The organism is Streptomyces sp. Rer75, from assembly GCF_013414305.1.
In the GTDB taxonomy this organism is placed as follows: Bacteria; Actinomycetota; Actinomycetes; order Streptomycetales; family Streptomycetaceae; genus Streptomyces; species Streptomyces himastatinicus.
On the sequence record NZ_CP058693.1, the window covers coordinates 8,361,852 to 8,419,522 of the forward strand.

A 57,671-nucleotide genomic window follows, 5' to 3' on the forward strand; every position below is an offset into this window, starting at 1 on the left:
ACCCAGCTGAAGAACGCACCGCCCGGGGCCGGAAAGGACGAGCCCGGGAGGCGGCCCGCGACCACCGCGCGGCGGTAGCGGATGTGGCTGATCAGGATCATCGACCAGGCCCAGATGCCCGCGGTCGTGGAGACCGAGGTGATGTAGGTGAACGCCTTCTCCGGGATGAAGTAGTTGAGGATCACTCCGATTCCCATGAGGGCGGCGGACAGGGCGATGCCCAAGGCCGGGGTCCTGCGGGTGTTGAGCTTGCCCAGGGCCTTCGGCGCCTCGCTGTTGGCGGCCAGGTCGCGCAGCATGCGGCCGGTGGAGTACATGCCGGAGTTGCAGGAGGACAGGGCCGCGGTGAGGACGACGAAGTTGACGATGCCCGCCGCGAGGGGGATGCCCATCGTGGAGAAGGCATGCACGAAGGGGCTCTCACCCGCCGAGAACTCGGTCCACTTCACCACCGAGAGGATGACCAGCAGGGCACCGACGTAGAAGATGATGATGCGCCACGGAAGGGTGTTGATCGCCTTGGGCAGGGTCTTCTCGGGGTTTTCGGACTCGCCCGCGGTGACGCCGACGAGCTCCACGGCGAGGTAGGCGAACATCACACCCTGGAGGGTCATGAGGCTGTCGCCGATACCGTTCGGGAAGAAGCCGTTGTGCTCCCACAGGTTGGTCGCGGACGCGGTGTCACCGGCGTCGGAGAAACCTAGGGTGAGCACGCCGAGACCGATGACGATCATGCCGATGATCGCGGTCACCTTGACCATCGAGAACCAGAACTCGACCTCGCCGAAGAGCTTGACCGAGATCAGGTTGACGCCGAAGAGCACCACCAGGAAGGCCAGGGCGCTGATCCACTGCGGGATCTCCGGATACCAGTAGTGGATGTAGATGGCGGCGGCGGTGAGCTCGGCCATGCCGGTGACCACCCACAGCAGCCAGTATGTCCAGCCGGTGACGTAGCCGAAGAACGGGCCGAGGAACTCGCGGGCGTACTCCGCGAAGGAGCCCGAGACCGGCCGGTACAGGAGCAGCTCTCCGAGCGCTCGCATGATGAAGAAGATGACGACGCCCGCGAGGGCGTACATCAGGACGATGCTGGGGCCCGCCTTGGCGATGTTCGCCCCGGCCCCCATGAAGAGGCCGACGCCGATGGCGCCGCCGATGGCGATCATCTGGACCTGACGACTGCCCAGTCCCCGCTCGTAGCCCTCTTCCGAAGCGTTTGCCACGGCCCCATTGCCGGGTTGTTGTTCGACCTGCGTTGAGGTCATGGTTGTGCGCCTTTCCTCGGGTGGCGGCTGATGGACGTGAACATCTATCACGACCGCAAGGCGATCCATTCGGCGGAGTGTGGGGCAGGCCATAGGAGAAAAGGGGCGAAAATTACCTGCAGTAACAAAATCCGAGAGGCGGTGACGCGATCGTTATCTGGCAGTGAGCGCCCCGAGCAGGGAATGAGCAACCAATGATCAGAGAGTGAACGTTTTTCTGAACATCCCCATGGGCCGCCCGGCAGGACAGTCCTCATGCGTGGATATTCATGGCTCGGAGCGCCTGTTGAAATCTGCTCGGTTCCCTATCCAATCGCTGCCCACTTCACTCCGACACGGGGGGTTGGTGGCGAGGCTGGTGCTAAACATTGCCGCAGATGAAAAACAGACACGACAAGGAGCCCAAAGTGACGCTCGGGGCATCTGAGAAAGCCGCGCCGCGCGGTGCCGCCGTCATCTACAACTCCGCGGTCGCCTCATGGGCGATCTGTGCGGCCTGGGAAGTTGGCGCGCTCGACGAGCTGCGTGTGGCCGGCACCTTGGACGCCGTAGAGTTCGCGGAGCGGCACGACCTGGATCCGGGATCCGTCCACGGTATGTTCCGTGCCCTGGCCTCCGTGGATATCGTGCGCCGGGATGGTGCCGTGGTGAACGTGTCCACCGAATTCGAGGACGTCTACGCGAACCGGGCCTTCTTCCACTGGCTGAGCCGGGGGAGTGCCGAGCTGTTCCGGCGGATGCCCGAGGCCCTCCACAACGAGAACCGGGTGGGAGCGTACTTCGAGCGGGACGCCGCCGCTATCGCGTTCCCGCTTCCCCGAGGTGCGGGGCATCGGGATCGACATCGCCTGGTCCGCGCTTGAGGTGGCGAGGAGGGACCTGTCGAGCGCCAGCATGGCCGAGCGGGCGTCCTTTCTCCATGGCGATGTGCTTGATCTGTCGCCCCGTCAGGATTTCGCGGACGTCGAGCTGCTGACCTGCTTCAGGATGGGACACGACTTCTGGCCGCGTGAGAACTGTGTGGCGACGCTGCGCAAGCTGCGCGAGGCGTTCCCTGCCGCGAAGCGGTTCCTGCTGGGCGACGCCACGCGGACGGCCTACCCCTCGGACACGGAACTTCCGGTGTTCACTCTCGGCTTCGAACTGGGGCACGACCTGATGGACACGTTCCTTCCCAGGATCGACGACTGGCAGTCCGTGTTCGAGGAGGGCGGCTGGACCCTGTTGCGTACGAACCGGATCGAGAAGGCCGTCGGTGAAGTGATCTTCGAGCTCGGCTGACCGTGCGCGCGACAGACTATGGCGGGAACCATCCATGACGACACTGGCTGCATCGGTCGGCCTGCTGCTGGCAACATCCGGAGTGCGACACGCCTTCGGGGTCGTGGGCAACGGCAACATCGTCCCCGTGGCGGGGCTGACGGCGGGCGGAGTCGACTACATCGCCGCACGCCACGAGGGCGGTGCCGTCGCCATGGCGGACGCTTACTACCGCACGTGCGGCGAGGTGGCCGTGTGCACGACCACCTACGGGCCCGGCTTCACCAATCTCGCCACCGGCCTCGCCGACGCGGTGAAGGGCGAGCCATCCCGGGGTGAAACAGGTCGCGGTGGTCGCCATGCCTGACGCATTCCTCGGCGAGCGCATCTGCGTCTACGTCGTGCCGACGGGGCGGCCCCCGACGCTCGCGGAGCTGCGCGAGCTGATGAAGTCCCGGGGCGTCGCGGGTTACAAGCTTCCCGACCGGTTGGAACTGGTGGACACGTTCCCGCTGACCGGCCTCGGGAAGATCGACAAAAAGGTCCTCGCTGCCCGCATCGCTGCCACAGCGTCCAACCCGCTCAAACCCGCTCAAAGGGAGAACAGGTGATATCTCGTGATCAGTGCCGTCAGATGATCGCCGCACGGCTGGGGATCGATGCGGAGGCCTTGACCGGCGAGGAGAACCTGATCGAAATCGGCATGGAGTCACTCATGATCATGCGGCTGGTCAACGAGTGGGGAAGGCAGGGGATCAGCGTGCGCTACTCCGAGCTGATCGAGGAGCCCACCCTCGACGGCTGGTGGCGGCAGCTGTCCACCGCCCCTTCGACCGGTACCGAGGAGACCGCGGGAAAGGCCGATTGACCCCCATGACATCGCAGTTCCCGGTTCGCTACGAATCGACCACCGAGGACAGCGCGCGATGGGCGGGCTTCACGTGCCGGGCGGGTGACATCGTCATCAGCACCCGGCCCAAGAGCGGTACCGCGTGGATGCAGATGATCTGCGCGCTGCTGGTCTTCCAGAGGACGGATCTCCCACTTCCGCTGCGCGAACTGTCACCCTGGCTGGACTGCACGATGGTGCCCATCGACGACGTGCTCGAGAAGCTGTCCGCCCAGCGACATCGGCGATTCGTCAAGACACACACACCACTGGACGGCATTCCCCTCGACCCACGCGCCCACTACATCGTCGTCGCACGACATCCACTCGACATGGCGGTGTCGATGTATCACCAAATGAGCAACATGGATCGGGCAAGGATGCGTGCGCTCACCGGTCGCCCGGAGCGCGCCGCGCCACCGCCGCTGCACGAGTGGCTGCTCCAGTGGATCGACACCGACGTCTCGCCGCGCGCGGACATGGACTCGTTGCCCTGTGCCATGTGGCATCTGACGGATGCATGGAACCGACGCGGTGCGTCCAACGTCACGCTGGTGCACTACGACGAACTGTCTACGCACCTCGGCAGTGAGATGCGGCGCGTGGCGAACCTGCTCGGTATCACCGTGCCCGAGCGGACCTGGCCCGAGTTGATCGAGGCGGCGACCTTCGCGAGTATGCGGGACGCGGCACATCGTCTCGCCCCTGATCCGGCCGACATCTTCAAGGACGCGACGGCCTTCTTCCGCCGCGGTGGCTCCGGGGCGGGCCGTGACGTGCTCTCCTCGGACGAACTGGCCCGTTACCATGCCCGTGTGGCGCACATGGCGCCTGCGGACCTGCTCGACTGGCTGCACGGACCACCTCACACTCCGGCGCCGCAATCGCCGTGAATGGTCTGTCATGAGCAGTAATCGGGCAACGATCGGCCTTCCTTATGAGCAGCCGAACCCCACACCCTGGGATTCCGGTGCCAAACGTGCCGGAAAACGGCCGAATCGCCCACCGCGGAAGGACCATCATGTCGATCAACTCCTTCATCGCCGCTCGCGCCCGCACCCTGCGCGTCGCGACCCATCGTCCCGTTGGGGGAGCCAACAGGAACGTCACCACGCGCCACCGCACACCTACCGTCCGGACCGTCGCCGCCTCGATGCTGGCGGTCGCCGCCCTGACCCTGACCACCGCGTGCAGTGGGGAGAGCGGCACCGGTACCAAGGCCGAAGGCAAGGCCGACTCCGCCTCGGGCGAGGAGCACGGCTCTCAGGCCGACGCCTTGGGCGGCGGCGCCACCAAGCAGCAGGCCGGCGCGGAAAACGCGGCCCGGACCGTGGGCAGCGAAGGCGCCAAGACCGAGCCGATCGGCAACTGCGACATCAACAAGACGGTCTTCAACCTCCAGGACGTCCAGCGGCCCGTCAACCACATGCTGCTCTCGGCGACCAACGGGGCCGGCGTCGACTGCAAGCTCGTCGGTTTCCCGCGCCTGAAGTTCGGCGCGGACGCGCAGGCCGCCACCCCTGTCATCGAGGAGAGCAAGCCGCAGTCCGTCATCGTCCTCGCCCCGGGCGAGAGTGCCTACGCGGGAATCACCACCTCCTCGGCCGACGGCTCGGGCGAGCACGGCCGCGAGGTCAACTCCCTGGAGGTGTTCATCGAGGGCAGCGAGGACGGCACGAACGTCGAACTGCCCGGCGGCTCCGTCTACGTCGACAGCGGCGCCCGGGTGACGTACTGGCAGGACAATGTGGACGACGCCCTCGCCTGGTGACCTGTCACGGCTCACCGGCCCACCGCCCGTCGGGCGGTCGGTGCCGGCTCGCCCCGTTCCCCACAGCCGCAGCGGGCGGTGAGGAACGGGGCGGACGGCGCCGGACCGAGTGGGGATCGCTGCCTACGAGAAGGCCGGTTTCCACCAGACGGGACAACTTCGCACGCCCGGGTACTGGCTCGGCCGGCCCGTATCCGCTTTCAGGGCCGGGTGTCGTCGTCCGGCAGTCGCGTCAGAGGATGCGGTGGTGACCTTTCCGTTCATGACGTTGCTCTTGCCGGAAATATCATCCGCCCAGGTCACGCTGCATGCCGGTACTCGTTGAGGGTGCCGCCCAGGCGCTCCCGTCTTCGTATGTCGAGGCGGGCGATCTGGTCGGGGTCGGTGATCGGCGTGGGTAACGGGCGCAGCGGACGGGCGTTCGCGATGCCCTGGTGGGCGCGATGAGAGTTGTAGAACCGCTCGAACTCCCGCAGCGCGTAGAGCAGGTGCCGCTCGTTCCAGATCAAGGTCCGGTCCAGCAGTTCACGCGGCTGACCACCGGCGACGGTCACGTCGGCTGCTGGCCTCACGGCGGCACCTACGGAGCCCGCAGGGTCACCCGCGCCGTGAGGCAGTCGGCGCGCCTGCCGATTGCCACTACCGACTCATTTCGTTCTCAGCTTGCGGCTTCCGGCTCGGTTCTTCGCGATGTTTCGTGTCTTCTTCCTGCTGTCTGACTCGGCGAGCAGGGCGAGTACCGCCAGCGACGTCGACTCCTCGGCGAGGACGCGCTGCATCCAGTCCGTGACCTTCGCCAACTCGACCGGTGTCGGCACGTGACCGTCCTCGATGGACAGGTAGAACAGCCAGTCGTGGATGCGGCGGCGGATGAACTCGCGGTACGCCTCCGTCTTGAGCTGGTCGATCTCTGGCAGTAGTTCGGCCGACCACTGGCGGAACTCGGCGGGACCGGTCACCTTCATCGCGAGCCTGTCCACGAGGGCGACCACCGCCGTCTTGGACACCATCTCCATGGGGTCGCGCAGGATCGTGGCCACAATCTCGCGGTCTCGGTCGCGGCTCCGCGAGGAAGCGGTTACCGAGACGACGCGTTGGTACGCGGACGATCGGACGTGCTCGTCCGCGACGGCATCATCGATGTCCACGTCGACGATGCCGGCACCCGCCAGCAACTCGGCCACATCGGAATGCAATGTCATCGCTTCATCCCTTGTCGCAGGGTTGGTTCTTGGCGGCCTCGCGCCGCTCCCGTTCAGCCTGCTCCTCCCCCTGATCCTGACCTCGCGCCCCCACCACCGGTGACATGGGATGCCGTGGTCGCGAATCTGGCTTCAGGGACGCTACGGAACCGGGCGCGACTCACGCTCCGTGACTGCCCGACGGCGGTTACCGCGACCGGATTGTTGGTTAGGATGACGATTGAGGCTGATCCTGATGCCCTTGACCAGGGTTATGGCCAGGCTGGCGAGTCCGGGGCTGCAGGCTGACGGCTCCTGCCGGGCCGTACGGACCAGGAGCGGGTGTCCGCGGGGCGGCTTGAGGGTGGGGCGGAGACAGGGGGCTCGCGTTGGATCGCCTGGCCGGAGCGGACCTGGAAGTCGCCCTAGCCCAATTCGTGCTCGACGGGTTTGTCATCTTGCTCGGTCCAGTCGCGCAGCCCATACAAGCTGACGATCCCGGCCAGGTCGGCGGACCGCAGCGGGCAGTTCTTGCGGGGTTCGACCGCCCCCACGTAGGGGGTTGCGGCGCGGTGGTGCCCGCGGGAGCCGAGGTACTGACGGGACACACAGGCCGTGGCGTGCCGGGCATTACGGCCACCGGAGTCGTCCGGAAACAACGCCCCGCCGTCGTGGGGCGCGGTCATCGGCTCCGCCAACACGGTCAGCGTTCTGTCGCGGTCCCGCCGCGCACGCAGGGCGGCGACGTAATCCCCCAACACCCGACGCTGAGCACGGCAGACGAGAAGGTCACCACCGCAGGTCGGCCGGACGCGGTGGGCGCGTGACCGGGCGGCCGGCGCCCGCGGTGCTGCCCCCATCGCTGCGCGCGTGGCTCGGGCTGATTGCGGCCCTTGCCGCGCTGGTGGTCGTCGTGCTCGGGGTCCTGTATGCCGACGGCAACGAGCCCGGCATGGTGGACGCGCGGATCGCGGTGGCCGTGGACGGTGTGGGACCGCCGTGGCGACACGTCGCTCTGGCGACGGACTTCTTGGGGGAGCCCGGGGGAGCGGCGACGCTGGTCGTGGCCACCGTGACCGGCTGCCTGCTGCTTCGGCGTCCTCGCGCGGCGGTGCTCGTCGTCATCGGCGCCGGCATGTCCGTGGGGACGGCGACGCTGCTCAAGCACCTGGTGGGACGCACCATCCACGGCGACGGCAACCTGTCCTACCCGAGCGGGCACACCGCCTTCGCCACCGCGCTCGCCCTCGTGGTGGCGCTGCTCGCGACCGGCCGGCTCGGCCTCGGCAGGACGGCCGGCACGTCACTCGTGTTCGCCGCGGCGCTGGTCGCCGGCGCCGCCATGGGCTGGGCGCAGGTCGCCCTGGGCGCGCACTACCCGACCGACGTCCTCGGCGGCTGGTGCACCGCGCTGGCGGTGATACCGGCGACCGCGTGGCTGGTCGACCGGACGGCTGACCAGCTAATCGATCGGATGGCCGACGCCGGTCGGGAGCAGCGTCGCTGACGTTACGTCACGTCGAGCGGCGGAACACGGGCTTCACCGGTCGTCCGCCCAGCCAGGGGGTGGGGTCGGCGCCGTCCAGTGCCTTCCGGTACACCGCACACGCCTGGGCCACCACGTCGACGGTGTGGTCGATGTCGGCGTCGTCGAGCGCGCTGCTCACCACGAACGACGGGGCCAGCACCCCGCCCGCGAGGAGTCGGCGCAGGAACAGGGTGCGGTACTGCTGCGACGGCCGCAGGTTCTCGTCGAGGGTGGCGAAGACCAGGTTGCTGGCCCGGCCCCGGACGAGGATGTGGTCGCCGACGCCCATGCCGGCCGCGGCGTCGCGGACACCGGCGGCCAACCGCTCGCCGAGGGCGTGCAGCCGCGCGGTGATGCCCTCTTCGACGTAGGTGGTGAGCACGGCCATCGCGGCTGCCAGGGAGTGCGTTTCCGCACCGTGCGTGGTGGACAGCAGGAACACCCGGTCGCCGGAGTGGCGCAGTCCGCCCCGCTCCATCAGATCGCGGCGCCCGGCCAGCGCGGAGACGGCGAATCCGTTGCCCAGCGCCTTGCCGAACGTGGAGAGGTCGGGGACGACGCCGTACAGGCCCTGGGCGCCCGCCTCGGACCAGCGGAAGCCGGTGATCATCTCATCGAAGATCAGTACGCAGCCGTGCCGGTCGGCCAGCTCGCGCAGGCCGGCGAGGTACCCGGGCGGGGGATCGGTGTGGGTGGCGGGTTCGAGGATCAGGCAGGCGACCTCGTCCTGGTACCGGGTGAGCAGCTCCTCGGTGGCAGCCAGGTCCCCGTAGGGGAACGCCACGGTGAGGTCGGTGGTGGCTGTGGGAATGCCGGCGGACATCGGTGTGGTGCCGATGAACCAGTCGTCGACGGAGAAGAACGGATGGTCGGCGCAGATGGCCACCCGCGGGCGCCCGGTGGCGGCCCGGGCGAGGCGCACCGCGGCGGTGGTGGCGTCGGAGCCGTTCTTCGCGAACTTCACCATCTCGGCGGTCGGCACCGTGGCCAGGAAGCGTTCCGCGGCCTCGACCTCCACGATGGACGGCCGGACGAAGTTGCTGCCGCGGTCGAGTTCCCGCCGCACCGCCTCGATCACGCGTGGGTGGGCGTGGCCGAGGCTGACCGACCGCAGGCCGGAGCCGTATTCGACGTAGCGGTTGCCGTCGATGTCCCATACGTGGGCACCCCGTCCGTGGCTGATGACCGGGGCCAGGTTCTCGGGGTACTGGTCGTCGCCCTTGGCGTAGGTGTGCGCGCCTCCGGGGATCATGGCGTGCAGCCGCTCGTTCGCCGTCCGCGACCGGGGCAGTTGGAACTCTTCGGTGTCCACGCTGACTTCAGCTCACTTTCTGCTTCAGGACTTCGGCGAGGCTCGGCGCCTCTCGGTCCCGCTGGGACATCGATGTGGCGGGAAGCGGCCAGGGAATGGCGAGCTCCGGGTCGTCGAAGGCGATCGTCACGTCCTCCGTCGGATCGTGCGGGCGGTCGATCCGGTACGAGGTGTCGGCGGTTTCGGTCAGCGCCTGGAAGCCGTGCGCGCACCCCGCCGGGATGTACAGGGCCGCCTGCGTCTCGCCGGACAGCTCGAAGAAGGCCCGGCCCAGGTAGGTCGGCGAGTCCGTCCGCAGGTCCACGACGACGTCGAAGATCTTCCCGTACGAGCACCGCACCAGCTTGGCCTCGCCGGCGCCGGAGCGCAGGTGCAGGCCGCGCAGCACGCCCCGTACCGAGCGGGACAGGCTGTCCTGGACGAAGGCGTCCGGGTCGAGGCCCACCGAGCGGACCACCTCGGCGTCGAAGGTGCGGCAGAAGAAGCCGCGTTCATCGGCGTACGGGGTCGGCTCGAACAGGTACGCGCCCGCGATCTCCGGGACTTCGGTCGCCTTCATGGGGCCTCCCGCATGGTGTGGGTGTGGGTGTGGTCGGTCGCGGGGAACAGGGCCTCGGTCAAGGCGGTGAACTGGTGCTGGAGTTGCCGGGCGGCGGCCAGGTTCCGCTCGGTGAGGGTTTGCCGCAGCTCCGCCGATCGCTTCTCCAGCGTCCGGAACTGTTCGAGCAGCCGGTCGGCGTCGACCTCGCGGGCCGGGTGGCAGTACGCGCCAAGGCCCATCCGATCCATGAGCGCGTCGCTCTTCGCCGCATAGCTGAGTGCGAGCGTCGGCGTGCCGACCTTCAGCGCGCAGACCAGGTTGTGGTAGCGGGTCGCCACCACGGTGTCGGCAACCGCTGTCTCCTTCATCAGGTCGGCAAGCGAGGCCGCTTCGGCAGCGGTGACCAGCGGCGAGTCCACCGCGTCGAGGATCGCGGCGACCACCGGCGCGTCGCATGCGTCGCCGGTGAGCAGCCGCACCGGCCTGCCGTCCTCGACCAGCGCGCGGACGAACCGGGTTGTCCCGTCGAGGTAGCGCCGGTGGATCTCCTCGGCCCGGGCGCGGTCGTCGTTGCCGCCGTGGAAGTCCATGACGCCGACGCAGACCGGGCCCGGCGGCCCCGAGGGCGCTTCCCCAAGCTCTCCGACAAGCTCCGAGCAGGGGATACCCCATTCCCCCGGCGTCGGCAGGGCGAAGGCGAGGTCCGGGTAGACCTCGTCGCGCGCGGTGTCCACGCCCATCGCCCGCATCGCGTCGCGGGACAGGTCGTCCCTGTACGACCGGTACGCGGCCAGCCGCGCCGACCAGCGCACCAGGGCCCGGGTCGGCCGGTTGCGGATCTCGGCGGCGCCGACACCGACGAGCGCGACCGGGGTGCCCAGCAGCCGGCCGCTCGCGCAGAGCAGGAACAGCGAGTACGGGAAGCCCCACGGCCGCAGCGGCAGCGTGGCCTCGAGGACACCCATGCCGGGGACGATCACCACGTCGTGCCGGCGCACCCAGGCGGCGGTGCGGAAGACGTCGACGATCTTGCCGAGGCCCTTCCCCGCCATCGCGCCCGCGCGTGACGCGGTGCGGTACTCCCCGCGGTACCAGTGCAGCCGCGTCGCGGGAATCCGGTACCGGGTCGTGACGGCCTCGGGTCCGCCGCACAGCGCGTCCACGGCCGCCTTCGGGTGCTCGGCCCGGAGGTATCCGAGGACGGCTTCGAGCGACCCGTCGTTGCCGAGGTTGCCGGAGCCGAGCAGGCCGAACACCCCGACGCGCACCGGGGTCTCGTTCGCACGGGTCATGCCTGCCTGCCTTCTCGCCCTGCGACGAGGTCGTCGACGGAGACGGTGAGCTTGGCCGGATCGATCGGGGCGCGGTCCTCGACCCGCTCGCCGGCGCCCGGCCGGGCCCGGCTGGTCATCCAGGCGGCCAGGTGGCGGTAGCACGCGCGCCGGTCGGCCGCGGACAACGGAGCCCGCCGGATCGCCGCGACGAAGCCCCAGACGTACTCGGCGAGCAGCCGCGGCGTCGGGTGCAGCAGGCCTGCCCGGCGCGGATCGAGGTTGACGCACCGGGAGCGCTTCGACGGGTTCGCCCGCTCGGCGCGGGTGGGGTGGTCGCGGCGGAAGTACAGCAGCTCCGGCACCTGGTGGAAGGGGCCGTGCAGGCCGATCTCGGTGACGAACGTGCGGTCCGCGTGGTGGTAGCTGTCGTGCGGCTTCACCCGGCGCAGCACGTCGGCCCGCATCACCCCGTAGAAGTCGTCGCCGCCGGGCTCGAACAGCATGCTGCGGAAGCGCTCGGGCGCGCGCGGCGAGTCGGTGGCGAGCCCGTACTCGTACGGGACCTTCACCTGGCCGTCGCCGTCGATGACCGCCTGGTCGGCGTGCGCGAGGATGACGTCCGGCCGTGCGTCCAGCGCCTCCACGCAAGCCCGCAGCAGGTCCCGGGCGTACAGGTCGTCGTGCGAGGCCCACTTGAACAGTTCGCCGTGGCACTGGGTGAACACATAGTTGTGGTTCGGTGCGGCGCCGATGTTCCGGGACAGCCGGATGTACCGGATACGCGAGTCCTGCGCGGCGTACTTGCGGCAGATGTCCTGGGTTCCGTCGGCCGAGGCGTTGTCGGAGATGACCAGCTCGAAGTCCTCGTAGGTCTGGCCGAGCAGGGCGTCGAGCGACTCGGCGAGGTACTCCTCGCCGTTGTACACGGGCAGGCCGATGCTCAGCCGGGGAGTGCGGCCAGAGACAGTCATGACGTCCTCACTTCGGGGATGGGGATCTGGTGGCGCTCGCGCAGGGCGGAGCGCAGCTGCAGCCACCACACGGCCGAACCGCAGACGGTCGCGGCGGCGACGCCCCAGGCCGAGCCGACTGTGCCGGCCACGGCAGCGCCGCCGAGCCCGCCGATGACGTAGCAGGCGGAGGCGATCAGTTGGCTGCGCAGGCTGCGCCGGGCCGCGCCGAGCGCGCGCAGCCCGGCCGCCGCGCCGGTGCCGAGACCGGCGCCCGCGACGCCGAGCGTCACCGGCACGATGAGCTCCGAGGCGGAGCTCCAGACGCCGCCGAGCACGAGCTCGCCGACCCGGTCCGGCACCAGCAGCAGCGCCCCGCCCCAGAACAGCGCGGCGGCGGCCTGCCCGCCGCCCAGCAGAAGGCAGAACGTGCCCAGACGGTGCGGGGCCCGCCGCAGCACCCGTGCCGCCTCCGCGACGGTGACCAGGGAAAGACCCATCAGCACAGCCATGAACGGGCCGAGCAGGAGTTCGGCGCCCCGGATCACGCCCACCGCGCCGACCCCGACGATCGCGCCGAGCCCGTACGCCCGCAGCTGGCTCGCGCCGCTGTTGGTGACGTTCTCGACCAGGTACCGGTAGCCGAGGTCACGGTGCTCGCGAAGCCACTCGCGCGCTCCGGTCGTCCGGGGCCGGATGCCGGACTGGAAGCAGCCGTACACCGCGGCGACCGTGGCGGACGCGCCCCAGGCGAGCACGAAGGCTTCCACGCTGCCCACGCGGGCCGCCACCACCATGGCCGGGACGAGCGCGACGCCCCACACGAGGTCGTTGACGAACGCCTTCCGCCCGGTGCCGGCGGCGAAGAACGCGAACCGCCACGCGTCCTGTAGCAGCAGCCCCGGCAGTACGACGCCGAGGCAGGAGAACGCGGTCCCCAATCGGCCGCCGAGAGCGAGCCCGACCACCACGGACACCGCGCCGAGGGCGGCACCGACGCCGAGCGCGGTACCCGACGACCGGGCCACCGCCGCGCGCCACGACGCGGCCGACACGCCGCTGAAGCGCACCACGAGCGGGTCGGTGGCAAGGCCGCGGGAGACGTTGAGCACCACGCCGTAGGTCACCCAGGCGAGGCTGAACACGCCGAACGCGGTCACCCCCAGCGAGCGGGCCACGTAGATGCCCACCGCGAAGTTGGACATGCTGGAGGCCGCCTGGTCGGCCAGTCCCCAGGACAGCCGACCGGCGAGGGCCCGCTTGGCGGATCCGGTCGGTGGCGCCGTGGTCCTCGGATTCTCCCTCTCGGTGGTCATCTGCGTCATGCCTTGATCAGCCCGGCGCCGTGCAGCGCGCCGGCCGCGACGGCGACGGTGTCGAACGGCAGCCCGGACCGCTCGGCGACGTCCAGCAGGCTGTGCTCGCCGTCGGAGAGGTTGAGCACCCAGAGCATGGCCATCTGGGCCTGCTTGGTGTCGCTGCGGCCGCCGAGGGCGTCGTACAACCCGCGTCGGCCCAGCTGCGGTTCGCCGTAGGGGCTGAGGTTGACGTACCGCCGGTTGCGTTCGAGCACGGCGAACGCCTCGCGGCAGACGGCGAGGGTGTCCGCCATCGCCTCCGGCGAGACGAAGTCCGGGTTGTCCGCCGAGGTGTGGTACTCGGGGTAGCCCGCGTACGGGGTCCGGGTGAGCGAGCCCACACCAAGATTGAACCCGGGCGAGCAGAACTGCCGCTCGTCGTAGCCGTACGGAGTGAACTCGTTGACCTGGTACGGGCGTTCGGAGGCGGCGAGGACGTGCCGCATCACGCGGTCGATCTCCGCGTCGCCCCGCCTGCTCTGTTTGTACGTGAGCGGGCCCGGGTCGCCCGCGCAGGCCAGCACGAGCCCGTGCTTGACTTGCTCGACCCGCTCGGCATTGCGGGCCAGCCAGGTGATCGCCCCGATGGTGCCGGGCGCGAACAAGAAGCGGTACGTGTAGTACGGCGTCTGCTCCGCCAGCGCCCGGGCCAGATACGTCGCCACCGCGATGCCCGCCAGGTTGTCGTTGGCCAGCGACGGGTGGCAGACGTGGCAGGAGACGATCACCTCGTCGGGGACCTGCCCGGGGACCACGTGCTCGGCGTAGGTGAGGTGGCCATCGGCGAGTGTGGAGTCGATGCGGACCTCGTACTCACCGTCCGGCATCGCGTCCAGGGTCTCCTGGGCCAGGCAGAACCCCCATTCCGGCTTGTAGTAGCTGGTGCGGTACGGCACCCAGCTCGGGCGGTCCGGCAGGGTGTGCAGGTGTGCGCGCAGCTCGGCCAGCGGCATGGTCGCGGAGACCGGAACGCTGTAGCCGAGCACGTGCAGGCTGGACGCGGCGAAGTCGACGACCCGGTGGCCTGCGGTGTCGGCGATGTACGCGTCCCGGATGTTCCACTCCTGCGGCACCGTCCAGTCGAGTACCTGCGTCCCGGTCGGCACCTCGTGCACCCGCAGCGGGACGTACTCGCCGACGATGTCCAGGGTGGCGCGCACACCGTCGCCGGTGATGCTCCGGCACAGCGGGTACAACCGCTCCACCAGCGTGTGCATCTCTTCGCCGACCGTGGTCACCGGCGCCACCGCAGGGTGTCGTCGACGGTGCCGGTGTCGGACGCCGCGCGCAGCACGGCAAGGCGGGTGAAGCGTCGCTCGAAGTCCTCCTTGGCCAGCCCGTGTTTCCGGTAGGCGTCGGCGAGTTCGAGCGCGCCCTGCTTCACGGTCCACTCGCAGTCGAAGTCGGGTATCGCGGCGCGGAACCGGGAGAAGTCCACCCGGTACGACCGCGGATCGGCACCGGTCTCCCCGGTGATCACCACCTTCGCGCCGGACACCGCCTCGGCGACCTGCTCGGCGATCTCGGCGACCGTGACGTTGTTGGTCTCGCTGCCGATGTTGAACGCACGGTCGTGCACCGCTTCGCGTGGCGCGGTCAGCGCGGCCGTGAAGGCCCGAGCGATGTCGGCGGCGTGCACCAGCGGGCGCCAGGGGGTGCCGTCGGAGAGCACCAGCACCTCGCCGGACAGGAGGGCGTGGCCCACCAGGTTGTTCAGCACGATGTCGGCGCGCAGCCGGGGTGAGTAGCCGAAGGCGGTGGCGTTGCGCATGTACACCGGGCTGAAGTCGCCGTCGGCCAGCGCGTGCAGGTCGTCCTCCACCCGCACCTTGGACTCCGCGTACGGCGTCACCGGGCGCAGCGGGGCGTCCTCGGTGACCAGGTCGCCGCCGCCGGAGGCGCCGTAGACCGAGCAGGTCGACGCGTACAGGAAGCGCCGCACTCCGGCGTCGCGGGCCAGCCGGGCGAGGCGTACCGACGCGTGGTGGTTGATGTCGTAGGTGAGCTCCGGCGCCAGCGATCCCAGCGGGTCGTTGGACAGGGCGGCCAGGTGGATCACGGCGTCCACCCCCGCCATGTGCTCGGCCGTGATGTCACGCAGGTCCACCCGGTGCCCGGACGGGTCCGTGGGCGTCGGGCCCAGCACGCAGTCGGCGAACAGGCCGGCGTCAAGGCCGACGACCTCGTGCCCGCCGGCGGCAAGGACCGGGGCCATGACGGTTCCCAGATAGCCCTGGTGTCCGGTCAGCAGTACGCGCAAGGTTCAACCCCCCAGGTTGAGCGTGAGTTTGGTGACGGCGAACGCTTCGGCGTATCGCTCGTGGCATTCGATGCCGCGGATCCGTGCGAGACCGAGGAAGGCTTCCCGGTCGTACCAGGGCCGGTGCCGCTGCGAGGGGTAGTGCTCCTGCAGCAGCCGCACCTTTTGTTCGGCGATCTTCGGTGACAGCGGCTGGTATGCCGCCGGACGGCCGAGATCACCGTCCCACTTGACGATCTCGTAGCCGAGCACGAGGTGGTCGCGGAACGCGGTGGGTATCAGCTTCGCCAGGCCGCGGTGATCCTGGTGGGCGTCCTCGGTGCGCGGGGCCAGGATCAGATCCGGCTCGGTCTGTCCGCGCAGTTCCTCGACCGCGGCCTTGGCCTCGTCCCAGTGCACGGGCATCCGGCCGTCCGGCAGCTTGTGCACGGTCAGCCGCAGGTCGGCGCCCGGGCAGAAGGCGGCGAGCGCGGCCCGCTCCTCCTGCTCGCGCTCGCTGCCGCCGCCGGAGAGCACCAGCGCGTCGACACGGAGCCCCGGTCGCGCGTGGCACAGCGTCAGCAGCGTGCCACCGGCGCCGATGGCGATGTCGTCGCAGTGCGCGCCCACCGCGACGATCCGGTCCAGGCTCCCGGCCCCGAGCCGGATCACGCGCTCACCGCCTCGTTGTCCCGTTCCCACACGGCCCACGGGCGGTCGCCCCGGGCGTAGGCGGCGTCGAGCGCGGCCCGCTCCTTCACGGTGTCGGTCGGCTTCCAGAAGCCACGGTGCTGGTGCGCCACCAGCCGCCCCCGCTTGGCCAGTTGGGCGCATCCGTCGGCGACCAGGTCCCCGCCCTTGGGGATGTGGTCGAAGACCTCCTGGCGGAGCACGAAGTAGCCGCCGTTCTCCCACAGCGGCAGTTCGCTCACCGCGGTGATGCCTCCCACCAGGCCGTCCTCGCCCAGCTCCACGCAGTGGAACGAGGACTGCGGCGGCACCACCATCATCGACGCACCGGCATCGCGCCGGGCGAACCGGTCGATCATCTCCGGCAGCGGGGCGTCGGTGAGCACGTCGGCGTAGTTGGCGAGGAACATCTCGTCGCCGTCCAGGTGATGCCGCACCCGGCGCAGCCGCTCCCCGATGGGCGACTCGATGCCGGTCTGCGCGAACGTGATCGTCCAGTCCGAGATGTCGGTGGACAGCAGCTCGGTCCGCCCGCCCCGCAGTACGAAGTCGTTGGACGTCGTCTCCTCGTAGTTGAGGAAGAAGTCCTTGATGTGGTGAGCCCCGTACCCGAGGCACAGGATGAACTCCGTGTGCCCGAAGTGCGCGTAATAGCGCATGACGTGCCAGATCAGCGGCCTGGGGCCGACCATCGCCATCGGCTTGGGCACGTCGTCGGCGGCGCCGCTGCGCATCCGCATCCCGTAACCGCCGCAGAACAGTACGACCTTCATGCTGTGACCTCTTTCAAGACGCGACCTCGACAATGCTCAGTTCCGGGATGGGAAAGACAAGGCGGCCGCCCCAGTCGTGCACGAAGGACAGCTGCTCGACCAGCTCGGCCCGCAGGTTCCACGGGAGGACGAGGACGTAGTCCGGTTTGTCGGCGGCTATCCGCTCGGGCGGCAGGATCGGGATGCGGGTACCCGGGGTGAACCTGCCGTGCTTGTACGGGTTGCGGTCGACCGTGTACGGGAGCAGGTCGGGCCGGATGCCGCAGTGGTTGAGCAGGGTGTTGCCCTTGCCCGGGGCGCCGTAGCCGACGACCGTCTCGCCGCGCTCGGCCGCCTCGATGAGGAACCGCAGCAGATCCCGGCGCACCTTGGCCACCCGGGCGGAGAACTCGGTATACCCGGACAGCTCCTGCAGCCCGGCGGCCTTCTCCCGGGCCAGTACGTCGGCCACGTGCTGGGACGGCTCGCCGGCCACCTCGGCCGGCCTGGCCCACAGCCGGATGGATCCGCCGTGCGTGGGCAGCAACTCGACGTCCACGAGCGTGAGTCCGCCGCTCGCAAGAGCCCGGATCGCGGACGCGACCGTGTAGTACTGGAAGTGCTCGTGGTAGATCGTGTCGTACTGGTTCTCCTCGATCAGGGTCAGCAGGTGCTGCACCTCGATGGAGACCCAGCCGTCGTCGGCGACCAGGGCGCGCAGCCCCTGGGTGAACCCGACCACGTCGGGGATGTGCGCGTACACGTTGTTGGCCACGACCAGGTCCGCCGGGCCGTGCTCGACGCGGACGGCCGCTCCGGTGTCCGGGGACAGGAACTCGGTGAGCGTGGGCACACCCGCGTCCCGCGCCGCGGCGCCGACGTTCACCGACGGCTCGATGCCGAGGCAGCGGATCCCCCGGTCCACCACGTGCTTCAGCAGGTACCCGTCGTTGCTCGCCACCTCGACCACGAAGGCGTCGGGGCCGAGACCCACCCGCTGTACGGCGTCGGCGACGAACGTGCGCGCGTGCTCCACCCAGGAGGTCGAGTACGAGGAGAAGTACGCGTACTCCTTGAACGTCTCCTCCGGCGTGATCAGCGGAGGTATCTGCGCCAGCCAGCAGTCGGTGCAGACACGCAGGTGCAGCGGGTACGCGGGCTCAGGCCGGTCCAGTTGGTCCGCGGCGAGAAAGCTCTCGCACGGTGGCGTCGCCCCGAGATCGACGACGCTCGCCAGCGTCGCCGAGCCGCAGAGTCGGCATCGTGTCATCTACTGCCCCCCATTGATTCCGTCCGATCCGCGATCGCGGTGCGGTACTCATCCACCAGGCGCTCCAGCCCGACGGCCGGGCTGAAGCGCTGCTCGTAACGGCGCCGGGCCGCCTCGCCCATCTCCTGGTTGCGGGCCGGCTCGGCCGTGATCCGGCGCAGGCAGGACGCGAGCGAGGCGGGCTCGCCCGGCCGGTGCAGCAGCCCGGTCACCCCGTCCTCGACGAGTTCGACGAAGGCACCGTGGCCGGCGGCGACGGCCGGGACCCCCGCCGCCATCGCCTCCGCGACGACCAGGCCGAACGTCTCCATGGCCATCGAGGGAGCCACCACGGCGACCGACCGCGCGACGGCCTGCCCGCACTGAGCCAGGTCGAGCAGCCCGACGTAGCGCACGTCGTCCCGGCCCGCCGCCCAGGCGGTCACCTCTCGCTCCAGTGGCCCCGCGCCGGCGAGCACGAGTGGCACGCCCACACCGCCGCTCGCTGCGATGTCGTCCCACGCGGCCATGAGCAGCCGCACGCCTTTGGCCTCCGCGAGCCGACCGAGAAAGAGCAGCTGCTCGCCGGCGCCCGCCCGGAAGGCGCCGGGGTCAGGTACGAAGTTGTGCTTCACCGCCAGCCGCTCGGGTGGCATGCCGGACCGCACCAGGACGTCGCGCTGCGCCGCGGAGATGCAGAAGAACCGCTCCACTCCGGACCACCACCGCCGCCGGTTGACCGTCAGGCTGACCGCGAGTGGCACCGTCGCAAGGCGGGAGTTCCGGTAGCAGCCGTGCCGGACGGCGGGCAGCGACGCCACCGACCCGACGCACTCGAAGCACGGCCGGCCGTCCCGATGCAGCGTGCCGGGCGGGCAGACCTGGGTGTAGTTGTGCAGCGTGGCGACGGCGGGTATGCCGGCGTCGGCGCAGGCGGCAAGGACCGCGGGTGACAGGAGCGGGAAGACGTTGTGGATGTGCACCACGTCCGGCCGCTCGGTGCGCAGCCGGGCGGCGAGCTCCGCGCGGACCGCCGGGTTCCACGGCACGAGGAGTGGCACGGCGGCCTTGCCGGGGAGGGACCGGCCGGCGATGTCGTCGCTGCGCCGCTCGAACACCTCGACCCGGTGGCCGGCCGCGCGCAGCAGCCCCACTTCCTGGTCGACAACTCTGTTCTCCCCGCTCGGCTGCGCCGAGGAGTAGCGGTTGTGCACCACGAGGACGTGCATGCTCAAGGTCACCTCCGGGCCCATCGCGGGATACGTCGTTGAGGAACTGCGGGCGTCATGAAGGGCGTGGCCGTCGCGAGGGGCGTTGCCGTGGCAGGTGCCGCGAGGAGCGAGGCGGCCAAGGCCAGATGCAGCAGATACGGCGAGGCGTCGCCGAGGCCGGCCTCGGTGTACGACGAGATCGCGACGTAGCTGATCAGGAAGATCGCGCAGGCCCTCGGCAGCGACGGTGGTCGCAGCAGCGCGACGCCGGCGAGGACGATGATGATCAACGCTACGAGGGTGACGCCGATCAGACCCTGCTCGTTGTAGACGGCCAGCCAGCTGTTGTCGATCGGCAGCCCGCCGAACGACTTGTCGCCCAGGCCCACGCCGAACGCCTGCTCCGCGGTCGTCCGGGGCGCTGCCAGCAGGGCGTCCCAGACCTTGGCCCGACCGGTGAGGTTGGAGAGGTTCTCCTTGCTCTGTCCGCGCAGGAACCACGCCTGTAGCGCGGAGGCGAACACCACCGCGGCCACCGCGGCGACCAGCACCGCCCAGGCGAAGAACCGGCGGGCGGCAGCGCTGGTCAGGACGAGTGAGCCGATCGCCAGCACCAGCCCGATGAGCAGGCCGACCGTGGCCGTCCGGGTATGGGTCAACGCGAGCAGGACGAGGGACGGCACGATCACGAACGCCGCGCTGCCCCTGGTGGTCCGGCGGCCCAGTACGAGCAGCACGGTGAGCCCGGTGATCACTGCGGCGTACTGTCCGATCTGCGGCGGGGTGAGCGGCCACAACGCGCCGACCAACCGCCCGCCGTAGTACTCCGGCATGGCCGCGCCCGGTGAGATGGCCAGGCCGGCGGCCGCCGTTCCGAGCGCCGCGAAGTACATCCGGATGTGGTGCCGGACGAACGTCACGCTGCCGTCCCACCATCGACTGAGCAGCCACAGTGTGCCGACGAAGAGAGCCAGTCGGGTACAGCGGAACAGCGCGCCGAACCCGACCTCCAGGTTCGCGCTGGAGATCACGCTCGGCACCAGCAGCAAGGTGAGCAGGGACACGAAGGCGCTAGCCCGGATGCGCAGTTGGAGATTGAGCGCGAGCGCCAGCGCGAACGCCGCGACCAGGGCGCCCATGGTGGCCATCTGGATGAGGGAGCGGGGCAGCGGGACGATGGTCTTCGCCCCGGCGGAGCCGAGCGTGTTGAGGCCCAGCAAGGCCCAGACGATCCCGACGGCCTTCGGTGTGCCGGCAGGGCGCGGTTCGGCGCCGGGCTGCGTGACGGCAGTGTCCGGTCCGCCCGGCAGCCCACCGCGCTTCAGGTTCCCGTCCATCTCAACCACCGGCCCGTGGGGCGAAGGTGCTGCCCGCGTCCTGCCGGTACGGCGTGCCCTGCCACTGCCCGGAGTCGAGCTCTTGGTCCGTGTTCTCCGCGACGAAGCTCCACGGTCCGCGGTAGACGTTGTCGTGCCAGCGGTTGTGCTGCTTGAGGGTGATCGCCTCGGCCACCCGCTTGCCCTTGTACGGAGACCACTTCGGATAGGTGCCGTAGTTGCTGAGGACCGCCATCCGGCCGCACTCCTCCTTGCACTTGACGACGGACGTGTCCAGCAGGAAGCGGTTGTCGTGCATGTCCACCCGCTGGGTCTTCCACCGGCAGTCGTCGTAGAGCGGTGCGGCGGCGATCGCCGTCTTCGCACAGCGCTTGGTGTCCTTCACCAGCAACGTGCAGTAACCGGTCGAGGTGTTGGCCGGGCTGTTGCAGAACCGGTCGGCGTTCTCCCACAGAGTGATGCCGTTCCAGTTGTTCTCCAGCACGTTCCCGCGGATCTCGATCTTGTCCGTGCGGGCCCGGATCCGTGGTTCGCCGCCGGCCTCGGACACGTAGATGGTCGCGTACGGGAAGTTGTCGCCGCGGTCGGCGTACTTGCGGCCCTCGACCCAGTTGTTCCGCCGGATCGCGTTGTTCCGGATGACCGCGTTGTAGCTGGTCTCGTACATGAGCGCGGCACCGTCGTTGGCCTCGAGCAGGTTGTCCTCGATACGGAAGTCGTTGTTGTTGTTGTCCGCCCACAACCCGGCCCCACGGTTGTCGTGCACCCAATTGCCGCGTATCTCGGCGCCGTTGACGGCCCAGAACTTGATGCCTCCGGTGCAGCCGCAGCCCGGCTTCCGCCGCTCCCAGTCGTCGGTGTTGTTGCCCACGATCTCGTTGTCCTCGACCACCAGGCCGCGGATGGAGTCGCCGGTCTTGTACGCGTTCATTCCGTACTGCCCGTTGCCGCGCAGACAGCTGGCGCGGACTTGCTGGTGTGCACCGGCCATCAGCCCGGCGCCGGAGTTGTACTGGATCTTCGCGTGCTCGATCACCCACCCGTCGGCCATGTCATGGTTGACCACGCCCTCATCGGGCGGCGCGACGAAGTGCTGCACGGTCAGGTAGCGGATGGTGACGTCGTGGGCGGTGCCGCTGATCGCGTAATTGTTCTTCTTCCCGCCGTCGAGCACCGCGCCCGGCGCGCCGAGGTAGCGGTTCCCCTTCTTGGCGATGACCTGGGCGTAGCGGTCCGGCTCGAGCCTGTGCTTGCCCGGCCGAAGCCAGAACGTGGTGCCCGGGGGGTTGCTCTTGGTCTTCTCGGCCAGGTCACCGACCACCCCGGGGTCGACCGTCACCGCGCCGGCCGGGGCCTTCGCCGGCCCGGCCGCGGGCTTGGCGCACACCCGGGCCACGGACGTGGCGGGCGCCCCGGACGCGGATGGCGCATCGGTCGGCCCCGCCCCGGCGTCCGGCGTGCTCGTACAGCCGGTCGCCGCCAGCAGGACCAGCGCCAGCGGTGCCGCCGGCAACGCCCAGTGCCGCCACTTCATCCCCACGCGTCCTCCCTAGCCGCGGAACCTGAGCACGGTGGTGAACCCCTCCGCGCCACCGGCGAATCCGGTGCCGACCAGCGTGGTGGTGGGTTCCTTGCGCCCGAAGCCGGCGGAGTACCAGCCCAGCGGCGGATCGGTCTCGCCGCGACGCGCCTGCCAGTTCAGCTGTCCGGGCAGCTCGAGCACCGCGGAGCGGTCCTCGCCGTCCCGGGTCCAGGTGAGCTGGGCCCGGTTGTCCGCCAGGACCGCGGCGATCGCGGGGCCGAGGTGGAACGCCAGCTGCACGGCCCGGCGCGGGCCGCGCACCTCGTCGATGACCCTCAACTCTTCAGCTGCGGCCGCCAGCTCCACCCGGCGGCGGTGCACGGAGGGCCGGTAACCGTCGTGCTCGGCGCACCAGCGGGCCGTCCCCCCGTCGGAGGCGTCGGATGTGTCCGCGACCAGGACGCGGCTGCGGGCATGCCGGGTCCACAGGAACGGGCCGCCGGAGACGGACTGATCATCGCCGTCCAGTCGCAGGGTGTTGTGGCCGAGGGTCGACCGGAAGTACTGCCGCCACTCGGGCTGCCCGTGGTAGCAGAACGTCCCCGGGTCGGCGAGCACGTCGACCCCGTCGTGCCGGACCTCCACGGACAGCGCGTCCGCGTGAGCGTGCGCGGCGATGGACAGGAATCCGTGCGGACCGCCGTCGCAGCGGCACCAGATCTCTCCCGGACCGCGCAGGATGGTGAGCCCCGCGTCGGCGAAATGGCCTGGTCGGCTTGGTGGGCGGGGCACGGCCGGTGCGGTTCCGTTTTTCGAGTACGGCCGGATGAGCGAGGCCAGCAGCGGGGTGCGCACATCGGTGCCGGTCACCGCCGGCCACCAGGCGAGCCGGCTGAACACGGCGTCCCCGGTGGCGAGCAGCGAGCCCCAGCGGTCGGTGCCCGCTCCGTCCACGACCAGACCGTGCCCGTCGTCCGCGTCCCCCTGGCGCGGCGGCCGAAGGTGGCTGTCCACGACGGCCGCGAGCGCGTCGGTCATCCGCAGCAACACCAGCCGGATCGACGCGGGGACCGGCACGCCGGCGGCATCCGCCTCGGCCACCGCGGCCAGGCCGAGCTCAAGGACGAGTCCGTGATACTCGGTGGCCAGCTCGCGGTTGAGGCCGGAGGCAAAGGTGTTGCCGCGCAGGTGCCGCTCCAGCGACCGCAGCGCGTCGGCTCGCAGGCGCGCCGAGGAGGGGAACCAATCGAACGCGCAGGCCGCGGCGAACTGCCCGGCCGCCTCGGCGATGACGTGGTTGTTCGCCGAGGACCCCCGGCTGGGGAAGGCGGCCAGCCAGCGCTGGTGATGCCAGATCTGGTTCAGCGCCACCGGGTTGTCCTCGAAAAGACCGGCGGCGCCCGGCCAGCCGTCGAGCAGCCGGCGGATCCACACCCAGGACAGCAGCCGAATGCCCAGCTCGATGCCGCTGACCCAGTGCGCGCCGCGCAGCGGTGGGTTGGCCACCCACCACGACCGCAGGTGCGCGGCCACGCGCTCGGCGTACCGCTCGTCTTCGGTGATCGCGTAGGCGGCGGCCAGCACGGTGAGGTACTGATGCCGGGACAGCTCCCAGATCTGCTTGATGTCCCCGACCGCGTCCTCGTTCCGGTACGGCACGTCGAAGGCGTAGCCCCACGGAGCCCGGCGCCCGGTCTTCGGGTCGCACCACCAGTCCGGGTCGGCCAGGTCGTCGCGGACCACCCCGAAATATTCGGCGTGCCCGTCCATCAGCCGGTCCGCCTCGGCGATCAGACGTTTCGCGGCGTCCGGAGGTATCGCGGCGATCGTCCCGGCGGGCAGTACCGCGCTGAACCGGGCGCCGGTCACGCTCGGGCAGTGCGGCCGCGCCGAGCGCCACCGCCGCCTGCGCACCGCGTCGCCCACCCGGCCGCCGACCTCCCGCGGTCCCATCCGGGACAGCCGCCGCAGGTACCAGCCCGGACTCCCCGAGCTCACCGTCATCGCGTCCTCGCCAACGTCACCGGCGCGCCGCTCGCCAGGCTGGTCTGCACGGCGAGGGTGGCCGCCGTGGTGGCGACCAGCGACTCCAGCGGCACCGGCATCGGCCCGCCGGTCCGCACAGCCTTGATGAACGCGGCCAGCTCGGCGTTCTGGCCCTTGTCCCGGGCCTTGGGCAGCCGCGAACTGACCCACCGCTTGCGGCGGCCGTCGTACACCGTGGCACGGACGAAGTCGTCGAGCCGCAGCGCACGACCGTCCGCGACCAGGTCCAGCGTCTCCTTGGGGAAGCCGGCCGGGCCGGTGGTGACGTAGCTGATGGTGGCGGTGGACCCGTCCGGGTAGCGGAGCACGACCTGAAGGTCCTCGTTGCCGGACGTGGCGACCGCGTACACCGCGACCGGGTCGGCCCCGAGCAGCCAGCTCGCCGTGTCGATGAAGTGTCCGCCCTCGCCGGCGAACCGCGAGCCCTCGGTGCCTTGCCGGAGGTACCAGCTGCCGTGCGCGAGGCGGCCCGCGTTGACCAGGTAGCGCAGGTTCGCCGGACCGGTCCGGGCGCCGAACCGCTTCCTGGCCTCCTGAAGCAGCGGCGCGAACCGGCGGTTGAAGCCCACCTGCAGCCGGTCGTTGCCGGACTCCTTCACCGCCGCGAGTACGCCGGCCAGCTCATCCTCGGTGAGGGCCAGGGGCTTCTCCACGAACACGGTCTTGCCGGCCAGCAGTGCTCTTCGGGTCAGTTCGGCGTGCGAGCTGTGCCGGGTGACGACGAACACCGCGTCGACGGACTTGTCGCCGAGCACGGCGTCGAGGTCGGTGGTCGCCTCGGCGAAGCCGAACTTCCGTTTCGCGTTGGCCGCGGACAGCGCCGTCGTGGTGACGACGGTCGACAACACGACGCCGTCGCGCTGTTCCAGGTGCGGCAGCAGCATTGACGTCGCGTAGTTTCCGGCGCCGACGAACGCGAGGCGCGCCGACGTGTTGGCATACCGGGCCGGGGTGAATGCCCCGCCGCTGTGCCGCTTCACCGTGGGCACGGCCACCGCCGGGGCCCCCGCTTCCTCCGCCTGCTCTACGTGTTCGGGGTACCGGAACAGCACGGCCACGGCCTTCAGGTCGCCGTCCTTCAGGCTCTGGTACGTCTCGACGGCGTCATCGAAGTCGGCGACGTGGGAGACCAAAGGCTCCACGTCGACGCTGCCGCGGGCGAGGAGATCGAGGAAGCACGCCAGGTTGCGGCGCTCGGTCCAGCGCACGTAGCCGATCGGGTAGTCCCGCCCCTCCAGCTCGTACTCCGGGTCGTAGCGACCGGGGCCGTAACTGCGGGAGAACCGGACGTCGAGCTCTTTCTCGTAGTACGCGTTCCACGGCAGGTCCAGGCGGCACTTGCCGATGTCGACGACCCGGCCGCGGTCCCGGCAGAGCCGGGCGGCCAGTTCGACGGGCTCGTTGCTGCCGCCGCCTGCGGCCAGGTACACCTGATCCACGCCGTGACCGCCGGTGAGCTCGGCGACGGCGGTTTCCACGGCCGTGGACGCCGGATCGCCGCAGGCCACAGCACCCAGGCGCGCGGCGAGTTCGCAGCGCACCGGGTCGGGGTCGACCCCGACGACGCGGACTCCCGAGGCGGCGAGGAGCTGCACCACCAGCTGCCCGATCAGCCCGAGGCCGATGACCAGGGCCACGTCGCCGAGCTGCGGCTCGCCCTGGCGGACGCCCTGCAACGCGATCGACCCGACGGTGCCGAAGGCCGCGTGCCGTGGCGCGAGGCCGTCCGGCACCGCGGCGTAGAGGTTCTTCGGCACCCAGTTCAGCTCGGCGTGCAACGCGTGCTCGTTGCCGGCGCAGGCCACGAGGTCGCCGGCCTTCACATCGTCGATGCCGGTGCCGACCTGCTCGACCACCCCGCACAGCGAGTAGCCCAGCGGCGTGTAGGAGTCCAGCTTGCCCATCACCTTGCGATAGGTGGCGGGCACCCCGTTGGTGGCCACGCTCTGCATGACCTTGGCCACCTGGTCGGGCCGGGAGCGGGCCTTGCCCAGCATCGACATGCCGGCCTCGGACACCTTCATGAGCTCGGTCCCGGTGGATATCAGCGAGTAGGCGCTGCGGACCAGCACACCGCCCGGCTTGCATCCCGGCACCGGCACGTCGAGCACCGCCAGCTCGCCGCTCTTGTAGTTCTGTACAACCTGTTTCACTCGAACTCCCCTGATTCCTAAGCCGTTAACCGAGTGCTCTGGCCGGACCCAGAGGTCGCGTCGCGGTACCAGTACTCGAGGGTCAGCACATGCCACAGATGTTTGGAGAAGTCCCGCTGCCCGGCGGCGTCCTCGGCGACGAGCCGCTGAAGCGCGTCGCGGCGCAGGAACCCGGAACGGACGAGCTCGCCGTCGTTGACCACCTCGCGCACCAGCGGTGCCAGATCCCGGCTCATCCAGGCGCGCAGCGGAGCGCTGAACAGGCCCTTGGGCCGGTACACGATCTCCCGGGGCAGGATCGAGGTGGCCGCCTCCTTGAGGACGGCCTTGCCCTGCCGTCCGACGATCTTGCGATCGCCGGGTACGGCGAACGCCGCCTTGACCACCTCGACGTCCACGTACGGCACCCGCACCTCGGTCGAGGCGGCCATGCTGGAGCGGTCCGTGTATGTGAGGTTCAGGCCCGGCAGGAACATCCGGGCGTCGCCCAGGCACATGCGGTTGACGAAGTCGTCGAGGTCGTTGTCCTGGTAGACATCCGCATGTTCGGTCAGCACGTCGTCGACCGCCTGGGCCAGGTCCGGGGCGACCAGGGCGAGCAGCTCGTCCTGGTCGTACATGGTGTAGCTGCGCCGGAACGCGGTCTCCTCCGGCAGGTCGGCGAAGGAGAGGAACCGCTTCGCGAAGCGCACCGACCGGTACCCCCGGCGGGACGTGGCGACCGGCAGCCTGTCCACGGCCCGGGACACCCCGCGCCGCAGGGGCCGCGGGACGCGCTGGTAGCGCAGCGCGATCAGGTTGGCCAGGTGTTTGCGGTAACCGGCGAACAGCTCGTCGGCGCCCATCCCCGAGAGCATCACCTTGACCCCGGCCTCCCGTGCGGCCGAGCAGATCAGGTACGTGTTGATCGCGGCGGGATCGCCGATCGGCTCGTCCAGGTGGTACGTCATCCGCGGCAGCAGGTCGAGCACGTTCGGGGCGATCTCGATCTCGTGCAGATCGACGCCGAACCGCTCGGCCACCTGCCGGGCATAGCGCAGGTCGTCCGGCATCGCCTCGAACTTGGCGTCCTCGGCGCGGAACCCGATCGTGTAGGCGGAGATCCCGGGTCGGTCGCGGGCCGCCAGCGCGGTCAGGTAGCTGGAATCAAGACCGCCGGAGAGGAAGGTCGCCACGGGTACGTCGGAGAGGAGGTGGCGCCGAGTCGACTCCTCGACGATGGCGGCGACATCCGGCTGCTCGCCGGCCCGGGCCCGCTCCCGCCCCTCGGCGGCGACGTCCTTCAGGTTCCAGAACCGGCCGCGCTCCACCCGGCCGTCGGGCCGGCACCTCAGCCAGCTCCCCGGCGGCAGCTTCTCCGCTTCGCGGAACGCGCACCGTGAGTCCGGCACCCAGTAGTACAGCAGCGAGGCCACCAGCGCCGCATGGTCCACCTCCAGCGCCCCACCCGTCGCGGTGGCGAGCGCCTTCAGCTCGGAGGCGAACACCAGGCCCGCACCGCGCCGGAGCAGGAACAGCGGCTTGATGCCGAGCTGGTCGCGGGCGAGCACCAGGTCACCGGTGCGCTCGTCGAAGATCCCGAACGCGAACATGCCGCGCAGCCGGGACAGGCAGTCCGTGCCCCAGCGCCGCCAGGCCTCGAGCAGCACTTCGGTGTCGGAGGTACCCCGGAAGCGCACGCCAGCGGCTGCCAGCTCGGCACGCAGCTCGGGCGCGTTGTACAGCTCGCCGTTGTACGTCAGGACGAGGCCGCCCGAGACCATCGGCTGGGCGCCCGTCTCGGACAGGTCGATGATGGCCAGCCGGCGGTGCCCGAGGTGCACTTCGCCGTCACCGGCGGGGTGGCTGTACCGGCCCGCCCCGTCCGGACCGCGGTGGGCGAGGGTATCGGTGAGCCGGTCGGTCACGACCTTCCCGTCCGGCCATTGGTAAGTGCCTGCGATGCCACACATGTCCTACCGCACCTCCTGGTCGCTGTCCGGGACCCGTGCGGCCCGCATCGGCAGCCGCTCCGTCCGCCACCGGCCCGTCCCGTTCTGCTGGGCCGGCCGCTCGCTCCGGCCGCGTAGCGCGGTGTGCAGCCCGTCCCACAGCGTGCCGTCGGTCCGGTCACGCGGATCGGGGGCGATCAGCACCACACCGATCACCGGAATGCGCTGGTCCGCGAGCTGCCGCGCCACGGTGTGCAGCCATGCGGCGCTGCCGTGCCCGGCACGCACGACGAGCACGGTCTGGGTGCCGAGGTACTGGAGGTCGGTCCACGCCGTGCCGGGCGCGACCGAGCCGACTCCGAGCCGGAGCCCCTGATCCGGCACGGCCGCGGCACGCTCGCCGCTGACCACAGTGGGGTCTCCTGGCTTCGGACGGTGGCCTGCGAGCTGCGGGCCGGGCAGACCATCGATGATGACCACGGGCCCCTCCGCCGCCAGCGCCCTGGCGACGTTCAGGGCGATCACGCTCGTGCTGCGCGCACAGCCCAGTTCCAGCAGCGACACCGGTTCCGCGGAGTCGCGCACGGTGCGGGCCAGGGACGTGGTGAGCCGCTTCCGTGCCGCCAGGGTGGCTCGGCGCTGCCACAGCGGGCCCGATCGGCGGGGCAGCTCCGTGATGACCGAGGCGCCCAGGTTCGCCGCGATGTCCCGGCGCAGCACGGGGCGGTCCGCCACCACCGCGCCGACCGCGGCCACCGCGAGCCCGAGGACGAGCCCGAGGACGAGCCCGATCGCGGCGTTCGTGACAGCGGCCTCGGGCAGGGAGTGCCGCACCGCGTGCGGGGTGTCCACGATCTGCGTGCCGGCGATGAGCTGGGGCGTGCCGATGCGCGCCTCCTCGGCCCGCTGGTCGAAGTCGGCGATCCGCGAAGTGAGCTCGGCCCGGCGGGCGAAGAGCGACTCCCTGTCCGCCGACGCCTTCGGGCCGCTCTCCGGCGGTCCGTCTCCGATCGTCCTGTTGACCTCGACGAGTTCCTTCCGCATGCGGTCACGCTGGTCGAGCAGGGCGTTGGCCTCGGCCTTCGCGGTCTCCCGCATCCGCCTCACATGGTCGGCGACGAACGCGTCGGCCAGCGCCTTGGCCCGGGCCGCCGCTTCGGCGTCGCTGTCACCTGCCACATCGATCTGCAGCAGGTTGTTGGTCAAGCCGGTGCCCCGGTAGTCCCGCATGAAGTCTTCCGGGTTTTCCCGGGACTTGAGGGACTGCAGGGCCTTTCCGGCGATCCGCGTGGTGTGCAGCAGCGCGACGTCGGTGCGGATCAGCGTTCCGGTGTCGTTCGGCTGGTCCTCCTTGTGCGCGACCAGCACCTTGGTCACCGCGGTCGGCGGCGGTGGCAGCAGGACCGCCACCGCCGTGCCGACCAGCAGCCCCAGCAGCGCCAAAGAGCCCCAGAGGCGGCGGCGCCTGCGCACCGCCACCACCAGCGCCCGCAGGTCCAGCAGCGGAGCGGCGGCCGACGACTCCGACGTCTTGCTCGTCGTCACACTGAACCTCCCGTCGCGTGGCCGCGAACCGCGAGCGCCGGAGTGGCCTCATCCGGAGACGGGCTGGCAGACCGCTTCGGACGGGCCCGGACCATCCCGGCGACGACGGTGCCGACGACCTCATGCCCCGCGTCCGCACACGCCTCGGCGATGCCGGTGAGCTCCGCTGCGGTCCAGATGCCCGCGCTGATGACCACCAGGGCACCGGACTCGGTGCCGCGGTCCGGCACCAGCGGCCGGTCCACCGAAACCCCCACCAGCCGCAGCATGGGGTACCCCCTGCTCGAAGAGCCCGGGGAAGGGTCGCTCTCGGCCTCGGCGACGAGCTGCCCGGCGGCCCGGCGGGCGATCTCGTCGCCGTCCGGTACGACAACCAGCAGCCGCCGGGGGGCCGGCAGTTGGTCCCGGACGCGAGCACACACCCGCCGGTAGCGGATCTGCCTGCCGGCCTCGCCGCCGGACGGCTGCGGGTCCGGTACGTCCCACCGGGTGTCGATGCCCAGCAGTCGGCGGATCCAGGACCACGGACCACGGCCCTTCGGCCGGTGCGCGGGCCGTTCACCGGCTACGTCGACGGTACCCAGCAGCGCGGAGCCCAGCGCCGCGGCGATCTCCGGTGCGGTGCGCAGTCGGCGACTCACTCGTGCGGCGGCGAGATGGCCGATGACCGCGAGCAGGAAGAACAGCAGCGCCCCGGCGACGATGAACTGCATCCTCGTCGGCGCTGCCTCGCCGGTCGGGCGGGCCGCCGACCCCATGACGACCATGTCGGCCTTGTTGGCCGCCGGGTCGGCCTCGTCCAGCTTTTTCATGGCGTCCTGCAGCGCGGTACGCAGCTTCGCGAGCTCGGTGCGGGCCTGCACGCTCTCCACGGTCTGCCCCGGATCGGCCGCCTCGGCCAGGTCGGTGATGCGGCGGTTGGTCTGCACCACCATCTGCCGCAGTGCCTCGGGCCGCGCCGCCGCTTCGGGGCCGGTGTCGTCGCCTGCGATCCGCGCTGCGAAGGTGACGAATTGCTGGGCCACCTCGTCGGAGAGCCGCTGCGCATGCTCCGGGGTGTCGGCCGTACCCGAGATCTTGATGAAGTTCCCGTCGGCGGCCTTGGCGCTCACTCGATCCCGCAGCTCGCTACCGCCCACCCCGGGCCAGTCGAGCGTGGCAGCCGCGCGGTCGACCACCACCGAACTGGTCGCGATCACCGCCTGCGTCAGCAGCTCTCGTTCCTCCCACTGCCCTGGCAGCAGTACCGATGCCGACGTCGTGTACCGCGGCGGAAAGAGCAATGAGGTGCCGTAGCCGACGAGCGTACCCACCACGGCGAGGACGATGAGAAGCCGCCAGCGCCGACGGATCATCTGCCCGATCGTGACCAGGCGTATCGTGTCATCGCTCAACGGTGCGGCCTCTTCCCTGGCCGCGCCGGGTCGCCCGCCGACACCGGAGTGTGGTCGCGGCAGGCAGCGGCGTAGGCGGCGAGCAGCGACGCTTGCGAGTTCCGCCAGGAGAGCGGCCCGCTGATCCGCTCCTGGCCGAGCTTGCCCATCCGGGCCCGCTTCTCAGGATCGTCAAGGAGCAGTGCGATGAGCCCCGCGAATTGGGCCTCGTCGTTGGCGGGTGCGTAGACGGCGGCGTCACCGGCGGAGACTCGCGCCTCCCGGAGGTCGAACGAGACGATCGGCCGGCCCATCGCCATGTACTCCAGGACCTTGTTCATGGTCGACACGTCGTTGAGCGGATTGCGCGGGTCGGGGGAGAGGCACACGTCCGCGGTGGACAGGTAACGCACCAGGTCGGCGTCCGGGATGCGTCCGGTGAACTGCACCTGCTCGGAGAGCCCGAGCCGCCTGGACAGCTCCACCATCGCGTCGAAGGCGTCGCCGGCGCCGACGAACACCGCATGCCAGTCGGTCCGTCCGATCTCGTCGCGCAGCTTCGCGAGGGCCCGCAGGGCATAGTCGACGCCGTCCTGAGGGCCCATGACGCCGAGGTAGCACAGCAGATAAGGCTTGCCGCGCTTCAACTCCGTCTCTGGCGGCACCGGTTGGAACCGGTCGATCGCGGGCGCGCTGCGCACCACGAACACGTCCTCCGGCCGTCGGCCGCCACGGCGCACCGCGACGTCCCGGTAGCTCTCGTTCGTGGCGAGCACGATGTCCGCGGCTCGGTAGGTCCGCCGCTCCAGCGCACACACGGCGCGGTAGAGCAGGTCTTCGCCGCGGTCGAACCGGGAGAGGTACAGCTCGGGTACCAGGTCGTGCTGGTCGAAGACGAACCGCGCGCCGCGCCGCTTCAGCCACAGTGCCGGCAGGAACAGCAGGTCGGGCGGGTTGCAGGCGTGGACCACGTCGACCGGGCCGACCTTGCGGGCCAGCCGGACCGTGTGCCACAACGCCGAACCGTACTCCCGCAGGTACCCGGCCGGTCCTCCGGTGGCCGCGCGCAACGGGTAGCGGTGGATCCGCACCCCGTCGATCTCCGCCTCGGGCTCCGTGTCCCGCTTTTCCCCCCGGGGACAGATGACGTGCACCTCCCAGCCCGCGTCGCGCAGCGTCGTGCACTCCTGCCACACCCGCCGGTCGAACGGCACCGACAGGTTCTCCACCAGGATCAGCGCGCGCCGGTCCGACCCGTCGCCGCCGGCCGTGTCATCAAACGACGTGTCACCAAGCAAGGCCCATGTACCCCGGTTCGGCCCGGCGCGCCTCGGCGTCGGGAAGGCGGATGAGGTCGACGAGCACCGGGCCGTCACCCTGGGGCAGCGCCGACAGCACGGCCGGATCCCCGGTCCCGACCAGGCACACCTCGGCGTGCTCGAGCACCTCGCCGACGGAGTCCGCGAGCAGCTGCGCGAGGTGCGGCAGCCGGTTCTCGATGTACTCGCGGTTCGCGCCGATCAGCCGGGAGAGGTTCACGTTGGCGTCGTAGATCCGCAGGTCGTAACCCTTGCCGAAGAGCCGCTCCGCCAGTTCGACGAGCGGGCTCTCGCGGAGGTCGTCGGTGCCGGGTTTGAAGGACAGCCCGAACATGCCTATCCGGCGCTTGCCGGTGCGTTCGACCAGGTCCACCGCGCGTTGCAGATGTTCGGAGTTGGAGGGCAGCACGTGGGCGAGAATGGGCACCGAGACATCGGCCCGCTGCGCCGCGTGAACCAGGCTGCGCAGGTCCTTGGGCAGGCAGGAGCCACCGAAGGCGAAACCGGGCCGCAGGTAGGCGGGGCTGATGTTCAGCTTGCGGTCGGCCAGGAACACGTCCATCACCTGGTGCGAGTCCACCCCGAGCGCCTGGCACACCGCGCCCAGCTCGTTCGCGAAGCCGATCTTGAGGCCGTGGAAGGCGTTGTCCGCGTATTTGATGGCCTCGGCCGTCGGGACCGGCACCCGGAACACCTCGCCGGGCAAGCCGTCGTACAGCGCCGTCACCGCGTCGCCGCTTGCCGGGTCGAGCTCGCCGATGACGGTCTTGGGCGGGTCGAAGAAGTCCCGCACGCTCGTGCCCTCGCGCAGGAACTCCGGGTTGACCGCGACCCCGAAGCCCACCCCGGCCGTGCCGCCGACGTTCTTCTCCAGGATCGGTACCAGCAGGTTCAGGCAGGTGCCGGGGAGCATGGTGCTGCGGAACACGACGGTGTGCCGATTCCCCTGCTTGCGCCCCTCGGCCAGCGCGGCGCCGATCTGCTCGGTGACCCGCTCCAGGTACGTGGTGCACAGACTGCCGTTGGGCTCCGACGGCGTGCCCACGCAGACCAGCGACACCTCGCTGTCCATGATCGCCTCGCGGACGTCGCCGGTAGCGCGTAACGCTCCGGTCCGCACGACCTCGGCGATGAGCTCGCCGATCCTCTCCTCGACCACCGGGGCCTTGCCGTCGTTGACCAGGTCGACCTTCACCTGGTTGACGTCCACCCCGATGACCTCGTGACCCAGGCTCGCCAGGCACGCGGCCGACACACAGCCCACGTAGCCGAGCCCGAAAACGCTGACTCTCATGCCCCGTCTCTCCCCCCAGGCAGGCCCTTGCGGCCTGCCTCCCGTGCGTCGGCCGGACAACGACCTCCGCGCATCAATAGGCCCCCTGCCCTTGGAGCACCGCACGCAGCGTCTTCCACAAGATCACTGTGTCCAGGGCGAGGGACCAGTCCTCCACGTACCGCAGGTCCAGCCGGACCGCCTCCTCCCACGGCAGGTCGCTGCGTCCGCTGATCTGCCACAGGCCGGTGAGCCCGGGCTTGACCAGCAGCCGCCGACGGATGTCCGGGCCGTACGCGGCGGACTCCTCCGGTAATGGGGGCCGCGGGCCGACGAGCGACATCGAGCCGGTGAGCACGTTGAAAAGCTGCGGGAGTTCGTCGATCGAGTAGCGGCGCAGCACCGCTCCCACCCGGGTCACCCGCGGATCCCGGCGGAGCTTGAACAGCAGGCCGGCGCCCTCGTTGCGGTCGGCCAGCTCGGCACGTGTCCCGTGAGCCCCGGCGACCATGGTGCGGAACTTGAGAATGGTGAACTCGCGGCCGTCCTTGCCGACCCTGCGCTGGCGGTAGAACACCCCGCCCCGACTGTCCACCAGCACGAGCAGCCCGACGAGCACCATCAGCGGCGCGAACAGCATCAGCAGGATCGCCGCGCCCATCCGGTCGACGACCGCTTTGACCGCCCGGCGGCCCCCGGTGAAGGTCGGCATGCTGACCCGCAGCAGCGGGATCCCGAGCACCGCGTCGACGTGCAGCCGCGGGCCGGCCACCTCCATCAGCACGGGGGCCACGACCATCTCGGTGTCGCTGCCTTCGAGGTTCCAGGCCAGCCGCTGCAGCCGGTCCGGTGACCAGTGCGGGTCCGGTGTGACCGCGACGACACGGTAGCCGTCGTGGCGGACGTGCTTGGCGACGTCCGCCAGTCGGCCGACGACCCGCACTCCGTCCAGTTGGTCACCGTCGAGCCCGCGACCGTCCGTCGTGCACACCGCCTCCACCCGCCAGCCGAGGTGCGGGAACTTGCGGGTTCGGGCGATCAGGTCGCGCACGGTGGCCGGGCTCCCGGCAGCGAGCACCGGTCGCAGGCACCATCCTTCCTTCCGCTGTTTGTGCAGCCAGAGGCGCAGCAGATACCGCGTGGTCATGGTGATGAGCGCGATCGCGGGGATCGCGACGAAGATCCAGAGCTTGATGTTGCGCGAGGTGAGGGCGATCCCGCCGAGCGCCAGTACGACAGTCGCCATGAACAGTGAGCGTCCGAGCCGGCGGAATTCCTCGGCGCCCTGGCCGAGCACGGCCGGAGCCCATGACCGGCTCACCGCAAGCGCTCCCAGCACCAGCAGCTCGGTGCCGAATGCGAGAATTCCCCACTTCTCGTGCCAGTTGGCCGCGTCCCGGGCCCCGAAGAAGTTGCCGATCGCCGCCACCACGAAGGCGGTGGCCACGGTATCGCTGGTGATCACGGTACGGCGGTACCGCTGCTCCCAGTCGATCGCGGGCCGGCTGATTGCCCCGTTCGCCGGACCGCGCGCCGATAAAAACGGGCTGGCTGATTCCCCCTGCTGCACAGACCCCCCCAGGTCGCCAGTGGGCTCGACGTGTTCGCTCCACACGGTTCCTCCCCCCGGGAGGCCCCCGCCCCCCGCACCGGTCCTCCCCCCGGGAGGCCCCGCCCCCCGCGCCGCGCCGTTCCTCCGCGGGAGGCCCCCGCCCCCCGCGAATCACATCCCTGATATTGCAGCGCTACGTGGACACCCCTCCCGGACGGGAGCGGACTCGCATGTCCTGCCGGACCATCGAGGTGCGCGGGAACCCGTCGAATCCCCGGGCGCTCCCCACACCCAAGGCACTGTCGGGCTCCAAAAATTGATCAGCCCCCTACGTCTGGCGCCGGGAACGAGCCTGCTGGCTGTCCGCAGCGCCGGACCTGTAGATCATTATTTGTCGCTCGTGTCCAAACTTGTGAAGCAGGGGTCAATCTAGAACATGGGGCCGGTCTGAAGAAGAGTTGTGTGCAATTTGTGCTCAAGCTTTGAAGTTGGATCCACCGAGCGGTGACTCCCCGCGGGGCAACACGGCCACCACGCCAGTCACATCCACGCCAGTCACATCCACGCCTTGTAGGTGCCGAGAAGTATGTCCGTGCAGGTCATGCGACGTGGTGGTACTCGTGGAGGTCGCCGCTGAGGCGGTCGCGTCGGCGGACGTCGAGGTGGGCGAGCCTGTCCGGTTGGACGACCGACGCGGGCAGCGGGCGGAGAGGCGCGGCGCCCTTGAGAGTGCTCTGTGATCGTTGTAGAACTGCTCGTACTCGCGTAGTGCGTGAAGCAGGTGGGTCTTGTTCCAGATGAGGGTGCGGTCGAGGAGCTCGGCCCGGCATGACCGCACCCACCGTTCTGTGATGGCGTTCATACGGGGTATCCGGACGCCGGTCTGGATGACGTTGATGCCCTCGGCCTGCAGGACTGCGTCGAAGGCAGCTGGGTAGCGGACGTCCCGGTCCCGGATCAGGTATTTCGCCCTGGCGTTTGCGTCGTGGAGGTCCATGACCATGTTCCGGGCGAGTTGGGTCACCCATGCCGCGGTCGGGTGGGCAGTTGCGCCGAGGATGCGGATGCGTCGGCGGGCGTGTTCGATGACGACGGCGAGGACGTACAGCGTCGCCCCGGTCAGGGTCTTGGTTTCGAAGAAGTCGGCGGCGAGGATGGCGTCGGCCTGCGGGCGTAAGAAGGCCGCCCAGGTTGTGTGTTCCCGCTCGGGTGCGGGCGGGATGCCGTGTTCTTTGAGAATGCTCCATACCGTGGAGGCGGCGACCTTGATGCCGAGGGCGGAGAGTTCGCCGTGCACGCGCCGGTAGCCCCAGCTCGGATTCGCCCGAACGAGGCGCACAACCAGGATCCGGATGGAGCGGACGGTACGTGGTCGGCCACGGCGTTTGGGACGGGAGGCCTTCGCATGGCGGCGGCGGAGCAGCTCGCGGTGCCAGCGCAGGAGAGTGTCCGGAGAGACGATCAGGCGGAGCCGGCGGAGCCGTGCTCGTGGGAGGCGGTGTAGCAGGGCCGCGAGGAGTGCCCGGTCGGGCCAGGTCAGCTGCGGGCGGTCTACCGTGCGCTGCAACACGGCGACTTGGTGTCGCAGCGCCAGGATCTCCAGATCCTTCTTGCGATCGCTCATCGGCACGAGCCGCATGAACGTGAACATCGTCGACAGGGCGAGGCGACACCTGGTCTTGACCCAGGGGAGAAACCAGCGATCGCGTTGGCCTTTCTCCAAGCTCACCGACAACGCGCGACCTGCACGGACGTAATATCCGGCACCTACAGCGGCATCCAGCCAGTGCACTGGTGTCGCCGGCGCACCCTCGCCGAGGAACACCACTGGCGCGCCCAGAGCGCCAGCCAGCCCACACCACCCCCAGGTCAGACCCCCTCGCCCCGCCGGTGGCGTCCCGGGCCCCACCACCTCGACCTCGGCCTCACCTCCGCCCCCGTGGACGTCGCTGCCCTCTACCGGCAGCTGCGTAAAGCCTTCGAGGATGGCAAGAACGAACCCGGGGCCGCCGACTTCTACTACGGCGAGTGCGAAATGCGCCGCCATGACTCAATCGGCACCCCCAAGGGCGAACGGCGCCTGCTCTGGGGGTACTGGCTGCTGTCCGGCTACGGCCTGCGCGCCTCCCGCGCCGCCGGCTGGCTGCTGGCCGCCATGACTTTGACCGTCCTGTTACTCATGGGCTTCGGCCTGCCCACCCACGACCCGACCCCGCCACCACCGGCACCCTCCACGGCAGTAGGATCAGCCTCAACACCACCACCCCGGCCCCGCCCTGCACGGCGGATGGACCAAACGCCTGACCGGGAACCGCGCGGAGAAAGCCACCCGCGTCGCCGTCGACTCCGTGATCTTCCGATCGTCTGGCCAGAATCTCACCACGGCTGGCACCTACATCGAGATGACCTCCCGCCTCCTCGAACCCGCCCTCGTCGCCCTCGCCGTACGCGGCCGCATCAAACGCTGACCACTCCGCAGGGCAGAGTGGCCAATTGCCGTACCCGCCCCCCTTCGTCAACACCGTCTCCGACGACCGCGAGATCGACAACCTCGCCGACATCCTGGTCACCGAAGAAGGCCCCGGCATCCTCGGATGGCTCATCGACGGCGCCCGCCCTACCTCGTCGGCGACCGCGATTCGCGTTCCACCCCCTGGGTGGCGAGCACGGCCTTCGCCAGGGCCGCAGACCGCGCGAGCGCAGTGGAGTTGGGGCATCCTCACCGACGAGCTGATCGGCCTGATCGTCCTGCGGCGACGATCCGCGTCCAGGGACACCGTCAGCTACATCCGCCGCGAAGACACTTGGAGCAACGGCTACGCCACCGAAGCCGCCAAGCACGTCGTCACGTTCGCCTTCAGTACCGTCGGTCTGGACCGCATAGAGGCCATGCACCACCCCGCCAACCCGGCCGCCGGACGCGTACTGACCAAAGCCGGATTCACCCGCACCGGCACATCCGATCGGCGCATCGAGGACGAAACTGCCGTGCCGTACCAGGTGTACGCATTGCTGAACCTGTGAAGGGGGCGTTCCCACCTCGCCACGTGCTGGACATCGTGGCCGCCTGCGCCTGGCCGCTCTGAGGGAGCATCAGCTCGCCCCCAATCGCCAGCGCCACCGCCACGCGGGGCACGTCCGTATGGGTCTGGTTGTTCGTCATGTCCCGCCCCTCTTAGTCGGGTTGCCAGTAGGAACCGTGTCACCAGCCGCAAACGGCGGTAATCAGACCAAGATCAAATCAGGTTCGACGTGGGGGTGTACTCGCTCCGTGCGTTGGGGAGGCTGGCCGACGTTGTGTCCAAAGCGGCAAGGAAGCAGAAAGTACCGTGATTTACCCTAATGACGCCATGTTGCGCAAGTCCACCTGCAGCGCGGCAACCGATAGTGATTCCACGATCGTTGGCGTCAGCACCGCGCTGCCGGCCCACCGGTATGACCAGCATGACTTGACCGAGCTGATCGGTGACCTGTGCCTCACCCCCGGGGCGGACCGCGGTCTGCTTCGCCGGCTGCATGCCTCCGCGGGCGTGCGGTCGCGTCATCTGGCGTTGCCGATCGAGCGATACGCCGGCCTCGGCGACTTCGGCCAGTCCAACGACGCCTGGATGGAGGCCGGACTCGACCTGGGCGCGCAAGCCCTCACCGACGCGCTGAAGGAGGCGGGGCTCGAACCGCACGACGTCGACCTCCTGGTGTGCACTTCCATCACTGGCATCGCCACCCCATCCCTCGACGCCCGCCTGGCCGGACGCGTAGGCCTGCGGCCTGACGTCAAGAGGATCCCGGTGTTCGGACTGGGCTGCGTGGCAGGAGCCGCCGGCCTCGCCCGACTGCACGACTACCTGCGCGGACACCCCGATGACACCGCTGTTCTGCTCACCGTCGAACTGTGCTCACTGACGCTCCAGCATCGCGACGACTCCCACGCTAACCTCGTCGCCGGGGCCCTGTTCGGCGACGGCGCGGCAGCAGTCGTCGCACGCGGCCGCCGTGCCGCCGGTGGGGACGGAGGCGGACCGACGGTCGTCGCCACCCGCAGCCATCTGTATCCGGACACCGAAGAGCTCCTGGGATGGACCATCGGAGCCAGCGGTTTCCGCGTGGTGATCGGTGCCGGTATTCCGGACATCGTCCGTCAGCACCTCGGCGGGGACGTGCGTGCTTTCCTGGCCGGTCACGGCCTCACCGTCGACGATATCGGAGTGTGGGTGTGTCACCCGGGCGGCCCCAAGGTGCTGTCATCCGTGACGGAGACCCTCGGACTGGCCGACGACGCCCTGGATAGCGCGTGGCGATCACTCGCGGAGGTGGGAAACCTATCGTCCGCATCCGTGCTGCACATCTTGCAAAGTACCTGGGAATCCCCTCGACCCGAGCCCGGAACCTGGGGGTTGCTCCTGGCCATGGGCCCGGGGTTCTGCGCCGAACTCGTCCTGCTGCGTTGGTGAGGCGCCCACATGCACGCATACACACTTCTCATCCTTGCTGTCGTGGGCGAACGCATCATCGAGCTGCTCGTAGCCCGGCGTAACGCGGCCTGGACTCTGGCCCGCGCCGGCGTGGAGCACGGACGAGGCCACTACCCGGTCATGGTCGTCTTGCACGCAGCCTTCCTCGCCGGTTGCCTTCTCGAGCCCCAGCTCGCCCACCGGCAGTTCCTGCCCGCTCTGGGCTGGCCCATGGTGGCGTTGGTCGTCGTGGCTCAGGCATTGCGTTGGTGGTGCATCACCGTACTGGGGCGGTACTGGAACACCCGGGTCATCGTCGTTCCGGGGTCGCGTCTGGTTGCCGCGGGGCCCTACCGGTTCCTGCGCCACCCCAACTACGTAGCCGTCGTGTTGGAGATCATGGCGCTGCCTCTGGTGCACTCCGCGTGGCTGACGGCGACGGCGTTCACGGTGGCCAACGCCCTGCTCCTCACGGTCCGTATCCGCTGCGAAAACACCGCCCTCGCCCGGGCAACGACCGCATGAGCCGCATACACGACCTCCTCATCGCCGGAGGCGGGCCCGCCGGCCTGGCCACCGCCCTGCACGCTGCACGGGCGGGGTTCGACGTGGTGGTCGCCGAACCCCGCAGCGCACCCGTCGACAAGGCGTGCGGAGAAGGACTTATGCCCGGTGCGGTCCGGTCGCTGCAAGCCCTCGGTTTAACGGTTCCCGGTCAGCCGATCGAGGGCATCCACTACGTCCAGGGCTCTCGCAGTGCCAAGGCGATGTTCCGGAACGGCCCCGGCCTCGGAGTGCGGCGCACCAATTTGCACGCCGCACTCCACGCCGCCGTCCTCGAGGCCGGAGTGCCCGTCCTGCCCCTACGCGTGGGAGCAGTACAGCAGGGAGCCACGGGCGTCATCGACCCCGACTCCGGCCTGCGCGCCAGATGGCTGATCGCTGCCGACGGCCTGCACTCCCCGCTGCGCCGCTCACTCGGATTGGGAACCGTAACGGTCGGCACACCGCGCTACGGGCTACGCCGCCACTACGCCGTAGCACCCCAGTCGCGATGCGTGGAAGTGCACTGGGGCCGGAGTGCGGAGGCATACGTGACACCGCTCGGTCCCGAACTGACCGGCATCGCGGTGTTGACCTCCGAGCGTGCGCCCTTTGAGGAACAGCTGCGTACTTTCCCCGAGTTGGCAGCCCGATTCCCCGCCGCGGCGGCCGCTACCCGGGTACGTGGCGCCGGGCCGCTACGCCAGAAGGCACGTACCCGAGTTCACGGCCGTGTGCTGCTCGTCGGTGACGCGGCCGGATACATCGATGCGCTGACAGGAGAGGGGATCTCCCTCGCCCTGGCCGGGGCCGAAGCCCTGGTCGACCATCTGCGCGGGGGGACTCCCCACGGCTACGAAGCAGCCTGGCGACGCTCAACGCAGCGGCACCGGCTGCTGACGGCTTGCTTGCTGAAAGCTCGAGAGCAGCCGGCGCTGGCTCGGCGGATCGTACCCGTGGCGGAGCGGATGCCCGGTCTCTTCGCCGGCTTGGTGAACGCCCTGGCGTAATGGTTCTGCTGCTGGCTTAAGGCACGGGCCTCCGGCCGCGCCGGGACGTTACTCCGCACGGCACTCGGCTTTGCGAAGTGACGAGCCGGGCAGGGAAGCGGGGCACGCTGGCACCAAGGGCTGGTGGTCGGGGTGTGGCAGCCCTGCGCTGTCATCAGCGTTACCAGGCAGGGTACGGAAGCGACGTGTGTAGGGGTACCAGTAAGAACCGTGTCACCAGCCGCAAACGGCGGTAATCAGTCCGCGGAGCGTATTGGTGTGCGGAGAGCGGCGACGGCCCCCGCCTGGCGCTCAGGGCGGGGGCCGTGCAGTCCCAGCGACAGACGACGGACCCGGGTGAGCAGCAGTGCTCACCGGGGTCCGTCGCGCTACGCCCCTGTCAGCGCACCCCGACTCCGGCCCCCACACCGGCGCTGGCACCCGCGTAGGTGCTTCCTCCCTCCCAGCGAAGCCGTCGCCCGCCTTACCGAACAGCTCGGCGGGCCCATCTCGACGCAGCTCCTGAGCGACCGGCGCGGTTCGCGTGCCTGGAAGGTCCAAGACCCTCTGGGCACGGTCGCGCTGAAGGCCAACAACCCCGACGGGGACAAGGCCCGCGACAAGGCCGCTGAGATGGCCCAAGAGGACGGCGACCTTCTCCGTCTCACCGCAGCGGGCGCCCTCAGCCCCAGCTACCGGATCGATACCGGGAGGTGGGAGGGCGGCCGGTGGCTGGGCGTGCGCTGGGTCGTCGGCGCGCCGCTGTGGCGGGCCTTGACCCTCGGCCGAGGGGGCGTTCCGCAGTGAAGCGGGGGGGCGAAGGTGGGCACGAAGGTCTCCTCCGGGGCAGCACAACGAAGCCCTCGGCGATCGCCGGAGGCTGAGGGCCGGTCGGGTGGGAGAGGGATGGTGCCGGGCGGTGGTGGGTGTTTTTCGACGGTTGTTGGCGGGCGCTTGTGGGTGGTGATGGTGGGTGTCTGTGGCGGGTGAAGGGTGGTGCTGGAGGGCGATGACACTGGCTGGCCGACTGGAGCCGCTCCCCGCCTGACGGGCGCTCGCGAAGAAAGTTCAGCCGCTGCTCCCTGAAGGGTGTCTTTATTGGCGTACAGTGGTCGACCTGGGGCTTTGTGATCCTCCGAGTATGGACATGATCAGTGATTGTGGGTCTGCGACTGCTCTACCTGATCTTCTGCCGACTACTGGGCTGCCTCCTCCTGCTGGGCCGATCGACCGCCGCGAACAGCGCCGAGATCCTCGCGCTTCGCCATGAGGTCGCCGTGCTGCGCCGGCAGATCAAGCGGCCAAAGCTCTCATGGGCCGATCGTGCCGTGCTCTCCGCCCTCGCCCGCCAGCTGCCACCCGCCTTGCGTCGTCATCGGCTAGTCACTCCGGGCACGCTGCTGACCTGGCACCGTCGTCTGGTGCGATGGAAATGGCGCCAGACCCCTGTGGGCCCCGGTCGGCCACCGCTGTCAGAGGAGATTGCGGCGCTCATCCAGCGCTTGGCGCGAGAGAACCCCACCTGGGGGTACGTCAGGATCCAGGGCGAGCTCCGACGGCTCGGGCATCGGGTCGCCGCCGCTACCATCTGTCGCGCCCTGCGCCGCTCCGGTCTACCGCCCGCACCGCAGCGCGCCTCCCAGCAGACCTGGCGCTCCTTCCTGCGCTCCCAGCGCTCACACGCTTCTGGCTTGTGACTTCATGCACGTGGAGACCGTCCTCCTGAAGCGTCTCTACGTCTTCTTCGTCATGGAGATCACCACCCGGCGTGTCCATGTCCTGGGGGTCACCGCACGCCCTACCGGCGCATGGGACCCAACTCGCCCGCAATCTGCTCATGGACCTCGGCGGCAAAGCCGGGTGCTTCCGGTTCCTCATCCGTGACCGGGACAGCAAGTTCACCGCCGCATTCGACGCCGTCTTCGCCGGCAACGGCACAGCCGTCATCCCAACACCACCGCAAAGCCCACGGTCAAACGCGTTCGCCGAACGATGGATACGCACAGCCCGCGCAGAGTGCACCGACCGCCTCCTCATCACCGGCGAACGCCACCTGCGCACGGTCCTCACCACGTATGCCGAGCACTACAACGCGGGACGCGCCCACCGCAGCCTGGACCTACGAGCACCCGACGACGACCCGCACATCATCCCCCTGCCCGCTGCCGCGGTCAGGCGTCGGCAGGTGCTCGGTGGACTGCTCAACGAGTACCACCCCGCGCCTCTCCGATTGCCTCACCATCGACAGAGAACGCCCAGCTCAGCAACCTGATCGGAATAATGACACCCTTCAGGCAGCACCCACTGGCGCTTTTGCGGGTCCCTGGCTCAGCCCCGGCGGCGGGTGGCGGGGTTGCGTTCGGCGACGTGGCGGGTGACGGCGTCGACGCCGGTGCGGGCGCCCTTCAGAACACCTTGAGGTGCTGGACCGGCATCTGCACCACCTGCCACCAACCCTGCCCAGCAGGACACACACGACACCAAGATCGAGGCAACCTAACGGAGTCCTATGAGGCTTCCTTGGCGGCGGAGCCGGGCGCACGCTGTGTGGGCTCGGTGTGCATTTGTGCGGCAGCCTCGAGGATGGCGCCGATCCCTTCAGGACTCATTGCCGACAGGCCCTCGAAGAGGCTGCTCGTGCGCAGGGCGATGACGCCGATCAAGCAGGAGATCAGGACCTCGGCCCGGGCGACCGGATCGTCGGCACCCTCAGCCGCGAGTCGGTTGGCGAGCGGAGATATCAGGCGGGTGCGCAATTCGTCTGCCGCGGCGGCACGCACTTCGGGGACGTCGCTCCGGGAGAGGAGAGCCTGGACGAGAGGGCCCGGCGCGCCTCTGCGTTCGGCTCGGTGCAGCGCCTCCACGGTGAAGGCCCCCAGGTCGAGCGTCTCGGGCGACACGGTCACATTCCGACTGTCCTCGTCCACCGCTGCCCGGTACAAGGCAGCCTTGCTGCCGAAATACCGCGCGATCAGGGCTGCATCGACACCGGCATGCTCGCCGATGTCCCGAACCGTCACCGCGTCATATCCGTGGCGCGCGAACAGGCCGCGGGCAGCGTCGAGCAGCGCGGCCCGCGTGGCGTCCGCATCACGCTTTCTGCCGCGCGCGCGTTCCGTCTTCGAGCCCATGAGTCGTCCTTTCCGGCTCAGGTCCGTCAACGACCGGAGCCGCGGCGGACGATACCCCACCCGGGCCGCGCCGGCCGTGTGCGCCATCGCCGCTCTGCGCACATGTGGCACGTGCCTCGTCGTCGGTCTTTTCGGAGGCGACCCGCGTGTGTCCACGACCAGGTGGCGCTTGTGGCCGTTGGGCCTGGACGTAGGTGTCGACGGCCTCGGCCGGAATCGATGAGGGGGGCCAGTCTTCCGCGAAGCGATAATCACGTTGGTTACGGCGTGGGTGAGGCACCAGTTGATTCGAGTTCCGCTCGTTGGGCTACGCACTCGATGGCGCAAGGTGTGGTCCCGCGTCGGTCCCACGGCTGCCACTGGGGGCAAGCCCACAGCCCATTTCATCGAACGCCCCTGAAACCCTGTGCCGCTCGAAAAGTCATCGCCGCAGGTGAGCGCGGTGTGGTCGGGAGCCGCTGGGATCATGCGTACGTGATCGTGTCCTTGCTGTACAAGGTGACCCGGAAGCTGCTGACGGTTCCATCGGTGCTCCTCCGTTGTGGGACGGCGAAGGGCGCGGAACTGCTGGTGCTGCGGCACGAGAACGCGGTCCTGCGCCGCCAGTTGGCCGGACCGGTCCGCTATGAGCGTGCTGACCGGTTCTGGTTCGCAGCCCTGTCCGGAGTGATACCCCGACGCCACTGGCTCAAGATCTTCCCCGTCACCCCCGGCACCCTGCTTGCCTGACACCCGGGTTCATCGCGGTGAAATGGGATTACACCGCGCGCCGGGGCACCGGTCGCCCACCCACCCTGGCAGCGATCAAGAAGCTCATCGTGCGGCTGGCGAGGGAGAATCCGAGGTGGGGGCACCGGCGGATCCAAGGGGAGCTGGCCCGACTCGGGCATCGGATCGCCGCCTCGACGGTGTGGGACATCCTCAACGCGGCCGGCGTCGACCCTGCTCCACGTCGCTCAGGCCCCACCTGGTGCGAGTTCCTGACCGCGCAAGCCGAGGGCATCATCGCGGCAGCTTCTTCCACATCGACACCGCCCTCGACAGGCGGTTGTACGCATTGGGGTTCCTTGAGCACGGCACCCGGCGGCTGCACATCACCGGGGTCACCGCCCGCCCGACACGGGACTGGGCTGTGCAGCAAGCCAGGAAACTCATATCCGACCTGGGCGTACGCATCGAGAACCTGCGCTTCTTGCTGCGCGACCGCGACGGCAAGTAGGGCGAGGCGTTCGGCGCCGTCTTCCAGTCCGAGGAGTTGGAGATTCTCAAAAGTGCGCCACAGGCTCCCCGCACGAGCGCGCACTGTGAACGCATCATCGGCAGCATCCGACGCGAAGTCCTCGATCACGTCCTGATCATGAATGAGGCCCACGCGCGCCACGTCCTCGCCGCCTACGAGCGGCACTACGACGAGCACCGCCCTCATCAGGCCCGCTGCCAGCTCCCACCCGACGCTCACGAACAACGCGCCGCGGCGTATGACCTCCACATCCACACAGTCCTGCGCACCCGGATCCTCGGCGGCCTCATCAACGAATACAGACATGCGGCATGACGTGCAGCGATGACTTTTCGAGCGGCACAGGGTCGTGTCCGCGTGTCCATCTCGCGGGCGGCGGCCGTGGGGTGGTCTCGCAGGCCGGGGCGGTGCTGCTGGTCGAGACGGTGTGCAAGTCCGGCCTGGACACTGCGGTATCGGCAGCACTGGCGCCGTGGGCAAGCCGCGGACGGTGCACGGTCCGGGCAAGATCCTGCTGGCTGTGGCCCTGGCCGTGGCACTGAGCGGTGTGCATCGTGAAGTTGCACGTCACGGGTCTGGTGTGCGCGGGCTTCGGGATGCTCGGGCTGGTTGCGGGCGGATGACTTCCGTCTAGATCATCGGTCAGCGGGCGACGTCACGGTTCGTCAGGACCAGCAGAGCCCTCAACAGCGCGGTCGCCCACCTCGGGTCGGTGCGTACCTTACCGAGGATGTGCCATCCAACGCCGCTTCACGATCGGCTACTGAGGCGGGAGTGCACTCGCATACCAGTGCCCGTGCACGCACGGACAAGGAAGATCACTCGGGCCCACATAACGTCACTGACCATGAACCCAACCCCAACCCCAACCCCAACCCCAACCCCAACCCGCCACGCCTGGCAAGCAACCATCACCGCACTATTAGCCACCCTCTTCCTGCTGACCGGAACAACCACCCCCGCCCAGGCGGCGGAGACGGCCTGGGGCAACTGGGGCGACAACGCGAGAGCGAACTCCGCCGCCCAGTCGGTCATCATCGCCGGCGCCTCTTATGACATCACCCGGGGAACGGACAACAACATCTGGTTCCGCTACAACGGCGGAGCATGGCGCCCGCTGGGCGGCGACCTGTCATCCCGGACGACATCCCCGCCCCGCATCCTCGAATGGCCACGGGGCCGGGCGATCGTTTTCGTCAGAGGCATGGACGGCGAGATCTGGTACACCCAGGTGAACAGCGGATCCGCCAACTTCTGGACCTCCTGGAGCCGTCTCCCCGGCGGCTCTCAGTCCATCGGTGCCCCCTTGGTCGGCCACTCGCCGTCGGGCCTGGGCACCCTTTTCGTAGAGGCCCCGAACGCGAACCGACGCATCAGCTACATGCTTCTGCAGAACACCAACGGCGCCCCGGACCCCGTGGGCGGCTGGTCGGTCACCCCTTACGCACTGCTCTCCTCGGACGCCAACGACCTGAACGGAGACGGCCAGATAGCGGTCTACGGCACGGAGCGTTTCGAACGCGTACTCCGCAGTTTCTGGACGGGAGCCGACAACCACGTCTACAGCGTGACGAGAACCGCGAGCGGCATGGTCACCAACATCTCTGAGGTGAACGGCGGTGGAGTCTGCCGAAGCGGCCTATCGGCGGCACGCCTGGGAAACCAGACGACGGTGCTCACCCCCGGCCAGGCGGGCTACGAAAACCAGCAACGGGTAATGATCGCCTGCCGAGGAAACGACGGCACCGTCTGGGAAACCACATCCTCCGACGGAGGCCGCACTTTCGACGGCTGGCGCCGCCCAATAGGCACCCCCGCCCCAACCCACAGCGCCCCCTCAATCATCCCCACAGCCACGTCCTGGACCCTCACCCTCCGCTGGAACGCCACAGCCAGCTCAGCCTGGCCGGACAACTCGATCATCGCAAAACGCATCAACTGACGAACACAGAGAGCATTGAGCGGTGTGCATCGTGAAGTTGCACGTCACGGGTCTGGTGTGCGCGGGCTTCGGGATGCTCGGGCTGGTCGCGGGCGGATGACTTCCGTCTAGATCATCGGTCAGCGGGCGACGTCACGGTTCGTCAGGACCAGCAGAGCCCTCAACAGCGCGGTCGCCCACCTCGGGTCGGTGCGTACCTTGCCGAGGATGCGCCAATTCTTCAGGTGGGCGAAGCCGTGCTCGACTGGGGCCCGTACTGCGGCCAGCGCCTTGTTGGACAGCTTCTGACTGCGGGCAGGGCCCGGTTTCGGGGCGGCCTTGTAGCCGGTGATCACCGCCGGATCGGCGTCCGGACCACTGTCGTCGAGGCCGACGAATCCCAGGTCGGCGATCGCGCCGAGCGCGGCCGCCCGCAGCCTGGCGATGAGCTTGTCATGCCGGCAGGCGGTGATCTCCGACGTGCGTCCGCGGGACCGCCGAGAGCCTGGGGATACGTCAGGATTCAAGGTGAGCTGCGGCGGCTTGGCCATCGGGTCGCCGCCGCCACGATCCGGCGCGTCCTGCGCCGCTCCGGTCTACCGCCCGCACCGCAGCGCCTCCCAGCAGACCTGGCGCTCCTTCCTCCGCACTCAGGCCCACACGCTGCTCGCCTGCGACTTCATGCACGTGGAGACCGTCTTCCTCAAGCGCCTCTATGTCTTCTTCGTCATGGAGATCGCCACCCGGTGCGTCCATGTCCTGGGCGTCACTGCACGCCCTACCGGCGCATGGGTCACCCAGCTCGCCCGCAACCTGCTCATGGACTTGGAGGACAGAGCCGGGCACTTCCGGTTCCTCATCCGCGAACGGGCCAGCAAGTTCACTGCCGCATTCGACGCCGTCTTCGTCGGCAACGGCACAGCCGTCATCCCGACTCCGCCACAAAGCCCCCGGTCAAACGCGTTCGCTGAACGATGGATAGCTCACCGCGTACGCCCAGCACTACAACGCCGGACGTGCCCACCGCAGTCTGAACCTACGAGCGCCGGACGACGACCCGAACGTCATCCCCATGCATGCCGCGTGACCTGCACGGACGAGTATTCGGCAAGCGCAGCATCCCTCTCGCCGATCGCCCATGCAAGGGGCCGTATGGAGGAATCCGATACGGCCCCTTGGTCATTGACGGTGAACGCCCGGGGCCTGCGGGCCCAGGGCGCCTACTGGGCGGCGGTGCCGCCCTTGCGCACCAGCCGGTCGTGAGCCTCTTCGAGCCTGTCCGTGATCTGCTCGACGCCGATGGCGTCAAGGCCCTTTTGTCCCGCCACGGCAGCCTTCGCCGCCGACGACGCGGAGTCGAACAGGGCCCAGGAGTCGGCCGTGTAGTCCGCCCGCGCCGGACGTCCGATCTTCTCCAGGGCGCCCCGGATCGGTGTCGTGTCCACAGTACTGTCCACGTCCCCGGAGACGGCGTTGAACGCGTCGAGAACGATCTTTCCGGACTTGAGGACGAACCTCGCCGTGTGCGCGCCGTCGGGAAGACCGCGGAGCGCGTACGTCGCGAGGCGCTTGTCGGTCGCGGCCGTCTTCGCGTCCCGTGCGATCAGTTTTCCGTCGACGTAGACGTCGAGGACGGCGGTGCCGTTGTTGCCGCCGATGACATCGATGCCCGTGCCGGTGAACGGGACGGTGAACGACGCGCCGGCGGTCGTGCTGGTCGACGTCGACCGGTACCAGTCCATCGCGTCGCCGAGGGCGGCGTTCCTGTTCCACGTCCCGTCGTATGTGACCGAGCTGTCCATGTTGTCGAGCTGTGCGCGGGCGTAGGGCGTGTACCCGTCGATCTTCTCGACCTTCAGGTTGTCGAACGCCGTCTTGTGGAAGTCGGTTCCGAGCTTGACGCGGCCTTCGGTCTGCGGAGTCGGGTCCTGGTACGTGGAGACGGCTTTGCCGTCGATGTAGGTCGTGATCGTCGCGCCCTTCGCCTCGATGGCGAGGCGGTAGCTGTCGGATGCGGCGACCGTTCCCGACGCGACGGCCGTGCCGTATTCGTAGAACGTCCAGGCGCCGGTCGGTCCGATGCGCACGTTGTAGGCGGCGTCGCTGATCGCCATGCCCTTCTGCTGACGGACGCCCAGGGCGGCGAGTCCGCCGTCCGGGTCCGGGAACGAGACGTCGACCGTGGCCCGGTAGTTCTCCCAGCGGAAGTCGCCGACCGTCGTGTTCGGGGTATTGCGGTTCCAGGCGCCGGTGTCCTTCATGGACTGGTCCATGTACTGGTACAGGACGTTGTTGCCGCTGGCGTCCTCACCGACCTCCCAGGCGCCGGTCTGGTCGACCATGTAGCGAGGCTGATTGCCGCGCGACCTCAGGTAGGGCTGGGACGCCTTGTGCGCGCCGTTGCCGGTGCCGACCTGGACCTTGCCCTCCTCCTCATACCCGAAGTCGTCGGCGTACAGGACGTTGTCGCGGGTGTTGTGCTTCTTGCCGGTCGCGTCGGTGTCCAGCACCGTACGGTCCCGGGACTCGGGCAAGCGTTGCTTCGTCGCCTTGTCGTGGCTCTTGTCGAGCGTCGTCAAGGTCACGATCGACCGCGGCTTGACCGTGTAGGTGTAATACCCGTCACCGCCGGGCCGGATCTCGTCGACGAGGCGCTTGAAGTTCGCGTCGTAGGGCCGGCCCGCGTCCGGCCCGCGGGTTTCCCAGATCTCCATGGTCGGGTCGGGACCGAGTCGCATGTTCTCGGCTTTGATCCGGTAGGTCTTGGGCTGGTCGCTGTCGTTGACGACGATCGTCGAAAAATCCTTCTTACGGGGATCCGCGAGCGTCATATAACTGGAGGCCCCGTTGGAGCCGTCGAGGTCGACGGTGCCGCTCACCCCGCTGTAACTGGCCTCCGGCACGGTGCGCCAGATGCCCGCCGTGTTCGTGTCGTTCTCCCAGCCGGTCCTCGCGAACTGGGTGAAGTGCTGCATCACATAGAGGGCCGCGTCGTAGTGGAGGTAGCCCGACCACGGGTCACGCGCGCTGACGAGTTCCTTGTGGCTGTACTGCGCGCCTTCGTAGAAGGAGCCGATCGCCGGCTGGAAGATGTAGTGCGTCCGCTTCGAGTTGGCGTAGCTCTTGACAGAGCGGTTCGCGAGATCGAGGGCGCTTTGGACGCCGCCGATGCCGGTGCTCGTTCCGTTCGGGCCCTCGGTGTTGTTGACGCGGTAGTCGGTGTAGCCGAAGGAGGCAGTTCCCTCGCTGTACCAGACTTCCTTGTCCTCGTCGTACTTGTTCTCACCGGTCGCCAGCCTGGTGTACGGCAGATTGGTGTCGCTGCCGGCGGGCCCGTCGTGCCGGTCCTCGGTGGTGTAGTGGTAGCCGACCGCGTCGACGATGCCGAAGAGTTCCGCATCGCTGAGCATGGACGGCCCGATATTGAGGGTGTTGTTCTCGTCGGCGGCGATGATCTTGATGTTGTGGTAGGCCTTCTCGGCCTTCTCCCGCTTCGCCGCCGGGATGCCGTAGCGGGGATCAGCGAAGTCCGTGTCGGTCAGAATCGCGTTCTTGTACCCCTTGATGAAGGCCTCGTTCGGATCCCGCGTCTCGTTCGTGTCCGGGTCGACGTAGTCGACCATGTACCCGTATTTCTCGTAGGCGTCGAGGATCGTCTCCTTGTACCACTTGTACATCTCGTCGGCGCCGGTGCCCTTGTTCCATTCGTTCTGAACCCATTGGGGCATGACCCAGCGGAGAATCGAGACCTTGAGCTTCGGGTTGACCGTCTTGGCGTCCGCTGCCAGTTGGAAGCCCGGGGAACGCGACGCGTCGGCAAGTTCGTCCGCTGTGCGCATGGTCGCCGGATCGGAACCGGTCGACGTGTTCGTGTCCGAACCCATCTCGATCTTGACATGGTTGATCAGGGGGGTCCTTCCACCGAACAGCACTCGGATGAGCTGCCAGTACCGGCCGGGATGCTCCGCCTTGTAGTCGATCAGCAGGTTGCTCGTGCTGTTGCAGCTGAGCACGCCGAGGCCCTTGTAGGTCAAACCGTTCACGTTGTCGGCGCGAACGTCGCCCCCGTTGACCACGACCTCCACGGGATCGTCCGCGGTGTGGGCGGCGGGGGCGATGATCACTCCGACCGCGAGTGCCATGGTGGTTGCCGCGGCAAGCGACCTCCAGCCGAGTCTTCGCTGTGTGCCCATCCTGCCTCGACTCCTTCTTCTCGTAGCGCGCACCGACGCCAGACGTTCGAAATACCGAAAGATGTCCGCAATTCCGGAAGGACCGTAGGTGGTAAGCGATTTCTACGTCAATCCCTGTGCACTCACGGGCAATTGAGGTCGCCTGGGCACCCACACCGGCTGGAAAGCGCTTGGACGCCGAGGTGGCCGTCGCAGGCTACTGCCGACTTCTGGGCAACATCGGTATCAACTACATCGCGCCGCTGGTCGTCGCCAAGCTCGTCGGCCGCATCGTCGGCGGCGGTGTCACCTGTCGGGCTCGAAAAGTCATCGCTGCTGATCAGGCGCGTGTGCGCAGGAGTCTGCGTGCATCGAGGTCGCGCAGGGTGGTGCGCTTGCCGGAAACCTCATCCGCCCTGGTGGAGACCGCTTGACCTGGCCGATGACCTGGTTGCCGCGTACGACGTTGTAGGCCAGCGGCGTCACGTGGCAGTACTCGTAGCGGTTGATGATGCGCTCACCGGAGTTCCCCAGCAATCTGCGGCAGGAGGACAGGTCGACCGCAGCGGCGGCCGGACGGTCAGCGCGGTCGTCGGTGTAGGTCTGGTTGAGCTGCTGCGCGGTGACGTCACCGTGCTCGGTCAGGCGGCCGGGAGCGGACGATTTTGTGGTCTGCTGAGATGCCGCCGTCAGACGGCTGCCGATGGCTGGCAGGCGAGAGCCCGCTCAACGGACGTGCTCCCCGCCCGGCGGGGTTGCTCGAGACAGGGATTCGCTCGACGTCCTTCATTCGGTTCCGGTGTGCGGCCGACGCGGCCCGCGCCCCCCTTCGCGGGCCGGGGATGCGGGGCGGCCGGGAGTAGGCGACGCTGGAGGCACGGGCCCGTGGATCCTGAATGGTCGTCTCCCGGTCAGGGCCCGCCCTCCCTCCCGCCTTCCGTGAGGAGTGAGCCGATGCACGAAAACGACTTCCGTTTGGCGATCCGCGGAGCCCCGACGTACAGCCGGGGCGAACCGGTGTCCCTCACCTTCGAACTGGAGAACGTGGGCGACAGGGACTACAGGCTGCTCGTCTGGAACACCCCGCTCGAAGGTGAAGTCTTCAACTTCCTGGAGGTACACCACGCGAGCCGCGCCGTTCCCTACGACGGGCGGTTCGTCAGCCGCACGGACCCCGATCCGGCCTCCTACCGCACCATCCGGGTCGGCGAGACCATCTCCGAAGAGCTCGACATCTCGGAGTCGTATGCGCTGGACGAGCCCGGCGCGTACGACGTCACCCTGCTGGTGTGGTTCGCCGACGCCATCCCCGTGGTCGGGACGGAGGCCCTCACCGCACGCCCACGGCAGGAACACCAGGGTTTCACCCTCGGCCCGGTCAGCACACGGTTCGAACTCCTCCCGGACGGCACCGCGCGGCCCACGGCGGGCGAGCGGGCGCGCAGCCAGCAGCCGAAGGACGGCGCCCGGCTGCTCACGATTGCCCCGGATACGGAACGGCCGTCGGCCCTGCTGCGGGACATTCCCCTTCCCCCGGGGTTCGCCGAGGTCTTCGCCGCGAACGACAACGCACGCGCCTGGCTGGACGCGGCCATTGCCGAGCTGACGAGCTGGAGCGGTCGGACGGACAACACCCTGTATAGGGAGTGGTTCGGGGCGGACAGCGTCTCCCGCTACAACACCGTGCGGGACCGCATGTCCGGTACACGCGCTTGGATGAACAGAAGGCTCACCTACGATCTGAGCCCGGAGGACTGCGGGGCCGACTCGAACGCTTACACCTACCTCGGATCGGACACCGTCTACATCTGCCCGGGCTTCTACAGGCTCCCGGCGACGGGCACCGATTCGCGGGTCGGCACCATCGTCCACGAGTGGAGCCATGCGGCTACGAACGTCGACACCGACGACATCGTCTACGGCCCTGCGGCTTCGCGAGCCCTCGCGATCAGCAACCCGGACAAGGCGGCGAAGAACGCCGACAATTACAGCTCCTTCGTCGAAACGCTCAGCCTCCGCATGCTGACCGCGCCCGTATTCTGGCCCAACGGCAAGGTGTACGTGTTCGCGGGCGGCAGGTACTACCGCATCGACCCCCGCACCCGGCGGGTCGACCCCGGCTACCCGCTGCCCATCAACCCGCACTGGCCGGGCCTCTGGGGCGACCGGGTCGACGCTGGTGTGGTGTGGCCCAATGGAAAGGCGTACTTCTTCCGCGACGCCCAGTACATGCGGTACGACATCGCGACCGACAAGGTCGACCCCGGCTACCCACTGCCCATCGCGCCGCACTGGCCCGGCCTGTGGGGCGACCGGATCGATGCCGGGATCGTCTGGAACAACGGCAAGGCGTACTTCTTCCGCGACGCCCAGTACATGCGGTACGACATCGCCGCCGACAAGGTCGACCCCGGCTACCCACTGCCCATCGCGCCGCACTGGCCCGGCCTGTGGGGCGACGGGATCCAGGGCGCCGCGATGTGGAACGACGGCAAGGCGTACCTGATGCGCGGCTGGCAGTACGCCGGCTACGACGTCGCGGCGGACCGGGTCGCCCCCGCCTATCCACGGGCGATCGGGGAGAACTGGCCCGGACTCTGGAGCGACGGCGGCATCAACGCTGCGATCATGTACAACAACGGCAACGCCTACTTCATGCGCGGAATTTACTACAGGGCCTATGACATCGCGGAGGACCGGGTCGTCTACCCCGACTACCCACTGACCATCGACCCGTACTGGCCGGGGCTGTGGGGCACTGTCGACTCGGGTATCCCGTGGCCCAACGGGAAGGTCTACTTCTTCCGCGGCAGCGAGTACATGCGCTGGGACATCGCGTCCAACCGGGTGGACCCCGGCTACCCGAAACCCATCGCGCCGTACTGGCCCGGCCTGTGGGGCGACCGGATCGACGCGGCCGTTCTGTGGCCCAACGGCAAGGCGTACTTCTTCCGCGGCAGCCAGTACATGCGGTACGACATCGCCGCCGACCGGGTGGACCCCGGATATCCGCTGCCGATCAACCCGCACTGGCCGGGCCTGTGGGGCGACCGGATCGATGCCGGGATCGTCTGGAACAACGGCAAGGCGTACTTCTTCCGCGACGCCCAGTACATGCGGTACGACATCGCTGCCGACCGGGTCGACGACGGCTACCCGCTGCCCATCGGGTCGAACTGGCCGAACCTGCCCGGCCGCACCGGTTAGCACAGGCCTATGCAGCTGCGGTTCCGCACCGCCGGGGGGCGCGAAGCGGCCCAAGTGGCGGCCGCTCGTGGACGCCGTTTTGCGGGCCCGGAGGCCCGGCTTCCCGGTGGCGGGCAACGAGGACTCCCGCGCGTATCTCCTCTTCGTCCCCCGGGGCGCCCGCGTGGTCGCCACCGACGCGCACGGCCGTCCCGCGCTCCTGGTCCACGAGACGGGCCGCGGACGCAGCGTGCCGGCCACGTACCCGCTGGGGCACATGGCGGCGCGCACCGCCCGCGTCAACCCCGAACGGACCCGCCGGCTGTACGCGGCGCTCGCCGAACTCGCCACTCTGCGTGACCTCGCGACGGGCGAGGAGGTCGCGGAGGTCGGGCTGGCCCCCCTACGGCGTACGTGTCCTGGAACTCATCGGAGAATAGTGCACGGATACCAGTCGCCGGAGCGTTGTCCCCGCCGTTTGCCATCAAAGCGCAAAAGGGCTCTGGGGGCAGGGCGTTCGGGTAGCGTCCCGGAACATGAGCAACCAGATCAGCATTGACCGGGCCCCGGGTTCCGAGGGCGGCATCACCATCACCGTCAATCTCTCCGCTGCGGCCCTGAGCGCGCTCCAGGCGGATGGTCAGTACTCCGAGGCGCTTTCCGAGGGGCAGGTGTCCGGTGCCGGACCCGTGCTGGAAAAGATCTCCTTCAAGGTGTCGTAGAGACGCTTGCCGGTCGGCCCGGGGCGGGAGTGCGACGGCTGCGTGCCCAGCGGCGCATCAGCGGGAGTTCCACGAACCGGTGCACGACCAGCGACAGGGCCACCGAGACGGCGATCAGCGCGAAGACGATCGCGAAGCCCGCGCCGGCACTCAGATCCGGGTCGGGACCGATGGCGTGGCGCACCGCCAGCAGCAGCGGGAAGTGCACGACGTAGAGGGCGAACGTGGTCTCGCCCAGGGATACCAGGGCGGGCCTGGCCAGCTGCCGGGAGCGGCCCTCGATGTCGGCGAGGGCCGTCCTCGCGATGGCCAGTGCGATGAGTGGCGCCATCGCCGAGGACATCACGTACTGCGGAGGCAGGGCGGGCAGCACACCGATGTACACCACGAAGGCGAGGATCACCGTCAGCCGGCTGACGCGTGGCCAGGTGCCGGTCTGGATCAGGCGGGCGGTGGCGATGCCGAGCAGGAATTCCAGCAGGCGCACGGGCGGGAAGGCGGAGATGAACCACATGCTGCGCTCGTTGACCGGCATCCAGTCGTACAGCTGGGGCCCGGGGATGGCGGTGGCCACCAGTGGCATGAGGAAGATCAGCGCCGCCAGCGCCGTCCACACCCGGCGCAGCCGCTCCGTGGGGATCCTGCGTGCGGCCACGATGAGCGCCGGGAAGAGCGCGTAGAAGAACACCTCGCAGCTGAGCGACCACGCGGGTGTGTTGAAACCCGAGTACAGATCCGCGTCCGGCACCCAGTCCTGGACCAGGAAGAGGTTGGTGAGCGCCGCTGCCGCGTCGTGTGCGGGCGCGGACACCATGGGTACTTCCGTGGTGGTGACGGCGAAGAACATCAGGGTCGCGGTCCAGCTGAGCACATGGTTGGGGAAGATCCTGCAGGCCCGGCCGCGCCAGAACGCGACGGCCCGGGTGCCGGGCTTGTGGGCCCAGGTCAGCACGAATCCGGAGAGGACGAAGAAGAAGGTCACCGCGCCCGAGGCGAACGGGAAGACGGTGCCGAGCGATGTGTGCAGGGAACCGTCGAAAATCCCCGAGACATAGGTGACGTGGTACCAGACGACGAGGAGGGCGCCGAGAAAGCGCAGGCTCGTCAGCGACGGAAGACGGCCGGGAGAGGTCTCATCGGACATGGGCTTCCTGGTCTCCAGACTGTGAAGAAGCCGGAACTGGGATCCCGTGGCCACTGCCACGGGCAAACCGCTCGCGAGCGCTGTCGCACCTCGGATGGTCGTCAACGGAGAGGGCGGCACGGGCCATTCGGCACCCGAACGAAGCGCACAAGCTGGCGATCATCAAAACGGAAGACCGTTCCTGGAGGACAGACGGAATTCGGTCATCCATGAGGGGGTCGTGGCCGGAACTGGCCGACAAGTGCCGGTTATCGCGGCGCCATCCTGAGGGCGCCGTCGAGCCGAATGGTCTCGCCGTTGAGCATCGGGTTCTCCACGATGTGCGCCACGAGCGAGGCGAATTCCGCCGGTTCACCGAGCCTGGCCGGATGCGGCACCTGCTGCCCGAGCGCGTCGAGCGTGGATTCCGGGAAACCGTCGAACATGGGGGTGCGGAAAAGGCCGGGAGCGATCGTGACCACGCGGATTCCCGACTCCGCGAGATCGCGGGCGATGGGCAGGGTCATGCCCACGATGCCTCCCTTGGAGGCCGCGTAGGCCGCCTGCCCGATCTGGCCGTCGAAGGCGGCCGTCGAGGCGGTGTTGACGATGACACCGCGCTCCTCGCCGTCGCCCTCGCGCTCGTGCATCCGCGCCGCGGCGAGCCGG

General features: G+C 69.2%; 45 protein-coding genes and 7 pseudogenes (2 of these 52 cut by a window edge). 21 read left to right on the forward strand and 31 right to left on the reverse strand.

Annotation, left to right across the window (positions count from 1 at the left end):
* Positions 1–1,268 carry the 5' portion of an amino acid permease gene (locus HYQ63_RS36095; protein WP_179937907.1) on the reverse strand. Its footprint begins 178 nt before the window's first position, so 1,268 of the gene's 1,446 nt are visible here — the first part of the coding sequence; it begins with the start codon at positions 1,266–1,268; its stop codon lies off the left edge, out of view.
* 377 nt (positions 1,269–1,645) lie between these two features.
* Between HYQ63_RS36095 and HYQ63_RS45140 the strand changes: the two genes are divergently transcribed.
* From HYQ63_RS45140 to HYQ63_RS36125, 7 genes are all read left to right on the forward strand, one after another.
* Positions 1,646–2,131: a hypothetical protein gene (locus HYQ63_RS45140; protein WP_257232362.1), complete on the forward strand. Its 486-nt coding sequence runs from the start codon at positions 1,646–1,648 to the stop codon at positions 2,129–2,131.
* 31 nt (positions 2,132–2,162) lie between these two features.
* Positions 2,163–2,549 carry a hypothetical protein gene (locus HYQ63_RS45145; RefSeq protein WP_257232363.1) on the forward strand — a complete coding sequence of 129 codons (387 nt, stop codon included), beginning with the start codon at positions 2,163–2,165 and terminating at the stop codon, positions 2,547–2,549.
* Between the two features lie 34 nt (positions 2,550–2,583).
* Positions 2,584–2,895, forward strand: a complete 312-nt coding sequence (locus HYQ63_RS36105; RefSeq protein WP_179937908.1) for a thiamine pyrophosphate-binding protein — start codon at positions 2,584–2,586, stop codon at positions 2,893–2,895.
* On the forward strand, positions 2,888–3,139 hold the full coding sequence (locus tag HYQ63_RS36110) for a hypothetical protein (protein WP_179937909.1): 252 nt from the start codon (positions 2,888–2,890) through the stop codon (positions 3,137–3,139). Before HYQ63_RS36105 ends, HYQ63_RS36110 begins: the two co-directional genes overlap by 8 nt.
* Positions 3,136–3,396: a phosphopantetheine-binding protein gene (locus HYQ63_RS36115; protein ID WP_179937910.1), complete on the forward strand. Its 261-nt coding sequence runs from the start codon at positions 3,136–3,138 to the stop codon at positions 3,394–3,396. Before HYQ63_RS36110 ends, HYQ63_RS36115 begins: the two co-directional genes overlap by 4 nt.
* Before the next feature lie 5 nt (positions 3,397–3,401).
* Entirely contained in the window at positions 3,402–4,310 is a 909-nt protein-coding gene (locus tag HYQ63_RS36120) for a sulfotransferase domain-containing protein (RefSeq protein WP_179937911.1), read from the forward strand.
* Positions 4,311–4,438: 128 nt separating this feature from the next.
* Positions 4,439–5,188: a DUF4232 domain-containing protein gene (locus tag HYQ63_RS36125; protein ID WP_179937912.1), complete on the forward strand. Its 750-nt coding sequence runs from the start codon at positions 4,439–4,441 to the stop codon at positions 5,186–5,188.
* Between the two features lie 299 nt (positions 5,189–5,487).
* On the opposite strand, the gene HYQ63_RS36130 is transcribed toward HYQ63_RS36125, so the two are convergent.
* From HYQ63_RS36130 to HYQ63_RS36140, 3 genes are all read right to left on the reverse strand, one after another.
* Positions 5,488–5,760 (reverse strand): integrase, encoded by a 273-nt coding sequence (locus tag HYQ63_RS36130; RefSeq protein WP_257232364.1) that lies wholly within the window; start codon positions 5,758–5,760, stop codon positions 5,488–5,490.
* A 75-nt stretch (positions 5,761–5,835) separates the two neighbouring features.
* Positions 5,836–6,372: a hypothetical protein gene (locus tag HYQ63_RS36135; RefSeq protein ID WP_257232365.1), complete on the reverse strand. Its 537-nt coding sequence runs from the start codon at positions 6,370–6,372 to the stop codon at positions 5,836–5,838.
* A gap of 422 nt (positions 6,373–6,794) precedes the next feature.
* The gene (locus HYQ63_RS36140) at positions 6,795–7,127 is read right to left on the reverse strand and encodes a hypothetical protein (RefSeq protein WP_179937914.1); all 333 of its coding nucleotides are present in this window, start codon (positions 7,125–7,127) and stop codon (positions 6,795–6,797) included.
* A 65-nt stretch (positions 7,128–7,192) separates the two neighbouring features.
* On the opposite strand from HYQ63_RS36140, the gene HYQ63_RS36145 reads away from it, so the two are divergent.
* Complete coding sequence (locus tag HYQ63_RS36145) at positions 7,193–7,876, forward strand: phosphatase PAP2 family protein (protein ID WP_179937915.1); 684 nt, start codon at positions 7,193–7,195, stop codon at positions 7,874–7,876.
* 7 nt (positions 7,877–7,883) lie between these two features.
* Here HYQ63_RS36145 and HYQ63_RS36150 read toward each other — a convergent pair whose 3' ends face one another.
* From HYQ63_RS36150 to HYQ63_RS36255, 22 genes and pseudogenes are all read right to left on the reverse strand, one after another.
* Complete coding sequence (locus HYQ63_RS36150) at positions 7,884–9,209, reverse strand: glutamate-1-semialdehyde 2,1-aminomutase (protein WP_179937916.1); 1,326 nt, start codon at positions 9,207–9,209, stop codon at positions 7,884–7,886.
* A 7-nt stretch (positions 9,210–9,216) separates the two neighbouring features.
* Positions 9,217–9,768: a dTDP-4-dehydrorhamnose 3,5-epimerase gene (gene rfbC, locus HYQ63_RS36155; protein WP_179937917.1), complete on the reverse strand. Its 552-nt coding sequence runs from the start codon at positions 9,766–9,768 to the stop codon at positions 9,217–9,219.
* Entirely contained in the window at positions 9,765–11,042 is a 1,278-nt protein-coding gene (locus tag HYQ63_RS36160; RefSeq protein ID WP_179937918.1) for a polysaccharide pyruvyl transferase family protein, read from the reverse strand. Before HYQ63_RS36160 ends, rfbC begins: the two co-directional genes overlap by 4 nt.
* Positions 11,039–11,995: a glycosyltransferase family 2 protein gene (locus tag HYQ63_RS36165; RefSeq protein ID WP_179937919.1), complete on the reverse strand. Its 957-nt coding sequence runs from the start codon at positions 11,993–11,995 to the stop codon at positions 11,039–11,041. The genes HYQ63_RS36160 and HYQ63_RS36165 overlap by 4 nt, the downstream gene beginning before the upstream one ends.
* Positions 11,992–13,290: a hypothetical protein gene (locus tag HYQ63_RS36170; protein WP_373689231.1), complete on the reverse strand. Its 1,299-nt coding sequence runs from the start codon at positions 13,288–13,290 to the stop codon at positions 11,992–11,994. The genes HYQ63_RS36165 and HYQ63_RS36170 overlap by 4 nt, the downstream gene beginning before the upstream one ends.
* 5 nt (positions 13,291–13,295) lie before the next feature.
* Complete coding sequence (locus HYQ63_RS36175; RefSeq protein ID WP_179937921.1) at positions 13,296–14,579, reverse strand: DUF4910 domain-containing protein; 1,284 nt, start codon at positions 14,577–14,579, stop codon at positions 13,296–13,298.
* Complete coding sequence (locus HYQ63_RS36180; protein ID WP_179937922.1) at positions 14,567–15,592, reverse strand: NAD(P)-dependent oxidoreductase; 1,026 nt, start codon at positions 15,590–15,592, stop codon at positions 14,567–14,569. The genes HYQ63_RS36175 and HYQ63_RS36180 overlap by 13 nt, the downstream gene beginning before the upstream one ends.
* Positions 15,593–15,595: 3 nt before the next feature.
* The gene (locus tag HYQ63_RS36185; RefSeq protein WP_179937923.1) at positions 15,596–16,243 is read right to left on the reverse strand and encodes a PIG-L deacetylase family protein; all 648 of its coding nucleotides are present in this window, start codon (positions 16,241–16,243) and stop codon (positions 15,596–15,598) included.
* Positions 16,240–17,034: a glucose-1-phosphate cytidylyltransferase gene (locus tag HYQ63_RS36190; protein ID WP_179937924.1), complete on the reverse strand. Its 795-nt coding sequence runs from the start codon at positions 17,032–17,034 to the stop codon at positions 16,240–16,242. Before HYQ63_RS36190 ends, HYQ63_RS36185 begins: the two co-directional genes overlap by 4 nt.
* Before the next feature lie 13 nt (positions 17,035–17,047).
* On the reverse strand, positions 17,048–18,283 hold the full coding sequence (locus HYQ63_RS36195; RefSeq protein ID WP_179937925.1) for a class I SAM-dependent methyltransferase: 1,236 nt from the start codon (positions 18,281–18,283) through the stop codon (positions 17,048–17,050).
* Positions 18,280–19,491 carry a glycosyltransferase gene (locus HYQ63_RS36200; RefSeq protein WP_179937926.1) on the reverse strand — a complete coding sequence of 404 codons (1,212 nt, stop codon included), beginning with the start codon at positions 19,489–19,491 and terminating at the stop codon, positions 18,280–18,282. The genes HYQ63_RS36195 and HYQ63_RS36200 overlap by 4 nt, the downstream gene beginning before the upstream one ends.
* 8 nt (positions 19,492–19,499) lie before the next feature.
* A complete protein-coding gene (locus HYQ63_RS36205) occupies positions 19,500–20,810 on the reverse strand; it encodes an O-antigen ligase domain-containing protein (protein WP_179937927.1) in 1,311 nt (436 codons plus the stop codon).
* 1 nt (position 20,811) lies between these two features.
* Positions 20,812–22,350, reverse strand: coding sequence for a right-handed parallel beta-helix repeat-containing protein (locus HYQ63_RS36210; protein WP_179937928.1), 1,539 nt, complete (start codon positions 22,348–22,350; stop codon positions 20,812–20,814).
* A 9-nt stretch (positions 22,351–22,359) separates the two neighbouring features.
* Complete coding sequence (locus HYQ63_RS36215; RefSeq protein WP_179937929.1) at positions 22,360–24,336, reverse strand: heparinase II/III-family protein; 1,977 nt, start codon at positions 24,334–24,336, stop codon at positions 22,360–22,362.
* On the reverse strand, positions 24,333–26,531 hold the full coding sequence (locus HYQ63_RS36220; RefSeq protein WP_179937930.1) for a bi-domain-containing oxidoreductase: 2,199 nt from the start codon (positions 26,529–26,531) through the stop codon (positions 24,333–24,335). The genes HYQ63_RS36215 and HYQ63_RS36220 overlap by 4 nt, the downstream gene beginning before the upstream one ends.
* A gap of 17 nt (positions 26,532–26,548) precedes the next feature.
* A complete protein-coding gene (gene asnB, locus HYQ63_RS36225) occupies positions 26,549–28,483 on the reverse strand; it encodes an asparagine synthase (glutamine-hydrolyzing) (protein ID WP_179937931.1) in 1,935 nt (644 codons plus the stop codon).
* Between the two features lie 3 nt (positions 28,484–28,486).
* Positions 28,487–30,007 carry a Wzz/FepE/Etk N-terminal domain-containing protein gene (locus HYQ63_RS36230; RefSeq protein WP_179937932.1) on the reverse strand — a complete coding sequence of 507 codons (1,521 nt, stop codon included), beginning with the start codon at positions 30,005–30,007 and terminating at the stop codon, positions 28,487–28,489.
* The gene (locus HYQ63_RS36235; protein ID WP_179937933.1) at positions 30,004–31,401 is read right to left on the reverse strand and encodes a Wzz/FepE/Etk N-terminal domain-containing protein; all 1,398 of its coding nucleotides are present in this window, start codon (positions 31,399–31,401) and stop codon (positions 30,004–30,006) included. Before HYQ63_RS36235 ends, HYQ63_RS36230 begins: the two co-directional genes overlap by 4 nt.
* The gene (locus tag HYQ63_RS36240; protein WP_179937934.1) at positions 31,398–32,678 is read right to left on the reverse strand and encodes a glycosyltransferase family 4 protein; all 1,281 of its coding nucleotides are present in this window, start codon (positions 32,676–32,678) and stop codon (positions 31,398–31,400) included. The genes HYQ63_RS36235 and HYQ63_RS36240 overlap by 4 nt, the downstream gene beginning before the upstream one ends.
* Positions 32,668–33,993: a nucleotide sugar dehydrogenase gene (locus tag HYQ63_RS36245; RefSeq protein ID WP_179937935.1), complete on the reverse strand. Its 1,326-nt coding sequence runs from the start codon at positions 33,991–33,993 to the stop codon at positions 32,668–32,670. The genes HYQ63_RS36240 and HYQ63_RS36245 overlap by 11 nt, the downstream gene beginning before the upstream one ends.
* Positions 33,994–34,066: 73 nt before the next feature.
* Positions 34,067–35,542 (reverse strand): sugar transferase, encoded by a 1,476-nt coding sequence (locus HYQ63_RS36250; protein WP_179940883.1) that lies wholly within the window; start codon positions 35,540–35,542, stop codon positions 34,067–34,069.
* Positions 35,543–36,123: 581 nt separating this feature from the next.
* Positions 36,124–37,175: pseudogene (locus tag HYQ63_RS36255) on the reverse strand (integrase).
* Between the two features lie 842 nt (positions 37,176–38,017).
* On the opposite strand from HYQ63_RS36255, the gene HYQ63_RS46165 reads away from it, so the two are divergent.
* The 5 genes and pseudogenes from HYQ63_RS46165 to HYQ63_RS45155 all read left to right on the forward strand — a co-directional run bounded on the left by HYQ63_RS46165 (position 38,018) and on the right by HYQ63_RS45155 (position 43,779).
* Complete coding sequence (locus HYQ63_RS46165; RefSeq protein ID WP_373689175.1) at positions 38,018–38,548, forward strand: GNAT family N-acetyltransferase; 531 nt, start codon at positions 38,018–38,020, stop codon at positions 38,546–38,548.
* A 326-nt stretch (positions 38,549–38,874) separates the two neighbouring features.
* The gene (locus HYQ63_RS36265; RefSeq protein ID WP_179937936.1) at positions 38,875–39,975 is read left to right on the forward strand and encodes a type III polyketide synthase; all 1,101 of its coding nucleotides are present in this window, start codon (positions 38,875–38,877) and stop codon (positions 39,973–39,975) included.
* Positions 39,976–39,984: 9 nt separating this feature from the next.
* The gene (locus tag HYQ63_RS36270; protein ID WP_179937937.1) at positions 39,985–40,500 is read left to right on the forward strand and encodes an isoprenylcysteine carboxyl methyltransferase family protein; all 516 of its coding nucleotides are present in this window, start codon (positions 39,985–39,987) and stop codon (positions 40,498–40,500) included.
* Positions 40,497–41,528 carry an NAD(P)/FAD-dependent oxidoreductase gene (locus HYQ63_RS36275; RefSeq protein WP_179937938.1) on the forward strand — a complete coding sequence of 344 codons (1,032 nt, stop codon included), beginning with the start codon at positions 40,497–40,499 and terminating at the stop codon, positions 41,526–41,528. The genes HYQ63_RS36270 and HYQ63_RS36275 overlap by 4 nt, the downstream gene beginning before the upstream one ends.
* 1,139 nt (positions 41,529–42,667) lie before the next feature.
* Positions 42,668–43,779: pseudogene (locus HYQ63_RS45155) on the forward strand (integrase core domain-containing protein).
* A 235-nt stretch (positions 43,780–44,014) separates the two neighbouring features.
* Here the strand turns inward: HYQ63_RS45155 and HYQ63_RS36290 are convergent.
* Entirely contained in the window at positions 44,015–44,638 is a 624-nt protein-coding gene (locus HYQ63_RS36290; RefSeq protein WP_179937940.1) for a TetR/AcrR family transcriptional regulator, read from the reverse strand.
* A gap of 474 nt (positions 44,639–45,112) precedes the next feature.
* On the opposite strand from HYQ63_RS36290, the pseudogene HYQ63_RS36295 reads away from it, so the two are divergent.
* The 3 genes and pseudogenes from HYQ63_RS36295 to HYQ63_RS36300 all read left to right on the forward strand — a co-directional run bounded on the left by HYQ63_RS36295 (position 45,113) and on the right by HYQ63_RS36300 (position 47,820).
* Positions 45,113–46,193 (forward strand): annotated as a pseudogene (locus HYQ63_RS36295) (integrase core domain-containing protein).
* Positions 46,190–46,425: pseudogene (locus tag HYQ63_RS45160) on the forward strand (IS1380 family transposase); the annotation flags it as partial. The pseudogenes HYQ63_RS36295 and HYQ63_RS45160, both read left to right, overlap by 4 nt.
* Before the next feature lie 300 nt (positions 46,426–46,725).
* The gene (locus HYQ63_RS36300) at positions 46,726–47,820 is read left to right on the forward strand and encodes a hypothetical protein (RefSeq protein ID WP_179937941.1); all 1,095 of its coding nucleotides are present in this window, start codon (positions 46,726–46,728) and stop codon (positions 47,818–47,820) included.
* Between the two features lie 119 nt (positions 47,821–47,939).
* Here the strand turns inward: HYQ63_RS36300 and HYQ63_RS36305 are convergent.
* Positions 47,940–48,287: pseudogene (locus tag HYQ63_RS36305) on the reverse strand (transposase family protein); the annotation flags it as partial.
* A gap of 18 nt (positions 48,288–48,305) precedes the next feature.
* Here HYQ63_RS36305 and HYQ63_RS46170 point away from each other — a divergent pair.
* Positions 48,306–48,883 (forward strand): annotated as a pseudogene (locus HYQ63_RS46170) (integrase); the annotation flags it as partial.
* A gap of 136 nt (positions 48,884–49,019) precedes the next feature.
* On the opposite strand, the gene HYQ63_RS36310 reads toward HYQ63_RS46170, so the two are convergent.
* Positions 49,020–51,992 (reverse strand): GH59 galactosidase, encoded by a 2,973-nt coding sequence (locus tag HYQ63_RS36310; RefSeq protein ID WP_179937942.1) that lies wholly within the window; start codon positions 51,990–51,992, stop codon positions 49,020–49,022.
* A 170-nt stretch (positions 51,993–52,162) separates the two neighbouring features.
* Here HYQ63_RS36310 and HYQ63_RS36315 point away from each other — a divergent pair, with 170 nt between their 5' ends.
* The 4 genes and pseudogenes from HYQ63_RS36315 to HYQ63_RS36325 all read left to right on the forward strand — a co-directional run bounded on the left by HYQ63_RS36315 (position 52,163) and on the right by HYQ63_RS36325 (position 55,879).
* Entirely contained in the window at positions 52,163–52,405 is a 243-nt protein-coding gene (locus tag HYQ63_RS36315; RefSeq protein WP_179931909.1) for a hypothetical protein, read from the forward strand.
* A 520-nt stretch (positions 52,406–52,925) separates the two neighbouring features.
* A complete protein-coding gene (locus HYQ63_RS36320; protein ID WP_179937943.1) occupies positions 52,926–55,178 on the forward strand; it encodes a hemopexin repeat-containing protein in 2,253 nt (750 codons plus the stop codon).
* Between the two features lie 100 nt (positions 55,179–55,278).
* A pseudogene (locus HYQ63_RS45165) lies at positions 55,279–55,597 on the forward strand (beta-mannosidase); the annotation flags it as partial.
* Positions 55,598–55,693: 96 nt separating this feature from the next.
* Positions 55,694–55,879: a hypothetical protein gene (locus tag HYQ63_RS36325; RefSeq protein WP_179937944.1), complete on the forward strand. Its 186-nt coding sequence runs from the start codon at positions 55,694–55,696 to the stop codon at positions 55,877–55,879.
* Here HYQ63_RS36325 and HYQ63_RS36330 read toward each other — a convergent pair.
* Both HYQ63_RS36330 and HYQ63_RS36335 read right to left on the reverse strand, forming a co-directional pair.
* Positions 55,866–57,023 (reverse strand): acyltransferase, encoded by a 1,158-nt coding sequence (locus tag HYQ63_RS36330; RefSeq protein ID WP_257232367.1) that lies wholly within the window; start codon positions 57,021–57,023, stop codon positions 55,866–55,868. The two genes, HYQ63_RS36325 and HYQ63_RS36330, sit on opposite strands and share 14 nt — an antisense overlap.
* 248 nt (positions 57,024–57,271) lie before the next feature.
* Positions 57,272–57,671: the 3' portion of a 3-hydroxyacyl-CoA dehydrogenase gene (locus tag HYQ63_RS36335; protein WP_179937946.1), read on the reverse strand. It continues 359 nt past the right edge of the window; only the last 400 of its 759 coding nucleotides appear in the window; the start codon falls outside the window, past its right edge — the gene reads right to left on this strand; the stop codon is at positions 57,272–57,274.

Coding starts and splice junctions, on each gene's coding strand:
- HYQ63_RS45140 (WP_257232362.1), top strand. CDS start 1,646: ATGAAAAACAGACACGACAAGGAGCCCAAAGTGACGCTCGGGGCATCT.
- HYQ63_RS45145 (WP_257232363.1), top strand. CDS start 2,163: ATGGCCGAGCGGGCGTCCTTTCTCCATGGCGATGTGCTTGATCTGTCG.
- HYQ63_RS36105 (WP_179937908.1), top strand. CDS start 2,584: ATGACGACACTGGCTGCATCGGTCGGCCTGCTGCTGGCAACATCCGGA.
- HYQ63_RS36110 (WP_179937909.1), top strand. CDS start 2,888: ATGCCTGACGCATTCCTCGGCGAGCGCATCTGCGTCTACGTCGTGCCG.
- HYQ63_RS36120 (WP_179937911.1), top strand. CDS start 3,402: ATGACATCGCAGTTCCCGGTTCGCTACGAATCGACCACCGAGGACAGC.
- HYQ63_RS36125 (WP_179937912.1), top strand. CDS start 4,439: ATGTCGATCAACTCCTTCATCGCCGCTCGCGCCCGCACCCTGCGCGTC.
- rfbC (WP_179937917.1), bottom strand. CDS start 9,768: ATGAAGGCGACCGAAGTCCCGGAGATCGCGGGCGCGTACCTGTTCGAG.
- HYQ63_RS36160 (WP_179937918.1), bottom strand. CDS start 11,042: ATGACCCGTGCGAACGAGACCCCGGTGCGCGTCGGGGTGTTCGGCCTG.
- HYQ63_RS36165 (WP_179937919.1), bottom strand. CDS start 11,995: ATGACTGTCTCTGGCCGCACTCCCCGGCTGAGCATCGGCCTGCCCGTG.
- HYQ63_RS36170 (WP_373689231.1), bottom strand. CDS start 13,290: ATGACCACCGAGAGGGAGAATCCGAGGACCACGGCGCCACCGACCGGA.
- HYQ63_RS36190 (WP_179937924.1), bottom strand. CDS start 17,034: ATGAAGGTCGTACTGTTCTGCGGCGGTTACGGGATGCGGATGCGCAGC.
- HYQ63_RS36195 (WP_179937925.1), bottom strand. CDS start 18,283: ATGACACGATGCCGACTCTGCGGCTCGGCGACGCTGGCGAGCGTCGTC.
- HYQ63_RS36200 (WP_179937926.1), bottom strand. CDS start 19,491: ATGCACGTCCTCGTGGTGCACAACCGCTACTCCTCGGCGCAGCCGAGC.
- HYQ63_RS36205 (WP_179937927.1), bottom strand. CDS start 20,810: ATGGACGGGAACCTGAAGCGCGGTGGGCTGCCGGGCGGACCGGACACT.
- HYQ63_RS36215 (WP_179937929.1), bottom strand. CDS start 24,336: ATGACGGTGAGCTCGGGGAGTCCGGGCTGGTACCTGCGGCGGCTGTCC.
- asnB (WP_179937931.1), bottom strand. CDS start 28,483: ATGTGTGGCATCGCAGGCACTTACCAATGGCCGGACGGGAAGGTCGTG.
- HYQ63_RS36245 (WP_179937935.1), bottom strand. CDS start 33,993: ATGAGAGTCAGCGTTTTCGGGCTCGGCTACGTGGGCTGTGTGTCGGCC.
- HYQ63_RS36265 (WP_179937936.1), top strand. CDS start 38,875: ATGTTGCGCAAGTCCACCTGCAGCGCGGCAACCGATAGTGATTCCACG.
- HYQ63_RS36270 (WP_179937937.1), top strand. CDS start 39,985: ATGCACGCATACACACTTCTCATCCTTGCTGTCGTGGGCGAACGCATC.
- HYQ63_RS36275 (WP_179937938.1), top strand. CDS start 40,497: ATGAGCCGCATACACGACCTCCTCATCGCCGGAGGCGGGCCCGCCGGC.
- HYQ63_RS36290 (WP_179937940.1), bottom strand. CDS start 44,638: ATGGGCTCGAAGACGGAACGCGCGCGCGGCAGAAAGCGTGATGCGGAC.
- HYQ63_RS36300 (WP_179937941.1), top strand. CDS start 46,726: ATGAACCCAACCCCAACCCCAACCCCAACCCCAACCCCAACCCGCCAC.
- HYQ63_RS36310 (WP_179937942.1), bottom strand. CDS start 51,992: ATGGGCACACAGCGAAGACTCGGCTGGAGGTCGCTTGCCGCGGCAACC.
- HYQ63_RS36320 (WP_179937943.1), top strand. CDS start 52,926: ATGCACGAAAACGACTTCCGTTTGGCGATCCGCGGAGCCCCGACGTAC.
- HYQ63_RS36325 (WP_179937944.1), top strand. CDS start 55,694: ATGAGCAACCAGATCAGCATTGACCGGGCCCCGGGTTCCGAGGGCGGC.
- HYQ63_RS36330 (WP_257232367.1), bottom strand. CDS start 57,023: ATGTCCGATGAGACCTCTCCCGGCCGTCTTCCGTCGCTGACGAGCCTG.